Source organism: Streptomonospora alba (genome assembly GCF_000826685.1).
In the GTDB taxonomy this organism is placed as follows: Bacteria; Actinomycetota; Actinomycetes; order Streptosporangiales; family Streptosporangiaceae; genus Streptomonospora; species Streptomonospora alba.
In genome coordinates this window covers 1-57,671 of the sequence record NZ_JROO01000004.1, presented here as the reverse complement: position 1 = coordinate 57,671, position 57,671 = coordinate 1, and the positions used below count along the sequence as shown (strand labels likewise).

The 57,671-nt window shown below is 72.0% G+C and carries 47 protein-coding genes, 1 tRNA gene and 1 pseudogene (1 of these 49 running past the window's edge); 17 read left to right on the top strand and 32 right to left on the bottom strand.

Annotated elements, in window-relative coordinates; genetic code table 11:
- The 4 genes from LP52_RS01710 to LP52_RS01695 all read right to left on the bottom strand — a co-directional run.
- Window positions 1–649, bottom strand: the 5' portion of a protein-coding gene (locus tag LP52_RS01710; protein WP_040270155.1) for a family 2B encapsulin nanocompartment shell protein. 746 nt of this gene lie to the left of the window's left edge; 649 of the gene's 1,395 nt are visible here — the first part of the coding sequence; the start codon lies at window positions 647–649; its stop codon lies beyond the left edge, outside the window.
- A gap of 263 nt (window positions 650–912) precedes the next feature.
- On the bottom strand, window positions 913–2,313 hold the full coding sequence (locus LP52_RS01705; RefSeq protein WP_040270154.1) for a family 2B encapsulin nanocompartment shell protein: 1,401 nt from the start codon (window positions 2,311–2,313) through the stop codon (window positions 913–915).
- Between the two features lie 760 nt (window positions 2,314–3,073).
- On the bottom strand, window positions 3,074–4,960 hold the full coding sequence (locus LP52_RS01700; RefSeq protein ID WP_084722793.1) for a transketolase: 1,887 nt from the start codon (window positions 4,958–4,960) through the stop codon (window positions 3,074–3,076).
- A gap of 34 nt (window positions 4,961–4,994) precedes the next feature.
- A complete protein-coding gene (locus LP52_RS01695) occupies window positions 4,995–6,191 on the bottom strand; it encodes a carboxylate-amine ligase (RefSeq protein WP_052809304.1) in 1,197 nt (398 codons plus the stop codon).
- A 366-nt stretch (window positions 6,192–6,557) separates the two neighbouring features.
- On the opposite strand from LP52_RS01695, the gene LP52_RS01690 reads away from it, so the two are divergent.
- Together LP52_RS01690 and LP52_RS01685 are read left to right on the top strand one after the other, a co-directional pair.
- Complete coding sequence (locus LP52_RS01690) at window positions 6,558–7,199, top strand: phosphoribosyltransferase (protein WP_040270148.1); 642 nt, start codon at window positions 6,558–6,560, stop codon at window positions 7,197–7,199.
- 178 nt (window positions 7,200–7,377) lie between these two features.
- Window positions 7,378–8,154: a maleylpyruvate isomerase N-terminal domain-containing protein gene (locus tag LP52_RS01685; protein ID WP_084722792.1), complete on the top strand. Its 777-nt coding sequence runs from the start codon at window positions 7,378–7,380 to the stop codon at window positions 8,152–8,154.
- Window positions 8,155–8,499: 345 nt separating this feature from the next.
- On the opposite strand, the gene LP52_RS01680 is transcribed toward LP52_RS01685, so the two are convergent.
- Both LP52_RS01680 and LP52_RS01675 read right to left on the bottom strand, forming a co-directional pair.
- Window positions 8,500–8,949 (bottom strand): DoxX family protein, encoded by a 450-nt coding sequence (locus tag LP52_RS01680; protein WP_040270146.1) that lies wholly within the window; start codon window positions 8,947–8,949, stop codon window positions 8,500–8,502.
- An 84-nt stretch (window positions 8,950–9,033) separates the two neighbouring features.
- Window positions 9,034–10,032, bottom strand: a complete 999-nt coding sequence (locus LP52_RS01675) for a hypothetical protein (protein ID WP_040270144.1) — start codon at window positions 10,030–10,032, stop codon at window positions 9,034–9,036.
- A 1,305-nt stretch (window positions 10,033–11,337) separates the two neighbouring features.
- On the opposite strand from LP52_RS01675, the gene LP52_RS26040 reads away from it, so the two are divergent.
- Entirely contained in the window at window positions 11,338–13,059 is a 1,722-nt protein-coding gene (locus LP52_RS26040) for a BTAD domain-containing putative transcriptional regulator (protein ID WP_084722791.1), read from the top strand.
- A gap of 227 nt (window positions 13,060–13,286) precedes the next feature.
- Here LP52_RS26040 and LP52_RS01665 read toward each other — a convergent pair whose 3' ends face one another.
- The 4 genes from LP52_RS01665 to LP52_RS01655 all read right to left on the bottom strand — a co-directional run bounded on the left by LP52_RS01665 (window position 13,287) and on the right by LP52_RS01655 (window position 16,303).
- Window positions 13,287–14,540, bottom strand: coding sequence for an MFS transporter (locus LP52_RS01665; protein ID WP_169775328.1), 1,254 nt, complete (start codon window positions 14,538–14,540; stop codon window positions 13,287–13,289).
- An 88-nt stretch (window positions 14,541–14,628) separates the two neighbouring features.
- Window positions 14,629–14,946: a BTAD domain-containing putative transcriptional regulator gene (locus LP52_RS28870; protein ID WP_169775327.1), complete on the bottom strand. Its 318-nt coding sequence runs from the start codon at window positions 14,944–14,946 to the stop codon at window positions 14,629–14,631.
- A complete protein-coding gene (locus LP52_RS27585; protein ID WP_040270141.1) occupies window positions 14,943–15,542 on the bottom strand; it encodes a hypothetical protein in 600 nt (199 codons plus the stop codon). Before LP52_RS27585 ends, LP52_RS28870 begins: the two co-directional genes overlap by 4 nt.
- A gap of 197 nt (window positions 15,543–15,739) precedes the next feature.
- Window positions 15,740–16,303 (bottom strand): GrpB family protein, encoded by a 564-nt coding sequence (locus tag LP52_RS01655; RefSeq protein ID WP_040270139.1) that lies wholly within the window; start codon window positions 16,301–16,303, stop codon window positions 15,740–15,742.
- Window positions 16,304–17,148: 845 nt separating this feature from the next.
- Here LP52_RS01655 and LP52_RS26030 point away from each other — a divergent pair.
- Complete coding sequence (locus LP52_RS26030) at window positions 17,149–17,307, top strand: hypothetical protein (RefSeq protein ID WP_238580684.1); 159 nt, start codon at window positions 17,149–17,151, stop codon at window positions 17,305–17,307.
- Window positions 17,308–17,436: 129 nt separating this feature from the next.
- On the opposite strand, the gene LP52_RS01650 is transcribed toward LP52_RS26030, so the two are convergent.
- The 4 genes from LP52_RS01650 to LP52_RS01635 form a co-directional block, all read right to left on the bottom strand.
- A tRNA-Val gene (locus LP52_RS01650) sits at window positions 17,437–17,509 on the bottom strand.
- Window positions 17,510–17,588: 79 nt separating this feature from the next.
- Window positions 17,589–18,050, bottom strand: a complete 462-nt coding sequence (locus LP52_RS01645; protein WP_040270138.1) for a peroxiredoxin — start codon at window positions 18,048–18,050, stop codon at window positions 17,589–17,591.
- 130 nt (window positions 18,051–18,180) lie between these two features.
- Window positions 18,181–18,612 carry a DUF3052 domain-containing protein gene (locus LP52_RS01640; protein ID WP_040270137.1) on the bottom strand — a complete coding sequence of 144 codons (432 nt, stop codon included), beginning with the start codon at window positions 18,610–18,612 and terminating at the stop codon, window positions 18,181–18,183.
- Window positions 18,613–18,800: 188 nt separating this feature from the next.
- Entirely contained in the window at window positions 18,801–19,214 is a 414-nt protein-coding gene (locus LP52_RS01635; protein WP_040270136.1) for a secondary thiamine-phosphate synthase enzyme YjbQ, read from the bottom strand.
- A 155-nt stretch (window positions 19,215–19,369) separates the two neighbouring features.
- On the opposite strand from LP52_RS01635, the gene LP52_RS28145 reads away from it, so the two are divergent.
- Window positions 19,370–21,325, top strand: a complete 1,956-nt coding sequence (locus LP52_RS28145) for a DUF7800 domain-containing protein (protein WP_084722788.1) — start codon at window positions 19,370–19,372, stop codon at window positions 21,323–21,325.
- A gap of 68 nt (window positions 21,326–21,393) precedes the next feature.
- Here LP52_RS28145 and LP52_RS01625 read toward each other — a convergent pair whose 3' ends face one another.
- The 5 genes and pseudogenes from LP52_RS01625 to LP52_RS01605 form a co-directional block, all read right to left on the bottom strand.
- Window positions 21,394–22,218: a putative hydro-lyase gene (locus LP52_RS01625; protein WP_052809303.1), complete on the bottom strand. Its 825-nt coding sequence runs from the start codon at window positions 22,216–22,218 to the stop codon at window positions 21,394–21,396.
- Between the two features lie 288 nt (window positions 22,219–22,506).
- Entirely contained in the window at window positions 22,507–23,361 is an 855-nt protein-coding gene (locus LP52_RS01620; RefSeq protein WP_040270131.1) for a 5-oxoprolinase subunit C family protein, read from the bottom strand.
- A 94-nt stretch (window positions 23,362–23,455) separates the two neighbouring features.
- Window positions 23,456–24,055: pseudogene (locus LP52_RS01615) on the bottom strand (5-oxoprolinase subunit B family protein); the annotation flags it as partial.
- 67 nt (window positions 24,056–24,122) lie between these two features.
- A complete protein-coding gene (locus LP52_RS01610; RefSeq protein ID WP_040270129.1) occupies window positions 24,123–24,890 on the bottom strand; it encodes a LamB/YcsF family protein in 768 nt (255 codons plus the stop codon).
- Between the two features lie 122 nt (window positions 24,891–25,012).
- Complete coding sequence (locus tag LP52_RS01605) at window positions 25,013–26,260, bottom strand: NRAMP family divalent metal transporter (protein ID WP_040270127.1); 1,248 nt, start codon at window positions 26,258–26,260, stop codon at window positions 25,013–25,015.
- A 237-nt stretch (window positions 26,261–26,497) separates the two neighbouring features.
- Between LP52_RS01605 and LP52_RS01600 the strand changes: the two genes are divergently transcribed.
- A complete protein-coding gene (locus LP52_RS01600; RefSeq protein WP_040270125.1) occupies window positions 26,498–27,199 on the top strand; it encodes a GntR family transcriptional regulator in 702 nt (233 codons plus the stop codon).
- 159 nt (window positions 27,200–27,358) lie between these two features.
- Here the strand turns inward: LP52_RS01600 and LP52_RS25535 are convergent, their stop codons facing one another.
- A complete protein-coding gene (locus LP52_RS25535; RefSeq protein ID WP_157036153.1) occupies window positions 27,359–28,198 on the bottom strand; it encodes a hypothetical protein in 840 nt (279 codons plus the stop codon).
- A 527-nt stretch (window positions 28,199–28,725) separates the two neighbouring features.
- Window positions 28,726–29,955 (bottom strand): PucR family transcriptional regulator, encoded by a 1,230-nt coding sequence (locus tag LP52_RS01590; RefSeq protein ID WP_040270123.1) that lies wholly within the window; start codon window positions 29,953–29,955, stop codon window positions 28,726–28,728.
- 222 nt (window positions 29,956–30,177) lie between these two features.
- On the opposite strand from LP52_RS01590, the gene LP52_RS01585 reads away from it, so the two are divergent.
- The 5 genes from LP52_RS01585 to LP52_RS01565 all read left to right on the top strand — a co-directional run bounded on the left by LP52_RS01585 (window position 30,178) and on the right by LP52_RS01565 (window position 35,249).
- Window positions 30,178–31,137: an ACP S-malonyltransferase gene (locus LP52_RS01585; RefSeq protein ID WP_193789929.1), complete on the top strand. Its 960-nt coding sequence runs from the start codon at window positions 30,178–30,180 to the stop codon at window positions 31,135–31,137.
- Window positions 31,137–32,090: a beta-ketoacyl-ACP synthase III gene (locus LP52_RS01580; RefSeq protein ID WP_040270118.1), complete on the top strand. Its 954-nt coding sequence runs from the start codon at window positions 31,137–31,139 to the stop codon at window positions 32,088–32,090. The genes LP52_RS01585 and LP52_RS01580 overlap by 1 nt, the downstream gene beginning before the upstream one ends.
- An 85-nt stretch (window positions 32,091–32,175) precedes the next feature.
- Window positions 32,176–32,424: an acyl carrier protein gene (locus tag LP52_RS01575; RefSeq protein ID WP_040270116.1), complete on the top strand. Its 249-nt coding sequence runs from the start codon at window positions 32,176–32,178 to the stop codon at window positions 32,422–32,424.
- A gap of 135 nt (window positions 32,425–32,559) precedes the next feature.
- Entirely contained in the window at window positions 32,560–33,798 is a 1,239-nt protein-coding gene (gene fabF, locus LP52_RS01570) for a beta-ketoacyl-ACP synthase II (protein ID WP_040270114.1), read from the top strand.
- Window positions 33,799–34,082: 284 nt separating this feature from the next.
- Complete coding sequence (locus tag LP52_RS01565; protein ID WP_040270112.1) at window positions 34,083–35,249, top strand: EAL domain-containing protein; 1,167 nt, start codon at window positions 34,083–34,085, stop codon at window positions 35,247–35,249.
- Window positions 35,250–35,416: 167 nt separating this feature from the next.
- Here the strand turns inward: LP52_RS01565 and LP52_RS01560 are convergent, their stop codons facing one another.
- Complete coding sequence (locus LP52_RS01560) at window positions 35,417–36,310, bottom strand: SGNH/GDSL hydrolase family protein (RefSeq protein WP_052809323.1); 894 nt, start codon at window positions 36,308–36,310, stop codon at window positions 35,417–35,419.
- Between the two features lie 354 nt (window positions 36,311–36,664).
- Between LP52_RS01560 and LP52_RS01555 the strand changes: the two genes are divergently transcribed.
- A complete protein-coding gene (locus LP52_RS01555; RefSeq protein WP_040270110.1) occupies window positions 36,665–37,102 on the top strand; it encodes an SseB family protein in 438 nt (145 codons plus the stop codon).
- A 439-nt stretch (window positions 37,103–37,541) separates the two neighbouring features.
- A complete protein-coding gene (locus tag LP52_RS01550) occupies window positions 37,542–39,674 on the top strand; it encodes a hypothetical protein (RefSeq protein ID WP_040270108.1) in 2,133 nt (710 codons plus the stop codon).
- Between the two features lie 337 nt (window positions 39,675–40,011).
- On the opposite strand, the gene LP52_RS01545 is transcribed toward LP52_RS01550, so the two are convergent.
- From LP52_RS01545 to LP52_RS01510, 8 genes are read right to left on the bottom strand one after another with little or no spacing between them, the layout of a single operon-like run.
- Window positions 40,012–40,365 carry a metal-sulfur cluster assembly factor gene (locus LP52_RS01545; RefSeq protein WP_040270106.1) on the bottom strand — a complete coding sequence of 118 codons (354 nt, stop codon included), beginning with the start codon at window positions 40,363–40,365 and terminating at the stop codon, window positions 40,012–40,014.
- Entirely contained in the window at window positions 40,362–40,847 is a 486-nt protein-coding gene (sufU, locus tag LP52_RS01540; protein WP_040270104.1) for a Fe-S cluster assembly sulfur transfer protein SufU, read from the bottom strand. Before sufU ends, LP52_RS01545 begins: the two co-directional genes overlap by 4 nt.
- A 17-nt stretch (window positions 40,848–40,864) precedes the next feature.
- The gene (locus LP52_RS01535; RefSeq protein WP_040270103.1) at window positions 40,865–42,154 is read right to left on the bottom strand and encodes a cysteine desulfurase; all 1,290 of its coding nucleotides are present in this window, start codon (window positions 42,152–42,154) and stop codon (window positions 40,865–40,867) included.
- Window positions 42,151–42,915 carry a Fe-S cluster assembly ATPase SufC gene (gene sufC, locus LP52_RS01530; protein WP_040270102.1) on the bottom strand — a complete coding sequence of 255 codons (765 nt, stop codon included), beginning with the start codon at window positions 42,913–42,915 and terminating at the stop codon, window positions 42,151–42,153. Before sufC ends, LP52_RS01535 begins: the two co-directional genes overlap by 4 nt.
- Before the next feature lie 7 nt (window positions 42,916–42,922).
- Window positions 42,923–43,255: a non-heme iron oxygenase ferredoxin subunit gene (locus tag LP52_RS01525; protein WP_040270101.1), complete on the bottom strand. Its 333-nt coding sequence runs from the start codon at window positions 43,253–43,255 to the stop codon at window positions 42,923–42,925.
- Entirely contained in the window at window positions 43,248–44,420 is a 1,173-nt protein-coding gene (sufD, locus tag LP52_RS01520; protein WP_040270100.1) for a Fe-S cluster assembly protein SufD, read from the bottom strand. The genes LP52_RS01525 and sufD overlap by 8 nt, the downstream gene beginning before the upstream one ends.
- A gap of 2 nt (window positions 44,421–44,422) precedes the next feature.
- Window positions 44,423–45,835, bottom strand: coding sequence for a Fe-S cluster assembly protein SufB (gene sufB / locus LP52_RS01515; protein ID WP_040270099.1), 1,413 nt, complete (start codon window positions 45,833–45,835; stop codon window positions 44,423–44,425).
- Window positions 45,835–46,683 carry a helix-turn-helix transcriptional regulator gene (locus LP52_RS01510; protein WP_040270098.1) on the bottom strand — a complete coding sequence of 283 codons (849 nt, stop codon included), beginning with the start codon at window positions 46,681–46,683 and terminating at the stop codon, window positions 45,835–45,837. Before LP52_RS01510 ends, sufB begins: the two co-directional genes overlap by 1 nt.
- A 302-nt stretch (window positions 46,684–46,985) precedes the next feature.
- Here LP52_RS01510 and LP52_RS01505 point away from each other — a divergent pair, with 302 nt between their 5' ends.
- The 3 genes from LP52_RS01505 to LP52_RS27895 all read left to right on the top strand — a co-directional run bounded on the left by LP52_RS01505 (window position 46,986) and on the right by LP52_RS27895 (window position 49,267).
- A complete protein-coding gene (locus tag LP52_RS01505) occupies window positions 46,986–47,954 on the top strand; it encodes an ABC transporter ATP-binding protein (protein ID WP_040270095.1) in 969 nt (322 codons plus the stop codon).
- A 2-nt stretch (window positions 47,955–47,956) separates the two neighbouring features.
- Window positions 47,957–48,754, top strand: coding sequence for an ABC transporter permease (locus tag LP52_RS01500; RefSeq protein WP_040270093.1), 798 nt, complete (start codon window positions 47,957–47,959; stop codon window positions 48,752–48,754).
- A gap of 69 nt (window positions 48,755–48,823) precedes the next feature.
- Window positions 48,824–49,267, top strand: a complete 444-nt coding sequence (locus LP52_RS27895; RefSeq protein ID WP_193789928.1) for a hypothetical protein — start codon at window positions 48,824–48,826, stop codon at window positions 49,265–49,267.
- Window positions 49,268–49,307: 40 nt separating this feature from the next.
- Here LP52_RS27895 and LP52_RS01490 read toward each other — a convergent pair whose 3' ends face one another.
- Window positions 49,308–50,528 carry an arginine deiminase gene (locus LP52_RS01490; protein WP_040270091.1) on the bottom strand — a complete coding sequence of 407 codons (1,221 nt, stop codon included), beginning with the start codon at window positions 50,526–50,528 and terminating at the stop codon, window positions 49,308–49,310.
- A gap of 200 nt (window positions 50,529–50,728) precedes the next feature.
- Between LP52_RS01490 and LP52_RS01485 the strand changes: the two genes are divergently transcribed.
- Complete coding sequence (locus LP52_RS01485) at window positions 50,729–51,658, top strand: EamA family transporter (RefSeq protein WP_052809322.1); 930 nt, start codon at window positions 50,729–50,731, stop codon at window positions 51,656–51,658.
- 47 nt (window positions 51,659–51,705) lie between these two features.
- Here LP52_RS01485 and LP52_RS01480 read toward each other — a convergent pair.
- A partial coding sequence (locus LP52_RS01480) for an SDR family NAD(P)-dependent oxidoreductase (RefSeq protein ID WP_052809302.1) occupies window positions 51,706–57,671 on the bottom strand: 5,966 nt, incomplete at its 5' end.

Genomic DNA, 57,671 nt, shown 5'->3' with positions numbered 1-57,671 from the left:
GGCGTGGGCTGCGGTTGCGGGTCCCCTCCAGGTGGGCGCGCAGCTCCGGGGAGCGCTCGGCGAACTCCTGGAAGTCCGCGCGGCGCAGGGCGAGCACGGTGCAGCGGGTCCTGGCCTTGACGGTGTCGCTCCAGGTGGCGGAGGCGTCGTCCAGCGCGGCGTCGCCGAAGTGGTCGCCGTCGACCAGCATCCCCACGACGACGTCGTCGCCGTACTCGCCGACGCGGTGCACACCGGCCTTGCCGTGGGCCATGAGGTAGACGTGGTCGAGGGGTGCGCCTGCGGCCGCGATTACGTCGCCCGGCTCGTACTCACGCTGCTCGAAGCGATCGGCGAGCGCCTCCAGCGCGGCCGTGTCGCCGAACCCCCGCAGCGGCCGCAGCTCGGCCAGCTCGGGCGGCACGACGCGGATCCGGGGCCCGGTGGAGAGGAAGCTGACCCGGCCGTCGCCGACGGTGCAGGTCAGCCGGCGGTTCACCCGGTAAGTGCCGCCGTCGGTCTGCACCCAGGGCAGCACGCGCAGCAGCCAGCGGGAGGTGATCCCCTGCATCTGCGGAGGCGTCTTGGTCGTGGTCGCGAGGTTGCGCGCCGCCTCGGTCCCAAGGCTCAGCTTCTCGGGCCGGGCGTTCTCGACGCGTGAGTCCGTCATCGGATGCACCACCTAACTCGGTTCGTGTGGGGCGCCGTCCCCGCTGAATCGGGGTTTTCGGCGGTCGGGGCGGGCCGCGCCGGGTGTCGGGCGGAGGAACCGGGCGGCCGGTCGGCGTTCGGGCCGGGCCGCGGCGGGGCGGCCGGGGCCCGCGCAGCGCGCCGGGGCAGGGACGCGCTGACGGGCCCGGCCGGCGCCCGTACGGCCGGTATCGGGGGCTACGGGGGGGAACCGCACGGGCGGTCTGCGCAGGCGGAGGGGACTCAGTCCTCGCGTCCGATCTCGGCGTTCTCCAGAATCCCGAGGGCGTCGGGGACCAGCACCGCGGCGGAGTAGTAGGTGCTGACCAGGTACGACATGAGGGCCTTGTCGTTGATGCCCATGAACCGCACCGACAGCCCCGGCTGGTACTCGTCGGGCAGGCCGGTCTGGTGCAGGCCGATGACGCCCTGCTTCTCCTGACCGGTGCGCATGGCCATGATCGAGGTGCTGCGGGTGGCGGTGACCGGGATCTTGTTGCAGGGGAAGATGGGCACGCCCCGCCAGGCGGGCACCCGGTGGCCCTCGACGTCGACGCTGTCGGGATATACGCCGCGGCGGCTGCACTCGCGGCCGAAGGCGGCGATGGCGCGGGGGTGGGCGAGCAGGAAGGAGGGGTTCTTCCACACGGTGCCCAGCAGCTCGTCGAGGTCGTCGGGGGTGGGCGGGCCGCTGCGCGTGGGGATGCGCTGGCGCAGATCGGCGTTGTGCAACAACCCGAAATCACGGTTGTTGACCAACTCGTCCTCCTGGCGCTCCCGCAGCGCCTCCACCGTCAACCGGATCTGCTCCTCCAGCTGATTCATCGGCTGGTTGTACAGATCCGCCACCCGCGTATGCACCCGCAGCACCGTCTGCGCCACACTCAGCTCGTACTCGCGCGGCGCCGCCTCGTAATCCACGAACGTCCCCGGCAGATCCGGCTCCCCGGCATGGCCCGAGGCCACCGCGATCGACGCCTCGCCGCTGGGGTCGGCCTCGGGGGTCTCGCGGGCGCTCACCCGGTCCAGGTGTGCTCGCAGCGCCTCGGAGCGATCGGCGACCTCCTGGAACTCCGATCGGCGCAGGGAGAGCACGGTGCAGGGGGTCACCGCCTTGGCGGTGGCGTCCCAGGCGCCGTCGTCCTCGATCAGCGCGGCCGAGCCGAAGTGGTCGCCGTCGATCATGGTTCCCAGGACGGTCTGGTTGCCGTACTCGCCGGTGCCCAGTCGGTTCACTTTTCCGTGGGCGATGAGGCAGACCCGGTCGGCCGCGTCGCCGCGTTCGACGATGACGTCGCCGGGCGCGTACTCCTCTTGGGTGAAGCGCTCGGCCAGTGCCCCGAGCGCCGCCTCGTCGCCGAAGTCGCGCAGCAGCGACAGTTCGCAGAGTTCACGCGGGATCACCCGGACGTCGGCTCCGGTGGTGACGAAGCTGACCCGGCCGTCGCCGACGGTGTAGGTCAGTCGCCGGTTCACCCGGTAGGAGCCGCCTGTCGCCTCGATCCAGGGGAGTAGGCGCAGCAGCCAGCGGGAGGTGATCCCCTGCATCTGCGGAGGCGTCTTGGTCGTCGTCGCCAGTTTTCTCGCGGCCTCGGTTCCCAGGCTCAGCCGCTGCTGCTCGTTCTCCACGCTGGACTCGGTCATGGTGTTTCCACCCAATCCTTTGCTGAGCGTCGATGCCGTACCGGACGTTTTCGACCGGTATGCGCGTTCCCGCGTAATCCGCACGGGCGTCGACCCCGATTCGCCGGTACCGCGAGGGGGTTCGGCGACCGCGGATCGTGCGCCGGGGCGGGTGAATTCGGTTCACTGCCGCGGGGCTGGTCGGTTTCGGTGGTCGTAGGGCGAATGCGGGTCGGGGGTCCACTCCGCACGCCGTTTCCGTCGAATCGGATTCATCGGGGGTCGGGGGGCGGTGGCGAGCCGTTCTCACGCCTGGCCGACACCCGCCGTACCCGACCCTCCTGCGCGCATGCGCCCCGAGTGCCGACTTTCATCGCCGACGCCCATCGCATGTCCATAGTTCCCGGATTCGGTCCGGTCGCAACGGCGGAGGCGATTCACACGCCAATCCTCCGGCCTGCGCGGAATCGCACTGACCCACGTTATGGACGACGCGATTCTCGCCATGGAAATCGCCGGTGCGTTCGGCACCAGCGGCCACACACCGTCGCCATTCGGACATTCGAAAACCACCGAGTCGGCATGACTGCAAAAGAAAGAGCCGATCCCGCGTTGTCATAAAATAACAGGATCGAACCGGTCAAAAAAGATGAGCAGCTCGGATAACCCGAACTGCTCATACCGGCGCGTTAGAGAGTCTGGTGCCGCACGGCGCCCCCGGTCGGCGGGCACCGCCCTGTGCAGGACGAGTGCGGCGCCGGCCGGGGCGCTCGGCCGCGGATCAGCTGCCCGCGGCGGCGGGCTCGCGTTCCTGGCGCAGGATGCCCCGCACGGCCGCCTCGATGGCCCCCGCGTCGATCCCGGCTTCGCGGAGTTGCTCCTGCGGTGTGGCCGAGGCCGGCATCCCGGTCGCCGCGAGCTTCATCGTGCGCGGCGTGGAGCGGGTGTCGGCGAACGCGTCCAGCACCGCGTCACCCAGCCCGCCCTCGGGCCAGTGGTCCTCGACCGTGATGACGTGGCCGGTCTCCGCGGCCGCGGCGCGCAGCGTCGGGGCGTCCACCGGCTTGATCGAGTAGGCGTCGACGACCCGCACGCCGATCCCCTCACCGGCCAGCGCATCGGCGGCGGCCAGGGCCTCGTGCACCGTCACACCGGCGCCCACCACCGTCACGCGGTCGTTGGAGGAGGAGCGCAGCACCTTGCTGCCGCCGATCTCGAAGCCCTCCTCGGGGCCGTAGAGCACCGGCGTCTTGCCGCGCAGCGTGCGCAGGTAGCTCACCCCGTCGTGCTCGGCCATCCCGGCGGTGAGGCGGGCCGCGGAGTTGGCGTCGCTGGGGTGCAGCACCACGCTGTTGTGCACGGCGCGCAGTGCGGCGATGTCCTCCAAGCCCATCTGGGAGGGGCCGTCCTCGCCGATCGACACGCCGGCGTGGGAGCCTACGAGGTTGATGTCGGCGCGGCTGACCGCAGCCATCCGGATGAAGTCGTAGGCGCGCGCCAGGAAGGCCGCGAACGTGGCCGCGTACGGTGTCCACCCGCGCACCTGCAGCCCCACCGCGGCGGCGACCATCTGCTGTTCGGCGATGTAGAACTCGAAGAACCGGTCCGGGTGCTGCTCGGCGAAGAATTTGGCGCGCGTGGAGTCGGCGACCTCGCCGTCCAGCACGACCGTGTCGGGGCGGGCGCCCCCGATCGCCGAGACGGCCTGGCCGAACGCGTCGCGGGTGGCGACTTCCTCGCCCACGGCGAACGTCGGCAGCTCCACCTGCCGGCCGCCTGGACGCTCGCGCTGACGCACGCCCCCGCTCTCCGGCCGGGACACCTCGATGCGCAGGTCGCGCCGGCCGCCCAGCTCGGCGATGGCCTGCTCGGCGTCGCTCAGCGGCTTGCCGTGGGCGCCCTCCTGGTCGGCGACCGCGCTGACGCCCGCGCCCTTGACGGTGCGGGCGATGATCGCGGTGGGGCGGTCGGTCTCCTCCCGTGCCTGGCGGTAGGCCGAGTCGATCTCGTCGACGTCGTGGCCGTCGATCTCGACGGTGTGCCAGCCGAACGCCTCCACCCGCCGGCGGTAGGCGTCCAGGTCCCAGCCGTGGCGGGTGGGGCCGCGCTGGCCGAGCCGGTTGATGTCCAGGATCGCCGTCAGGTTGGCCAGGCCGGCCTGCCCGGCGTACTCCATGGCCTCCCACACCGAGCCCTCGGCCAGCTCGCTGTCGCCGCACAGCACCCAGACCCGGTAGGGCAGCCGGTCCAGCTCGGCGCCCGCCAGGGCCACGCCTGCGCCGATCGGCAATCCCTGGCCCAGGGATCCGGTGGCGACGTCGACCCAGGGCAGTCTCGGGGTGGGGTGGCCCTCCAGCGGGCTGCCCAGCCGGCGATAGCGCAGCAGCTCGTCGTCGGAGACCACGCCGCAGGCCTTGTAGAGGGAGTACAGCAGCAGAGAGGCGTGCCCCTTGGAGAAGATCAGGTGGTCGTTGCCCGAATGCTCGGGGCTGTCGAAGTCGTACTGCAGGTGCTCCGAGGCGAGCACCGCCATCAGGTCCGCAGCCGACATCGACGAGGTCGGGTGCCCCGAACCCGCAGCGTCGGCGGCGCGGACCGCGTCGACGCGCAGCTGCTGCCCCAGTTCCTTGAGCGGTTGCCGGTCGGTCATCGTGTTCTTCCTCCTCATGTGGCATCGCGCCGCGGACGGCAGCCCGGGTCCGCTACCCGCCGAAGGGGCGGGCATGCGCCGGTGGCGGGACCACGACCCGGGGTGTGATCGATGCCTCCAGGCCCTGCACCGTGGCCTCGGCCAGGTAGTCGACGACGTCGGCGGCCCGGGAGCGGCGGGTGTAGGCGGCCCGCTGGCGCGCGGCTCCCCCGCCGTTCGTGCGCAGGGTGCCCAGCACCGCCAGCACGTAGCCGAGGTCGCCCGCGCGCTCCAGGTACGTGCGGAGGTACTCGACCGCCTCCTCCAGTACGGTGTGCACGTGGCGCAGCCGCCCGCCACTCAGCGGATCGGGGCAGCTGCCCTCCAGACCGTCGCGGGCGGCGCGCCACAGGTCGCCGCGCAGCACCGCGGGGTCGCGGCGGACGGGGGCCCGGCCCGCGGCCTCGTCGTCCAAGGCGGCGCTGACCAGCGCACGCACGAGCACGGCCACCAGAACCGATTCCTCGGGAGTCGCCGGGACGTCGCAGACCCGGATCTCGACGGTCGGGTGGCGGTCGGACAGCCGGACGTCCCAGTAGAGCATTCGGCGGTCCAGAGCGGCGCCCGACTCCAGCAGTTCCGCGACACAGGACTCGTAGTGCTCGGCCGACTCCAGCGGCGGGGGCGGCCCCGCCGTGGGCCAGCGCGACCAGCGCGGCTGGCGCCAGCTTGCGTAACCGGTGTCGGAGGCCGAGCAGACCGGCGAGTTGGCGCTCAGCGCCAGCAGCACCGGCAGCCACGGGCGCAGGTGATTGCTGGCGGCCACGCCGCTGTCGCGGTCGGGCACCGCGACGTGCACGTGGCAGCCGCAGTTGGTACCGGCCGCGGAGGCCACTTCGCCGAAGCGCTCGGCGATGCGGTGGTAGCGCGACCCCGGGTTGAGCCGCTGCGGCCCGCTCTCGGCCATGATCGGAACCGCTCCCGCAACCACGCGCACACCCTGCTGGGCGGCGGCCTCGGCGAGCCGCAGGCGCGATGCCCACAGCCCGCTCAGCGCCTCTTCCACAGAGGTGCACACGGGGCCGGCGGACTCGACCTGGCTGCGGGTGAACTCCCCGAGCAGCTCCCCGGGCCCCGCGGCCGCACCGTCGAGGACCTCCACGCTGCGCGGTGCAAGCGTTCCCGCCTCGTCGACCAGGAAGAACTCCTCTTCGACGCCCATCGTCGGCACGTCCGTACGCTCGCGCCGATCGGACTGGGTGATGGCCATAAACCACCGCCCTCTCCACGTGTGCCCCGACTGCCGGCGGATGTGCGCAGGACGGTTCCCGTCCTCGATGGCTGCTGCGCCGGGAGCCGGAGGCTGGTCCGGATGGTGGGGCGGCGCCGCCTGGACCGCGGCCCGCGGGACGGCGCGACGGCGGGCCCGCGACCTCCGTCGAGGCGTTCCACCGTCGTGGGTCGCGTACCCGGTAGGAGCGAGGCGTAACCGCTGCGCTGCGCGGACACCGAAGGCGAGCGCGGCAGGGACTCGAGCGCGCCCGCGCAGGCGCTGCGGGCCGGGGCGGTTTTCCCCGGCGGGAGCGGGGGTAGCCGGGCGACGACGGCCCGCGACGGCATTCGGGAGGTGAGGGGCGTGCAGGTCTTCCGCGACCGCGACGACGCCGGTGAGCAGCTGGCCGAGCGGGTCCGCGAACTGGGGCTGGGTGATCCTGTGGTCCTGGCGCTGCCCCGCGGCGGCGTCCCGGTGGGCTTGGTGGTCGCCGAGCGGCTGGGGGCTCGGCTCGACGTGACCGTCGTGCGTAAGATCGCCCTTTCCGAGTTCCCGGAGACGGCGGTCGGCGCCGTGACGGCCGAGGGCGCCCCCATCATGAACGATCGCCTGCCCCGTATGGTCCGCGCCGACCGGGACGAGCTGGAGCGCAGTGCCGAGGAGGAGCGCGCCGAGGCCAAGCGCCGGGTCGAGGCCTACCGGGGCGACCGCCCTGCGCCGCAGGTCGCCGGGCGCGACGTCGTGGTCGTCGACGACGGGCTGGCTACGGGGATGAGCGCCCGCGCGGCGCTGTCCGCGCTCGGTGAGCTGGGGGCGGCCTCGCTGACGCTGGCCGTGCCCGTCTGCTCCCCCGATGCCGCTCAGGCTCTGGAGGACGTCTGCGATCGGGTGGTGTGCGTGCTCAGCCCGCCGCAGTTCCAGGCGGTGAGCCTGTGGTACAAGCGGTTCCCGCAGGTCGAGGACGCCGAGGTGCAGGATCTGCTGCGGCGGTCGCCGGCGTCCTAGCGCGGCCGAGGCCCGCGACGGCGACCGCTCTACGCGCCGGGAGCAGCACTCTCCGGTCGGTGTCCGCGCCGCTTCCCGGCAGGGCGACGGCGAGGCAGGGCGGACGAGGCCGGAACCGGCCGCCCGCCCGGCGCATGCTCCGGAGGCCGCTCCGGGCGGGCGGAACTACGATTGCGGCATGCCTCCGCATCTCGCACTGGACGACTACACGACGGCCATCGCCGCGAGCGGGGCCGCGCTGCGCGACGCCGCCGAACGGGCAGGGCTCGGGGCCCGCGTACCGACCTGCCCGGAGTGGACCGTGGCCGACCTCGTGGCGCACCAGGGAATGGTGCACCGGTGGGCGGCCTCCACCCTCCGCGGGGAGTCCGGCCACGACACCGAGCGTTCTTACGCCGAAGGCCTGGCGGCACCGGATCCGTTCGCCTGGCTCTCCGCCGGTGTCGACGACCTGATCGGCGCCCTCCGCGCCGCGCCGGACGACGTCGAGGCGCCGGTGTTCTTGAAGGACGCACCGCGGCCGCGGCTGTTCTGGGCACGCCGCCAGGCGCACGAGACCACGGTCCACAGCCTCGACGCGCTCTCGGCCGCGCTGGGCCGACGGCCGTTGGCCTCCGACGCGTCGATCCCTCGCGCGCTCGCGGCCGACGGGATCGACGAGCTGCTGCGCGGGTTCGTTCCGCGCAGGAAGTGCGAGCTCCGGACATCCGAGTCCCGCACGCTGCTGGTCCGTGCCGAGGACACCGAGCACGCGTGGTCGCTGCGCATCAGCCAGGAGCCCGTGGTCACGGAGGTCGGTGCAGCGGCGGACCCGCAGGCACCCGACGCGGCTTTCGGCGGCACAGCCGTACAGCTCTACATCGCGCTGTGGAACCGGGGTGACGAGGTGGCGGTCGACGGTCTGCCGGAGCTGTTGGAGCAGTGGCGCGACCAGGTGCGTATCAACTTCGGATGAGCCGCCCTCCTCGGGCGGACACAGACGAGGGCGGCTCAGGGCGTGAAGGCGACGCACGGTACTCGGGCGAGGGCCCTACCGGCTTCGGCGCCGCTCGGGAGGCCGCACGCTGCGAGGACCGCGCCCGCGTACCGGCCCTCTGAGACGGGCGCAGCCCTGCTCCGGCACCCCCGCCGACTCCAAGCCGGTGTCGCCGCCGGGCTCGCGCCACCGCTACGCCGGTACCGGAGGAAGCCGACCCGAGCCGCGCCATGGCCGGGGACCTTCGCTCGGCCGGTCGGACTCGGCACTGTCGGAACCGGGGCGGCCGCTCGCCCCGGTCCCAGCTCCCGGCGCGCCGGGCGGTCAGGGCGAACCCGGCGAACCGGCGGGGGCGGGTTCGGGCGCGTCCGTGGAGCGCAGGCGGCGCACGGCCGAATCCAGTGCCCAGTCGCCCGGGCCCTGCACGGCGATGAGCAGGAACGCCCAGCAGTAGATCGCCGCGAGCTCACCTCCGTTCGTCAGGGGAAGGAGCGCTTGGGGCTGGTGGACGACGAAATAGGCGTAGGCCATCGATCCGGAGGCCAGCACCGCGTTCGAGCGGGTGAACAGGCCGGCGAGCACAAGCGTGCCGCACACCAGTTGGATCAGCGCCGCCCACCAGCTCGGCCAGGTCGCGAACTCCACCGCGATCCCGGTGCCGCGGTTTCCGCCGAGGACTCCGAACAGCGAGGCCGCGCCGTGGAACAGAAACAGCAGTCCGGTCACCATGCGGAACAGCGCGAGGACCGGTTCGCGCAGTCGATCCGGTTTCATGCGATATCTCCGTCCTTCGTAGAACCGCGATCCGTGTACGAACGGCCGGGGCCGCGCTGACCCGGCCCCGGCCGTCGGAAGGGATCAGTCCTCGGCCAGCCAGCCGGTCATGATTCCCATAACGCCTTCGTGCGAATGCCCGTCGATCTCGTACCGGGCAGTGGTCCGCAGCAGATCGCCTCTCTCGATCCGGCCCAGGTCGCCGCTGCACGGCGGCATATCCGAGATCTGGCCGTGCCCTTCAAGGTCGACGAATTCGGGGCTTCCGCCTTCCTCGGCCTCGATCCGGCACATCCTCGAGCGCTGGGAGATGTTGTCGGTCCACAGGGAGTGGCCCGCATGGTGGAGGTGGCCGCGCATGTGCACGAGGTCGCCCGACAGGTCGGACCGCCAGTAGCGGGACTCCTCGCTGGCGCCTTCGGGGGCGTCGTACTCGCTACCGAAGCAGCCTCCGACATCCAGCCAGAGCGGCGTGAGCGGCACGGTGCCGGCCCCCGTGCCGGCGGGCACGTGGGCGAACTCGATCTCGATGTAGACCGTCTTCGCCTCCTCGGTGTCCATGTTCATCAGGTCGTAGTTGAGGTACCACTGCTCGCCGTCCTCGACTTCGAGCCCGTAGCCGTCCGGGAAGTCGCTGGCCACGCGCTCGTTGCCCGAGGAGAAGACCCGCTGCGACCCTCGGCACACGGCATCGTCCTCACTGGAGTCGAACAGCACGAAGTGGTGCATCATCGCGCCTTCGTCCACGTTGGCGTCGCTACCGTCGGCATAGGTCAGGTTCGGGTCGAACCCCGTGATGAAGCAGTCTTCACACGGCTTCTCGGCGTCCAGCGCGATTCCGCTCTCTTGGCCGTGCCCTCCGTGCTCGCCGCCGGAGTCGCCGTTTCCGGCTGCCGGAATGGTGTACGGCCCGTAGCGGACCGTGGTGGTCTCCTCCTGAGCGGACCCCTGACCCGCCTCAGCTGAAACCGCTTCCGCCGGTTGTGCTTGGGCGGGAGCGGGGGCGGAATTCTCAAGTGCCGCTACCGCACCGATCGCCAACGCCGTCGCAGCGACAGCGGACGCCAGTCTTCGCAGGTACACGGATTCTCCTCATGCAGTCGGGGGATACTCGTGCGGTCGCGAAACGAAACGCCTCCGGGGTCCTGCGCCCATCTTCGAATAACGCACAGGGTCCGTCGGAATTTCCGGGAGGCGCCGGCCGCTCATCTCTTCGCTCGCTGCCGTCGCTCGCTCCGAGGAGCGCCTTCGGCCGGTCCTCTCCGAACGTTTCGCCACCGGCCCGGCGTGGCCCTGCTACCGGGAGGACCTGCCGCGACTCCGTTGTCCGCGCAGATCGCATTCCCATCGGCCGACGATTCCCGCGAATGCGACCGTCTGCACCCGGGGCCACCACTTCGGACTTCACAGCAGAATGGAGCGCGCACCAGCCGACGTCAACATACGCCCGCAGGAGAAAAACTGGCATAGTTTCGCCGCACCCCGCCACCAGGATGTTCGGCAACCATTCCCGGGTGCCGCCGGAGTGGAACAGGTGATTTCACCGGTCCATGTAAATTACTCGGATTTCGTCCGATATGCCCGGGAGCTATTCCGATCGGGGCGCCGGCGCCGAGGCGCACACGGCGGTCGTCCCGGTCGACGGCGGCGCCGAGTCCCGGCACCTCTGCCGAGCCGCAAGACCGAGCAGAGCCGCCTCGAGAACGCCGTCCCCCGCGGCCGCCGACACCGGGTGTCTCACATGAGCTCCGCCCCCGCCGCCGACGCGCCGAAGGCGGGCACGCAGGCAGCGGCACCCACCGGCCTCGGCTGTGCAGGCGCACCCGACCGCGCCATCTCGCCAGAGAAATCCGCTGAGGCGCGAAACGGCCCGAATCACCTCCGTGTGACCACATCCGGTCACACGTTCGCCCTCCACCCCTCCCGCTACGGACCGTACTTCCATCACTCGTTCTAGCTCGAATAATGCGTGAACGAGACACGAGCACTCAGAACCACCGAATCAAACCGCCACAAGCTCGACAAAAAGATCATTGCGTACATCATCACCCGCCGTTACGCTTTCAGTAGCGCTGACCCGCCCCGGTCCCGTGTTCGTCGATCGGCGAAAAATTCTCCTGAGAACTTATGCTTGGTCTCGGAAAGGCCGACACAGGATAATCTCTGCAGAGTCGGCTCTCACGTTGAGACTCGCGAGGACACGGCCTGCCGCGCCACCAGACTGTTCACAAGGCAGGTGCAGCAGCCGGCCTTGGCGACCGAACTCCCTGAAGACCGACTCGCCGCCCCACACGACCGGTTCATCGCTGAAGCGATACGCCCTGAATTTCATGTCCTCGAGGTAGAGGGATTTCGGTGATCAGATTCCGAGTCCTCGGATCACTCCGAATGGAATGCGACGGCAGCGACCGCACACCTTCCGCACCGAAGCTGCGCCAGCTCCTCGCGTTCCTACTCATGCACGCCGGCGAGGTCGTCCACATGCACGACCTGATCGACGAGCTGTGGGAGGAGGATCCGCCGGACACCGCCGTGGGCGCCGTGCGGACATACGCCTATCAACTTCGGCGTCTGCTTTTCACCGAAGGCCTCGATAAGAACCGGTTGTCCAGCAAACACTCCGGTTACCTTCTCCAGGTCGCACCTGAAAGCCTCGACCTCACCACCGCCCGACGGCTTACGACCGAGGGGCAATCGGCATTGGCTGCGGGGCACCCCCGCGTCGCGGCACGCTTCTTACGCGAGGCGTCGGCACTGTGGTCGGGGCCCGCGCTGGTCGGTGTGCCGCACGGCCGATTCCTTCGCCCGATCGCGGCGGAGCTTGAAGAGCTGCGCAGACATACTCTGGAATCAAGCATCAGGGCCGACCTCATGCTCGGTCGACACCGCGACGTCATCGGAGAGCTACGCGGACTCGTCGCGGCCGACCCTCTCAATGAAGGCGCCAACGCCCTCCTCATCGAAGCGCTGAACCGCTCCGGGCGGCGGCACGAGGCACTTCGGGTATACCAGCAGATCCACCGCGGCTTGCGCGATGAACTCGGTATCGATCCCGGACCCGAACTCCAGCAGACGCACCTGGCCGTGCTGAGCGGAGGAGGGGCCGGCGCTTCTGCGTATCGCTCCCCGACCGTCGACGACCTCGGTGCTCTGGCGAGCGCGGCACGTGGCGGCGCCTCCCGTGTGCCCTGTGGTTCCACTCGGGGGAGCGAGCACACCCGTGGTGGCGTCCGGCGATCAGGGCGAAAACCCGGTTGCGTACCGAAGAAAGCCGCCCGGACACCGGCAGGCGGCGACAGTCCCACCGTCGCCCTGGTGCTATCGGAGGTGCCGGGGCGCCGGTTCGAGCAGCCCTACTTCGGTCGGGTCCTCTCCGGGGCCAGCTCTGCCACGCAGGCGGCACAGGCGCGTCTCACCCTGACGGTCACGCAATCGACCACGTCCCGCGAAGAGGTGGCGGAGAGGCTCTGTGAGCAACACGTAGACGGCGTCCTGCTGTTCTCACTCCTGCCCGGTGATCCGCTCCCCGCCCTGCTGGAACGTGCCGGCGTGCCCGTCGTCTTCGGCGGTCGCCCAAGCACCCCGAAGACACGGACAAGCTATGTGGACGCCGACAACCGAGGCGGAGGCCACAGCGCCACCGACTACTTGATCAGCCAAGGGCGCCGGCGCATCGCGACCATCGCCGGTCCGCCGCGATCGCCGGTGGGGGGCGACCGTCTCGCCGGCTACCGGCGAGCGCTCGATGGCCGTCCCGAACTGGTCAGCTTCGGCGACTTCAGCGAATCCAGCGGCGTACTCGCGATGCGGCGGCTACTCGACGAACAGGCGAATCTGGACTCGGTGTTCGCCGCCTCCGACAACATGGCCCTCGGCGCCCTGCGCGAGCTGGAGCACCAAGGGCGGCGCGTCCCTGAGGACGTAGCGGTGATCGGCTTCGAAGACGCCGGCTTGGCTTTCGGGCAGCTGACGCTCACCACGGTCCACCAACCCACCCAGACCATGGGGCAGCGGATGCTGGAGATCCTCGTCTCACGGATCGACGGAAAAGACGACACCCCGACTGAGGCCGTATTCGACACCCGGCTGGTCTTCCGTCAGTCGGCGTGACGCCGTGGACCGGCGTTGTGCTGCTGTCCACGCGCAGAGGCGTCGATCCTCGGTGGCCGCCGGCGGCGACGCATGGGGAGGTCAGGTCCACGGCGTCCGTTTCTCCGGTCGCCGGTACGACACCGGCGACCGGCTGGACTACCTGCGGACGACCGTCCGGCCGCCTATGGACACGAGGATCTGGGTCCGGAGTTCCGTGACTGGTTGCACGCGTTCGTGGCCGCGGATCATGGGAGGTGAGCCGGGGGCTCCTCGGTCTGGTCCAAAGGCGCCCGCTGGTCGGCGCTCCACCGTCGCTGGGACAGGCCGGCGATCAGTGCCCCGACGGCCACCGAGGCCGCGGCTGTTCCGAACGCCAACTGCGGCCCGCTGTAGTCGACGACGAAACCGGCGAGCGCCATGCCGACAGCCAGTCCGAAGGTCAGGGCGGCGAACAGCCAGCCCTGCGCCTCACCGCGACGGTCCTGCGGAGCATGGCCGTCCACGAGCGCCTGCTGGACGATGTTGCTCGGCGATTGCCAGACGCCCGCCAGCACCAGAAGCGAGCACAGCACCGCCACATGCGCGGCCCCGTTCAACACGAGCATGATGGTGGCAAGTCCGATGGCGAAGCCGGTCAGCGTTACGGGCAGGTGCAGGCGTTCGGGCCGGCGCCATTTGCGGCTTCCGTACCAGAGCCCGCCCAATGTACTTCCGGTCGCCGCACACGCGAAGAACACCCCGAGTATGCTCTCGCTGTGGTAAATCCGCTCGGCGGTGGCCGTGATCGCCACGTTCATCTGCCCCCACCCCACGGCAAGGCCCAGCCCCGCCAGCATGGTGAGCCAAACACCGGGGGCGGTCAGCGGTGAGCGGCCGCGTTTGCCGTTCGCGCCGCCGGACTTCTCGGGCCGCCAGGAACGCGCGGCGAAGGTACGGCTGTATGCGACACCGCCGAGTGTCATCAGGCATGCCGTCACCACAAGAGGCACCGCAGCAGGAGCGAAGAACAGGATACTCAGCAGCAGAGGGCCACTGACGAAAATCGTTTCCACCGCCACCGCATCCAGGGCGTAAGCGGTCCGGCGCTCCGACAGGTCGGGGAGAACGGTTCCCCAGGCCACCCTGATGGCGGGCGAGACCGGCGGGAAGCTCAAACCCGCGCAGGCGGCCAGGACCATGAGGAACGGATCGGACGCGCCGGCCCCGGCGAAAACGGCGATTCCCGCCAGGAAGGCCGAGGAGACGACGGCGGTGACACCGATGACGCGCGGCTGCCCCATCCGGTCCATCACGCTTCCCCACAACGGCGGAGAGACCGCCGTGAACCAGGCGAAGGCCGCTGTCACAAGACCGGCGCTGGCGTAGGAGCCGCGGAGGTCCTCGATGAGCACCACCATACCGAGCGGCGCCATCGCAAGGGGAAGCCGGGCGACGACCGAGAATACGAAAGGCAAGAATATTTCGCGCCGACGAAGAAGCTTGAGATACTGGTCGATCATCCGCACCACCTCCAGTGGCCGCTTGGAATACCATTGAAACGGTTCCATGATTGTGAAACCGATGAAGGCCCATCATGGATGGAGCAGCCTATTGTGCGGCGGTGACACGCAGATCTCCCGTCCGGGGCGGATCGGTTTTTAGCAATCGATGCCGCGCACGGTGCAACTCCGGGCCGGAATCCAGGCCGAGTTCGTCGTTCAAAATGAAACATACGTCCTGGTTCGCTTGCAGCGCCTCGCTGTGCCGACCCGCGAAATCGAGCGCGTCGATGAGCCGGCGTGTGTCCGGCCTGGTTCGCGTGCAACAGCAGCAGGACGAGTATCCGACGCGGCTTCGGGCCGTCGGCGTACTGGTACGCCCGCCGTTCACCACCTCAAAGTTCCCGAGAGCTTTGAATTCAGTCATCGTCGCCCGTTTCTCTTCGATTTCAGGTCTTCGCCAGACCCGATGTTTCCAAAAGCCGCTCGAAGCACTTGATCTTGGTGTCTTCGCCCTGCGTCCCATGCATGGATTCGGGCTGGGTCCGCAGGTCGCGATTCGCCTGCTGCGAAGAAGGCCGACTCCTTGGCGCCACTACCGTGGACCAAGCGGACCACGGCGGTGCGGGCGATCACGTCGCAGACCGCCAACTCGGACGTGCCCGCGTACGCGAAGACGCTGTGCACACCGGCGTCGGCCAGCGTCACCGCGATCGCCTCAGCGCCCGAGACCTGGACCTCCCGACCGAGCAGGCTCTCGACCACAGCACGGGAGACCCGCTCGGCGAGTGGCTCCTCCGCCCCGTGTTCCAGGCACAGGCCGTGGATGGTCCGTTCAGCGCGAGCGCGGCCCCCGCTCAGCAACTGGGCCCAGTGCAGCGCATCCACCTGACCGTCGGCATCGCAGAAAAGTCCGACAAGGGTCGAGGTGTCCGCAGGCCGCCCGCGCAGCCTGCTCTGGTGATCACTTACCAGAGGCTCGGTGTTCGCGGGATCGCGATTCTTGAGTTCCGGCCTATCCATACCGGCGATGCTGGACTACCGCGATCAAAATCCCATCAAACGCAGATGATGAGCGCGTCCAGGCGGCGGTGCGGGCACGGGTATCGCCGGGGGCGAGAGGTAGTAACCGCTCAGGGAGCTGAAGAACAGCAGGCGCGGAAACAGTCGCCCTGCCACCGGAACAGCGGCCCCGCGCCGAAAGTGACGGGCGCCCTTCCTCAATGAGAGGAGCCGAAATGATCGTGTTTGCCCAGGACGCTCGCCACGAACTCCGCTTTGCCTTCCGTATAGGCCTCGCGGTCGTGCCCGCTCTGCTCCGCCAGCCGACGTTTCAGGTCCTCGTATCTCTGAGCGAGGCGGCCGTCGCGGCGAAGCGCGTCGCGAAATCTGAGCTGCTCGGTCCACCGCTGGTGTCCGGCCTGGATCAGGTGCAAGTGCGCCTCTCGCCGCTGTCCCGACGAGTCTGGCTTGACGAAGAAACGCCGCCACGGTCGGCGATCCAGTTCCGGAGACACATAGCACCAGCCATCCGAAACAAGTCGCTCCGAGGCTTGATCAACGACAGTGTCCAGGTCGGTCACAGAGGCCATCAGGTCCACGATCGGCTTCGCAGCAAGCCCGGGAACAGCCGTCGACCCTACGTGCTCAACTCCATCGATCAGCCATGGTGCAAGCAGATCAGTCAGCTGCTGGCACTCCATCCGTGCCCGAACAGCCCATCGAGGGTCGTATGGACGAACCACCGCCCGCTCATACGCCCACACAGGGGCATCGTTGCTCATCAGGCCACACTAGCTGTACTGACCATGGAGGTCAGTGACAGCGCCACCCGCTGACACACGCAAAGAGGCTCTCCGGTAGCGGTGAGGACTGCGGAATCCGCACCCGACCGGAAGCCTCAGCGCCTCACACCGCCCACGCCAACGCCGAACCGCCTCCGCCGGACGCCACCCGCATCGCCGGTCACCTGCACACGCCCGCCTCCACCGTCCACCGCGTCCAGCTCGGTCCGTGTGCTCGCCTGCCCCCGTTGATCTTGTACCTACGGTCACTGTGAGCGATCACATGTGCCCGTAGGTACAAGATCAACGCTGATGCGGGCGATAGAGCGGGGCGAACCGGGCGAATCACCCCGCCGGAGCCCGTATCGCGGAAGAAGCGCGGCGGGTTCACCCCCGGCGCGCCCCGGGGGCGGCATCAGGCGTGCACGGCCCGGCACCAGTACCGCTCCCAGCACCGGCCCGAACCACCCGCAGCCCTCGCCGCCCCGTCAGGCGCCCGGCCATCCGCCCACCGCAACCGGCGGACGCCGGCCCGAACCATCCACCGGCCGCGTTACCAACCTCCCGGGACAGAACAACTAGCGCGGCTGCGTGACAGCCAACGGTCATCGGAACAGCTGCGTACGCGCGCCGTTCCTCGTAGGGTTTGCTGACCCGCAGGACGGAGTCGACTTCGACACCGGCGCTGGGCCCTCGCTGAGGACCCCGTCCCGAGAGCGTTCTGATCTACCCGCCCGACCGATCAAGGCGACACCCACTGCTGCAGCTGCTCGCGCCGATGGCGCCCAGCCTTTTCGCCACCATGGCCGGGGACGCCCTACGCGCTCCGCCACACATGCGTCTCCATGTGGCTGAACGCCGGGGTCTCGGAGACGCTGGTAGCCCGGTGGGCTGGCCACAGTGTCGCGGTGCTGAAGAAGATCTACGTCAAGTGCCTGGTCGGCGAGGAGGAGCGAGCCAAGAAGCAGATCGCGGAGGCCTACGGGCGCCACGGCCACGGGTGAAACGTGGCCGTGTATTGGCCGCGGTCCTCCACCGAGGCCCCCGGTCGCACACCGACTACCACCGACGCATGACAACGCCCCCTGGCCTGTCTACGCAGGCCAGGGGGCGTTCTCTATGCTTGTGGAGGGTGGGCGCGAGAGGACTCGAACCTCCGACCACCCGCTTGTAAGGCGGGGGCTCTACCAACTGAGCTACACGCCCGGATGTGGTCGTGCCGATCCGGTGACAGGGAAATCGTACCGGGTTCGCGGGGTGGTGGGGGCGCTCGCGATGCAGAGACTCAGGCCAGTTCGGCGAGGGCCTTGCGGTAGTCGTCGACGTCGCGGGATTCGGAGATCGGGTTGACGACCCTCCAGCGGACGACGCCCCCGGTGTCGATGACGAAGGTCGCACGCCGCGCCACGCCCCGCGTTTCGTCGAATACCCCGTAGGCCTGAGCGGTCCCGCCGTGCGGCCAGAAGTCCGAGAGCAGGGGGAACTCCAGACTCTCCCGCTCGGCCCAGACGCGGTGGGCGAACATGGAGTCGACCGAGACCGTCAGAAGCTGGACACGGTCGTTGACGAGGTCGGCCGAGGCCTCGCGCAGCGCGAGCAGCTCGCCCTGGCACACGCCGGAGAACGCCAGCGGGTAGAAGACCAGGACCACGTTCCTTCGGCCGACGAAGTCGGCGAGGCGCACGGTCTGGCCGTGTTGATCGGACAGCTCGAAGTCCGGTGCAGGCCTGCCGGGTTCGATCGGCATCGGGTCCCCTCATGCGAGCGTGCGGGCACGGGTGGTGTGCCGCCCGCCGCTGCCGGCGGACGGCACACTCGCGGGTCACCCTAAGGCAATCCGCTCCGCCGATGCCGTCGCGGCCGGGGACGGGACCTGCTCAGCGCTGCACCTTCGGCGCGACGAGTCGCGTTCCCGACCAGTTCGGGCCCGCGCTCACGGCGCTGGTCTGCGAGAGTCCGGCCGTGGAGGCCGCCTCGGAAACCTCGCTCGGCGAGACGTGGCCCTCCCGGCCGGGCTTGGGGGTCAGCACGAGAATGATGCCCCCTCCCTCGACGGCGCCGAGGACGTCGACGAGGACATCGGTGAGGTCGTCCTCCTCGTCGCCCCGCCACCACAGCAGCGCGGAATCGACGACGCCGTCGTAATCCTCGTCGACCAACTCCTCGCCGGTGCGCTCGGCGATCGAGGCTCGCAGCTCCTCGTCCACGTCATCGTCGAACAAGAATTCCTGCACCACCTGACCCGGTTTGAATCCGAGTCGATCGGCCAGGCCACGTTCGCTTTGTGCCTGGCCCGCGGTCGCGCTCACGAAAGTCCTCCTCCACAAGTTCTGCTGTTCGGGCCGGTCCCGCTCCTGTGCCGGCGGGTCGACCGTGCGCGGTCCCGTATCACCGGGGCGACCCCGCTGTTGAGGGCTAAGTTCACACGCTGGGGACCTGATCCGTCAACGCGCCTGCGCCCTGAGGTTGTACTGCACTGCACTTCCCATCCTGGTCGCTATCCCGCGCCCGTCAAGAACGAGAGGCGGACATGCCTGCTCGGATTGTCGACGTTGGTGTCGACCAGCGCGATGGACTGCCATGTTCCCAGCTCAAGGCGACCGCCGACCACGGGTACCGTGGCTTGGGGCGGTACGAGGGCAGGTATCACGTGGTCGCGCCCGTGGCCCTGGGAGCCGTGCCGGTGCCGCCAGCGGTCGTCCTTCGGCAGCAGGTCGCCCAACAGCGCGAGCAGGTCGTCGTCGGATCCAGCTCCCAACTCCATGATCGTCACGCCTGCCGTGGCGTGGGGCACGAACACGTTCAACAAGCCGTCGCCGCCACCCTCGGAGACGAAATCCCGGCACATGTCGGTGATGTCGGTGATGCTCTCGGTCCCGCCCGTGCGCAGGTCGAGAAGTTTTGTCCGCATGCCGCAACGCGTACCCACTCCGCAGCCCGCTGCAACCTCCACAGGCCGCGGATCGGCGGTGGCCGCCTGCGGCCGGGGCCGCCATACTCGAGAAGGTCGGGCGCGCCAGCGCTCGTTTCGAACCGGCGAACGACGCCACAGGAAAGGGAGGAAGAGTGGGCATCGGCCTGCGCCTCGGTCCGCTGCTGCGGCACGTGACGGATACGACCGCCACCGTCTGGGTCGAGACCGAGGCGCCGTGCGAGGTCACCGTCTCCGCCGGCGGGCATACCGCGCGCTCTCGCACGTTCACCGTCCACGGGCACCACTACGCGCTGTGCGACCTGCGCGGCCTGGCCCCGGGCGCCGCCCTGCCCTACGAGGTGCGCCTGGACGCCGAGACCGTGTGGCCGCGGCCCGACGCTCCGCACCCGCCGAGCCTGGTATGCACCCTCGATCCGTCCTCCTCCACCCGGATCCTCTTCGGCTCCTGCCACACTCCCTCCGACCACTCGCGCGCCGCGGTCCTGCGCTACGGCGTGGACATGCTGCGCGCCTACGCGCTGCGGCTGGCCGGGGAGCGAAGCGAGGGCTCCCCCGGCGACGGCGGCGCACCGGCCGGACGCGCCCCTGAGCACGAGGTCGAGCCGTCGCTGCTGCTGCTCATCGGCGACCAGGTCTACGCCGACAAGCTGCAGCCGAGCATGCGGGAGTTCCTCGCGGAGCGCCGGGCGACCGCCGCAAGCCGTTCGGCACGCCACGATCCGCCTCCGGACGAGGTCGTCTCCTTCGACGAATACGCCGAGCTGTACCGCCAGGCCTGGTCGGATCCCGACATCCGGTGGCTGCTGTCGACGGTGCCCACCTTGATGCTGTTCGACGACCACGACATCCGCGACGACTGGAACACCTCGGGCGCCTGGCGCGAAAAGATGGCCCGCAATCCGTGGTGGCGGCCGCGCATCACCGCCGGCCTGGGCGCTTACTGGATCTACCAGCACCTGGGCAACCTCTCGCCCGACCACCGAGCGGCCGACCCGGTCTTCGCCGAGGTCGCCCGGGTGAGCGGCGGCGCGGCCGCCGCCCCCTCCCCCGCATCGGAGGCGGCCCCCGAAACCCCGGTGGCGGCCGCCCAGGACGCCGAGTACGAGGCCGGCGACGACGGGGGCGGAGCCGTCCAGGTGACCCCGCCGCCCGGCGAGAGCCCCGCGGTGCCACCGCCGCAGCCGCCGACCGGGGCAGTCCCGCACGCCGACGCCGCCCCCGGCGCCGGCGACGCTGCCGAGGTACTCGACGCCTTCGCCTGGCGCGCTCATCAGGAGGCCGAGAGCTACAAGTGGAGCTTCCGCTTCGACATCGGCCGCAACCGCCTTCTGATGATCGACACCCGCTGCGGCCGCGTCGTCGACGACGACGCCCGGCGCCGCATCCTCGACCCCAAGGAGGCGGCGTGGCTGGACGAGCAGCTCACCGGCGAGGTCGACCACCTCGTCGTGGCCAGCACTCTGCCCTTCATGCTGCCCCCGGGCGTGCACTACCTGGAGGCCTGGAACGAAGCCGTGTGCGCCGGCGCGTGGGGGCAGGCGCTGCGCGGCCCCGGCGAGAATCTCCGCCAGGCGATCGACCTGGAGCACTGGGCGGCGTTCCAGTCCTCGTTCCGCTCGGTGGGCGACTCCCTGCTGCGGGTCGCGGGAGGTGAGCGCGGCGCGCCGCCCGCCAGCGTGCTGCTCCTCGGCGGCGACGTCCACTTCTCCTATCTCGCGCGGGCGCACGCCGCCGACGGCGGCAGGGGCGCGCCCGCGAGCATCGCCCAGCTGGTGTGCTCGCCCACGTGCAACCGGATGCCGCCGCTCCTGCGCCGGCTGACCTGGCTCAGCGCCCGCGGGATCACCGGCCTGATCGGCTCCCTCCTGGCCCGCGCCGCGAGGGTGCCCCGGTCCCCGCTGCGCTGGCGCATGCAGGGCGGCCCCTGGTACGACAACGCCCTGGCGACACTGGTGCTGGACGGACGCAGCGCCGAAGTGGTGTGGTCGCACTCGCCGCTGGCCAAGCGCACGGTGCAGCGGCTGACACCCAACGAGGTCCCGCGGCCGAGCGTGCGCGAACTCGGGCGCTACACGCTGGCGCCCTGAGGCAGCCGGTCGGGCCCGCCCGGCCGACCGCGCCGACCTCAACCCGCCCCGGCGGCACCCGACGCGGCTCAGGGCACCTGGTGGTCGGCGTCGCGGGCGTCGGTGACGGCCATGTGCCCGGGGGCGTGGGCGATGGCGAACTCCGGCGCCGATGCCATGACGGCCGCCTGCGGCGTGACCCCGCAGGCCCAGAACACCGGCACTTCACCGGGGCGCACCTCGACCGGGTCGCCGAAATCGGGGGTGTCCGGATCGGCGATGCCCAGCGCCGCGGGATCGCCCACGTGCACCGGTGCTCCGTGGACGGACGGATAGCGCGACGTAATGCGCACCGCGTCGGCCACGCGCTCGGCCGGGACCGGCCGCATCGATACCACGAGCGGACCCGACAGCCGGCCGGCCGGGCGGCACTGCCGGTCGGTCGTGTACATCGCGACGTTGCCGCCGGTCTCGATGTGGCGCACGGGGATACCGGCTTCCAGCATCGGCGTTTCGAAGGTGAAGCTGCAGCCGATCAGGAACGCGACGAGGTCGGCGCGCCAGTGGCCGGTGGCGTCGGTCTCCTCGGCGACCAGTCGGCCGTGCTCGTAGATCCGATATGCGGGCAGGTCCGTACGCAGGTCGCCCGCGAATATCGGGGCCGAGGTCTCCCCGGGCTCGGTGACCTCCAGTACCGGGCACGGCTTGGGGTTGCGCTGGGCGAACAGCAGGAAGTCGAAAGCCAGATCGCGGGGAAGGGCGATCAGGTTGGCCTGGGTGTAGCCGGCGCTGTAGCCGGCGGTCGGCGCGCGCACCCCGGAGCGGAACAGCTCGCGTGCCTGTGCGGGCGCGAGCCCCGCCGGGGTGTCGGGGATGGCGGGGGCGGTGCCTCGCTGGGCTGCGGTATCGGACACGGCGGAACCTCCGGATTCACTCGCTCGCGAACGGCCGCGCGGCGCGACCGCGGCGCGACGTCTCTCTGAGCCGGATCCGGCGCGCCGAGGCCCGGCGCTCCGGCCCGGACGGCGCGCCACCCGACTCGCGGGCGGCCCTGCCCTTCGGCGCGGTCCGACCGGTGCGGTCCGCCGCGCCCGTCGGCCGCGCCGAGCGGGTCCCGAGCCCGGCGCCCGGCGACGCCCGCCCCCGCCCTCCCCGGACTCGGCCGCATCGGCCCGCCCGCACTCCTGCTCCGTCCGCGGCACTCACAGGCGAAACGTCAATCCGGTACCCGGGCGGGCCTGGGCCGCTCGGCAGACGTCGGCTGCGACCACAACGGCGATCACCGGGTACCCGCCCGTCACGGGGTGGTCGGCCAAGAACAGCACAGGCCGCCCTTCGGGCGGAACCTGGAGCGAGCCGGGGACCATCCCCTCACTGGGCAGTTCGCCGCCGGCCCGCCGGACCAGCGGCGGGCCCCATAGGCGCGCTCCGATGCGGTCGCTGCGATCGGTGACCTCGTAGGTCGAGGAGCGCAGCAGGCCGAGGGCGTCCTCGCGGAACCAGTCGTCGCGCGGGCCGGGAACGATGCGCAGGCTCAGTTCTCCCGCGGGAAACGGGCGGGAGGGCACCCAATCGGCCGCCGGCAGCCCGTCCGGCGGCGGACCGACCGGCAGCACCGTGCCCGGCTCGGGCCGCGGCGGCCCCAGCCCGGCCAGCGTGTCGGTGCTGCGCGAGCCCAGTACCGGCGGCACCTCCAGCCCGCCGCGCACAGCGACGTAGCTGCGCAGGCCGCTGGGCGGGGCACCGAGGCGCAGCTCGGCGCCGTCGGGCAGGTGCAGGACGGTGTCGGGGGCCGCGCCGCGCCCGTCGACGGTGACGGGGCAGGGAGCTCCGGTGACGGCCGCCGTGACCCCGCCGCGCGCCCGCAGCACCAGCCCGCCCATGGTCACCTCCAGCGCGGCGGCGCCCTCGGGGTTGGCCAGCAACCGGTTGGCCAGGTCGTAAGAGGCGGCGTCGGCGGCGCCGGAGCCGCCCACGCCCAGCGCTGCGTGCCCGCGGCGGCCGCTGTCCTGCACGGTGGTCAGCGCTCCGGTGCGCACCACTTCAACTGCCGGCATCGGCGCGGGTGCCCCCTTCGCTCTGCGCTTGGCGTGCGTCGCGCCGCGTGGCGCCGGTTCCTGCTGTGCCTCGGCGGTCGGGTCGGGGCGGCTCCTCTCGGAAACGCACCCGCACACCGGGGCGCAGCAGCGCGGGCGGGTCGCGCTCCAGGTCCCAGGTCACCAGCTCGGTGCTGCCGAGCAGCTGCCAGCCGCCCGGCGAGGCGCGCGGGTAGATCCCGCTGAACTCGCCCGCCAGTGCCACCGCACCGGCCGGCACGCGGGCACGCGCCTCACTGCGGCGGGGTACGTGCAGCCGGGTGTCGTCGCAGACCAGATAGCCGAATCCGGGCGCGAATCCGCAGAACGCGACAGTCCACTCGGCTCCGGTGTGGGCACGGACCACCTCGCGCTCGCTGAGCCCGGTCAGCTCGGCGATGTCGGCGAGGTCCCGCCCGTCGTACTGGACGGGCACCTCCAGCTCGCCAGCTGCGGCGCGTCTGCCGCGCCGCGGCCGCAGCCGCCCCACGGCGGCGGCCACCGCGTCGACGTCGCCGCCGGAGTCCATGCGCAGCAGCACGGTGCGGGCCGCGGGGACGATGTCGCTCACGCCTTCGGGCGGGTCCTCCGCCAGGGCGGCCTGCAACGCCAGCGCCTCGCCGAGGTCGGCGACCTCCACCAGGACGCCGGAATCGGCGCACCTCAGCACACGCACGCCGCGCCTCCCTCCGGTCCGGGGGCCGTCGCTGCGACGGTGCGCCCCGGTCCGCTCGCGTGCCGTCTCATCGCCCGACCGCGGTGAACGGAGCGGGGTCGACGCCGGCGCCGCGCAGGCGCTCGGCGACCGTGCGGGCGATCTCCACGGCGCCGGGGCTGTCGCCGTGCACGCACAGCGACTCGGCGTCGATGCGCACAGGCGTGCCGTCGATCGCCGCCACGGGTTCGCCCCGCACCATGGCCAGGCAGCGCCGGGCGATCTCCTCGGCGTCGTGCAGCACCGCGCCCGGCTCCCGCCGGGGAACCAGGGTCCCCTCGGGCGTGTAGGCGCGGTCGGCGAAGGCCTCGCGTACGGTGCGCAGCCCGGCCTGCTCGGCCCGATCCAGCCACACCGACCCGGGCAGGCCCAGTACGGGCAGGTCCGGGTCGTAGAGCGCCACCGCCTCGGCGACCGCCGCCGCCTGCTCCTCGTGGCGCACGATGGCGTTGTAGAGCGCGCCGTGCGGCTTGACGTAGCGCACACGCTCGCCCGCCGCGTGCGCCATCGCCTCCAGGGCGCCGATCTGGTACAGCACGTCGTTGGTCAGCTCCGCCGGTGCCATGTCGATGAACCGGCGGCCGAATCCGGCCAGGTCGCGATAACCCACCTGGGCGCCGATGGCCACGCCCTGCTCGGCGGCTCCGGCACAGGCCCGGCGCAGCACCGTGGGGTCTCCGGCGTGGAACCCGCAGGCCACGTTGGCGCTGGTGACGATGGTCAGCAGCGCCGTGTCGTCGCCGAGTCGCCAGTTGCCGAAGCTCTCCCCCAGGTCCGCGTTGAGATCGATGCACACTGCCGCTTCCGCTCCTTTCCGTCGCCGTACAGCAGGCCGCCGCCTACCGCACTGATACCCGGCCGCAGTCCCGCTGCCCGCCGGAGCGGCCCGCGGGGGCGCCGGCGGGCAGCGGGTGCGCGCTAACCCCACAGCTCGGCGATGCCGCCCAGTGAATTGGCCGCGATGTAGATCGTGACCAGCCACGCCAGCACGCCGATGACCAGCAGCCAGGCCGGGTACCTGTAGCCGTGCAGCAGGTCGTGCCGGCGCCGCGCGGCCACCCACAGCATGATGCCCAGCCCCACCGGGAGGATCAGCCCGTTGAGGGCTCCGGCCAGGATGAGCAGGGTCTCGGGGGCCTGACCCAGCGCCAGGTACAGCACGGTGCACAGCGCGATGAACCCGGCCACGAGCCAGTTGCGGTTGCGCGTGAGCCCGGCGGAGAACGTCGAGACGAACGAGACGGAGGTGTAGGAGGCTCCGATGACGGAGCTGATGGCCGCGGCCCACATGATCAGGCCGAACAGGCGCCGGCCGGTCTCGCCGGCCGCCGCGGCGAAGGCGGCGGCCGGCGCGTTGGGCGAGTCGAGGATCACGGCCCCGCCGGTGACGACGCCCAGCACCGCCAAGAACAGCAGTACCCGCATGATCCCGGTGACGATGATGCCGATGACGGAGGTCCGGGTGACGGCGGCGACGTTGCGGATTCCGCCCTGTCCGTTGTCGACGAGGCGGTGGGCCCCGGCGTAGGTGATGTAGCCGCCGACGGTGCCGCCGATGATGGTGACGGTGGCCAGGAAGAGGTCGCCGCCGAGTTCGCCGGGCAGTACCGCCTGGCGCAGCGCCTCGCCGACGGGCGGCCGGGACACGAAGGCGACGTAGAGCGTCAGTCCGATCATCAGCACGCCCAGCACCACCAGGATGCGGTCCAGGGCCACACCCGCGCCGCGCAGCAGGAACAGCGCCACGGCGACGGCCGCCGACAGCGCGCCGCCGAGCTTCATGTCGACGCCGGCCAGGGCGTCCAGCCCCAGCGCGGTTCCGGCGATGTTGCCGACGTTGAACACGATGCCGCCGAAGACGATGAGCGCGGCGAGCAGGTAGCCGGCGCCCGGCAGGACCTTGTTGGCCAGGTCCTGGGCGCGGGTCTCGGCCACGCCGATGACACGCCAGATGTTCAGTTGGACGGCGATGTCGATCAGGACCGACACCAGGATCGCGAAGGCGAACGCCGCACCCAGCTGGGCGGTGAACTCGGTGGTCTGGGTGATGAACCCGGGCCCGATGGCGCTGGTGGCCATCAGGAACATGGCGCCGAGCAGGCTGCTGCTCAGCAGCACGCGCCGGGTGCGGCCCGGAGCGCGGACGGCCTCGGGGGTTTCGCTCATGCGGAGCCTCCAGGGGACGGGGGCCGGAGGTGAGGCGCCCACCACAGGGTGAGACACCCATCACAGGATTGTTGAACAATACTCCAATACGGCGATTTCCGCTACGGGGACGGAGCGGACTCCGCGCTCCCTCGAAGCGCCCTCACACCAGGTCGCGGAATCGGGCGGAGGACGGGAGCTCGGGCGCATCGGGGACAATGGGGGCAGGACCCCGTGCAGAAGGAGAGGGAAACTCGCGTGACCGCCACCGGCGACTGGATCGACGGCCTTCCCGAAGCCGGGGACGAACTGGAGCGCTCCAGCACGGCGGAGCGGGTCGCCGATCTTCTGCGCAGCCACATAATCAACGGCGCGATGGCGCCGGGAGCGCGGCTGTCGGAGGAGCGGCTGGGGCGCAAGTTCCGGGTCTCGCGCAACACCCTGCGTGAGGCCTTCCGGCTGCTGGGCCACGAGCGGCTGCTCGTCCACGAGTTCAACCGGGGCGTGTTCGTGGCCAAACCCGGTGCCGAGGACGTCGTCGACCTGTTCAGGATGCGCCGCGCGCTGGAGCTGCCGGCGGTGCGCTCGGGGGCGCGGGCGTCCGCCGAGGCGCTCGGCGCCGTCGGCGCGGCGGTCGAACAGGGCGAGGCCGCGCGTGCCCGCGGCGACTGGGAGGGCATCGGCACCGCCAACATGGCTTACCACCGCGCGGTCGCGGGGCTGCTGGGCAGCCCGCGCGCAGACGAGACCATGCGCCAACTGCTGGCCGAACTACGCCTGGCCTTCCACGTGATGGCGGCTCCGCGCGATTTCTACGCCCCCTACCTCGACCGCAACCGCGCGATCTACGACCTGCTGGCCGCCGGCGCCTTCGAACCGGCGGCCCAGGAGCTGGAGGAGTACTTCGACGTCGCCGAGCGCCAACTGGTGCAGGCCTTCACCGCCGACTCGCGCGGCTGAGCGCTTCGCAGGCGAAGGGGTGCAGGCCCGCAGGAGCGTCCAGGCGCCGGGCAACCGACGAAAGCGCCGCGCGCCGGCGACCCGCTGCCGAGCGGGACCGCCGACGCGCGGCGCGCCTGCGTCGAGTTCCGCCGGCGCCTGCGCACAGGCGCCGACAGGTCAGTTCTTGGCTTTGGGGCGGTTGCCGCCCGAGCGCGATGCGGGGCCCTTGCGCCGGTTCGACCGCGGCTGGCGCGGCACGGGCCGCGGAGTCGTAGCGGTGTTGCCGGAGCCGCCGGGGAATCCGGGGATGATCCGGCTCGGCTCGGCCCGCGCCTCCTCGCTCGACACTGCCACACGGTCGGGCAGGCCGCTGTCGTCGAGGGCGTAGCCGGTTTCGGCCTCGGAACCGCGGTCGGGCGCCTCCGCGGCGCTGGACGCGCCGGAGGCCGACGACTCGTTGCGGTGCTCGCGCTCCTGCTGCCATGTGCGGTAGCGGGCGGCCAGCGCCGTGACGAAGGGCCATTCCACGGGTGCGGGCTGGGCCAGCGCCGCCCACAGGTAGGCGCGGGTGCCCCAGGCCTCCATCGCCCGCCGCGCGCGGGTGATGGTGAAGAAGGTCGGCGCCGCAAGCACCAGCTGCGGCCAGGCCAGGCAGAGCGCGACCAGCAGGGGCAGCAGGCCGCCTCCTGCGATGGCGGCTCCGGCGCCTACGGCGACGGGGGTCAGCGCCAAGGCGATGCGCAGGGTGGAGATCTGCCGGAACCGGTGCAGGGACCGGCGCACCGAGGCCTCGGCCGAAAGGCCTTCGGGCAGCGGCGTCGGCTGGACCATCAGGGCCAGCAGCAGCGAGGCCACAGCCACGGAACCGGCGAGCAGGATGGTCCAGCCGGGTGAGGAGAGGCGCCCGCCGACCATGAGCGCGACGACACCGAGGACGGGCAAGGGCGCCGGAATGAAGAACAGGACCTGGCGCAGGTGCTGACCGGACTCTGTCGGACGTCTCAGTGCCGCCGACATTCTGCCCAACTGTTTCCTGACGCGACCGATGATCACTGCTGTGGCACCCCCCAAACTCGTGCTGCGGCGTCTGTGCGAGCGGGGCCCTCGGTGAACCCGCCGTCGCCGCCAGACAGCGACGCTGCGCGCCATGAAACCCTCGTCCACCGGACCCGTCCCAAGGGCGGGTTCCGGTTCTCCGCGTCCGCCCCGAATCGGGGCGAGGCCGCCTCGATCCCGAGCGGGATCGTCGCCAACCACCCACCGCCTATACTATCCGCTTTTCGGCGTCCAAAGTCCCCGCTTGCGCGGACTTTTCGCCGATCACAACGCGGGGGGACGGCCGCGGATCGACATCCGCGGACTCACGTCGGACCGGTGGCAGAGAAGGCGGTGACGGCGTCGGCCGGGGGAGGGCGTCCGTGTCTGTCGGCTTTCATTGTTTCCTGCCCGGAATAGGGGTGACGAAATCACCGATGGCGGAAACGATCCTGTCTCGCCCTGGAATCGGCCGACTCGCCCGCTGCACGGCGCACCGGGCGGCGAACTCACTCCCGGCGCTCGGAGAGCCGGCCCAAGGTGATGGCGATCCGCAGCACGAACGAGCCGCGCCCGTCGCCCGGCGCGTGTCCGGTCAGCTCGGCGATCCGGCTCAGCCGGTAGCGCACCGTGTTGGCGTGGACGAACAGCATCCGCGCCGTGGACTCCAGCGACGAGGCGTGCTCCAGATACACCGACAGCGTGTCCAGAAGGGGCGAGCCGGCGTTGCGCAGCGGCAGGTAGACCTCCTCGACCAACTGTCGGCGCGCGGCGGTGTCGCCCTCCAGTGAACGCTCGGGGAGCAGGTCCTCGGCGCGCACCGGACGAGGCGCGTCGGGCCAGGCGACGGCGGCGCGCAGCCCGCTGACCGCTGCGCGCACCGACCGGTTGGCGACCCGCAGATCGCTGACCGCGGGCCCGACCACGACCGGACCCGGGCCGAAGAGGCCCGCCAGCGGCTCGGAGGCGGTGAGCACGGCCGCGTCGCCGCTGAGCTTCTCGCTGATGCCGATGACGGCGATGACGCGCTCGCCCTGCACACCGGCCAGCACGTCGTGGCCGGCCCGGCGCGCCGCCGAGCGCAGGTCCTCCAGCGTGCTCTCGGAGTCCTGCTCGCCCAGGCTGCCCGCCAGCGCCATCACCGGAGTGCGCGACCACCCCAGGGCCGACCCCCACGTCTGCAGCCCCTCCTCGCGGTCACCGTGCAGCAGCGCGTCGACCACCAGCGCCTCCAGGCGGGCGTCCCAGGCACCGCGGGCCTCGGCCGCGCGAGCGTAGACCTTGGCGGAGCTGAAGGCGACCTCACGCGTGTACTGCAGCACCGCCTCGCGCAGCTGCTGCTCTCCCCCGGGCGCCGCGAGGTCGTCGACCTGGCTCTCCACCACGTCGATGACGACGCGGACCATGTCGACCGTCTGCTGGAGGCTGACCGAGCGGGTCAGCTCGCGCGGTGCGGTGCCGAACACCTCGACGGCGATGGCCGGCCGCCCGCGCTCGGGGCTCTTGAACCACTCGACGAAGGCGGCCACGCCCGACTGGGCGACCAGCCCCACCCACGAGCGGTCCTCGGCCGACATCCGCCGGAACCAGGACAGGCGGTTCTCCATGCGCGCGACAGCGGCGGTGCCCAGCTCGCCCATGGCGCGCTCCAGCCGCTGGACCGTGGCGGCGCGGACGGCGTCGTCGTCCGCGGCCCGGTGCCCCGCGCTGTCGGTCGGTTCGGTGGAATCCGTGCTCACGCTTCCAGCCTGGCATCGTCGTGGGGGCGCCGCGGACGGCGCGGCGCACACAAGGGGCCCGGTCCCCTTGCGTGCGGGCGATCCGGCCCTGCAATGTGACCGGTGCCGCACTTTCGGCTGTCCCTGAGTGCCCCCATTGTAGAATGACCACAAACGGCGGCCCGGATATTTCGTCTCAGTCCGCATCCGTTCGGAGGGGTTCCACAGGGCAGGCTGGGTGACGTGCTTGTCATCGTTGCTCCCGGCCAGGGCGCCCAGGTCCCCGGATTCCTCGCCCCCTGGCTCGAACTACCCGGAATGACCGAACGCTTCGAGCGGTGGTCGCAGGTCGCGGGCCTGGATCTGCGTCACTACGGCACCGACGCCGACGCCGACGAGATCCGCGACACCGCGGTCGCCCAGCCGCTGCTGGTCAGCGCAGGGCTGGCCGCCGCCGTCGCGCTCTTCGGCGATGTCGAGTCCGCCCCCGAGCCGATGGACGCGGTGGCCGGCCACAGCGTCGGCGAGCTGACCGCCGCGGCACTGGCGGGCGTCCTTCGCCCCGAGGACGCGCTGGCCCTGGTGGCCGAGCGCGGCAGGGGCATGGCCGAGGCCGCGGCGCAGACGGCCACCGGTATGACCGCCGTACTCGGCGGCGACCGCGACGAGGTGCTGGCGGCCCTGGAGTCCCACGGGCTCACTCCCGCCAACGACAACGGAGCGGGCCAGATCGTGGCCGCCGGGACCACCGAGCAGCTCGAAGCGTTCGCGGCCGATCCGCCGGCGCGCGCCAGGTTGCGCTCGCTGTCGGTGGCGGGCGCCTTCCACACCCGCCACATGGCTCCGGCGGTGGAGCGCGTGGCGCGCCTGGCCGAGACGATCGAGCCCGCCGACCCGCGCACCCGGCTGCTGTCCAACAGCGACGGCGCCGTGGTCGCCGACGGCGGCGAGTACCTCCAGCGCCTGGTCCAGCAGATCAGCACCCCCGTACGCTGGGACTCCTGCACCGAGACCCTGGCCGAGCTGGGCGCGACCGCGCTCATCGAGCTTCCCCCGGCGGGGACGCTCACCGGCCTGGCCAAGCGCGGGCTGCCCGGCGTCGAGCGGCTGGCGGTCAAGACCCCCGACGACCTCGAGCGCGCCCGCGAGCTCGTGCGCGAGCACGCTGAGAGCACCGCCCTACAACAGGAAGGCCGCCCCTGATGAACCTCCTCCCCGCGGCGGCCGGAGCCCGCGTTGCGGCGCTCGGCGAATACCAGCCCGCCAACGTGGTCACCAACCAGGACCTGACCCGGCGGGTCGACACCACCGACGAATGGATCCGAAGCCGCGTCGGTATCGAAGAGCGGCGCATCGCCGGGCCGGAGGACTCCGTGGTGTCGATGGCCGCGGCCGCCGGCGGCAAGGCGCTGGCCGCCAGCGGGTTGGCGCCTGCCGACATCGATCTGGTCATCGTCGCCACGTGCACGCTGGTCGACCAGATCCCCAACGCCGCCGCGCGCGTCGCGGACCGCCTGGGCATCGAGGCGCCGGGCGCCTTCGACGTCAACGCCGCATGCGCCGGGTTCTGCTACGGCCTGGGCCTGGCCGCCGATTCCGTACGCTCGGGCTCGGCGCACAACGTTCTGGTCATCGGTTCGGAGAAGCTGTCGGACTGGCTCGACTGGGAGGACCGGTCCACCTGCGTGATCTTCGCCGACGGCGCCGGTGCGGCAGTGGTCACCCCCTCGGAGACCCCCGGCATCGGCCCCGTGGTGTGGGGCAGTTCCGGCGACCGCGCCGACAAGATCTACCTGCGCGAGAACAAGTACCTCTACCAGGAGGGCCAGTCGGTCTTCCGGTGGGCCACCACCGAGCTCAACGGCGTGGCCGCCGAGGCACTGCGCCGCGCGGGCGTGGAGGCCGGACAGTTGACGGCCTTCGTGCCCCACCAGGCCAACCTGCGCATCGTCGAGGCGATCGCCCGCAAACTGGGGGCGCCGCAGGCGATCGTCGCCCGCGATATCGTCACCGCGGGCAACACCTCGTCGGCCTCGGTTCCGCTTGCGCTTGCGCGCATGTCCGAGCGCGGCGAGCTGCCTTCGGGGAGCCTCGTGCTCACCATGGGATTCGGCGCCGGCCTGACCTACTCGGCCCAGGTGCTGGAGATTCCCTAGACCTCCGCGGGTCTCGGCCCGGTCCCGGGACGAGAGCCGCGGCAGCATTCGACCGACACGCAGTCATCATAAGGAGAACCCCGACATGGCAAACACCGAGACGGACACGGACACGATCCTGGCCGGCCTGCGCGAGATCGTCGACGAGATCGCCGGCGTCCCCGCCAACGAGGTCGACCTGGAGAAGAGCTTCGTCGACGATCTGGACATCGACTCGCTGTCGATGGTGGAGATCGCCGTGGCCGCCCAGGACAAGTTCGGCGTGGAGATCCCCGACGACCAGCTCAAGGACCTCAAGACGGTCCAGGACGTCGTCAACTACATCCAGAAGTAGCGCGCCGCGCCCGCCGGCCCCGCGCAAGCCGGCCGGCGGGCCGGGCCCCTGCGGCCCTGCGCCGTCCCCTGCCACCCCCGTCCGCCTAGGCCGGGAGATCGACCACCCGACGAGCGAGAAGGGCGATTGGGAGCGATGAACACCACCGAAGTCGTCGTGACGGGACTCGGCGCCACAACCCCACTGGGAGGTGACGTCGCCAGCACCTGGTCCGCACTTCTCGAAGGCCGGTCCGGCATCGACACGATCCACGAGGACTGGGTCGCCGATCTTCCGGTGCACTTCGCCGGGCAGATCGCCCAGGAGCCCTCCGAGGTCCTGCCCCGGCAGCGGTTGCGCCGCCTGGACCGCACCCAGCAGCTGGCGCTCATCTCGGCGAAGGAGGCCTGGGAGGACGCCGGCGGCCCCGAGGTCGATCCACTGCGCCTGGGCGCCGTGGTCTCCAGCGGCATCGGCGGCATCCTCACGATCCTGGAGCAGTACGACACCTTCCGCGAGCGCGGCTGGAAGCGCGTCTCGCCGTTCACGGTGCCGATGCTGATGCCCAACGGCCCCGCCGCCGCGGTGTCGCTGGAGTACTCGGCCCGCGCCGGCGCGCACTCCCCGGTGAGCGCGTGCGCCTCCAGCGCCGAGGCTCTGGCCAACGCCGTCGAAATGATCCGCAACGGCCGCGCCGACGTGGTGATCGCCGGCGGGGTCGAGGCCGCGATCCACCCGCTCAACCTGGCGTCCTTCGCTTCGATGCGCGCGCTTTCCACCCGCAACGACGACCCGCAGGGCGCGTCGCGGCCGTGGGACACTCAGCGCGACGGCTTCGTGATGAGCGAGGGCGCGGGCACGGTGGTCCTGGAGTCGGCCGAGCACGCCGCCGCGCGCGGCGCGCGTGTCTACGCGGTGGCCGCCGGAACGGGCTACTCCAACGACGCCCACGACATCGTGCTGCCCGACCCTGACGGCAACGGCCAGTCCCAGGCCATCCTGTCGCTGCTGGAGGACTCCGGTCTGGCTCCCTCCGACATCGCCCACGTCAACGCGCACGCCACCTCCACCCCGGCCGGCGACGTCGGTGAGACCGTCGCCCTCCGCAAGGCGCTGGGCGACTCCGCCGCCGACCGCGTGGCGGTCACCTCCACCAAGTCGATGACCGGGCACCTGCTCGGCGGCGCCGGGGCGGTGGAGTCCATAGCGACGGTCCTGGCCCTGTATGAGGGCCGGATCCCCCCGACGATCAACATCGAGGAACTCGACCCCGAGGTGCGGGTCGACATCGTCCGCGACAAGCCGCGCGACATGCCCGCCGACGCCGTCGCCGCGGTCAACGAGTCCTTCGGGTTCGGCGGCCACAACGTGGCCGTCGCGTTCCGCCGCGTCTAGGACGCCCGCTTGGCGGCACCGGTCGCGGCGCCGCGTCGCCGGCCGAGGCGATCTGCACGGCTGCGGCGGCTGGGCGCGCACGGCTACATCCCGCTGTGGTTCCGGCGCCGATGCGGATCGCGCATCACGTTCTCGGGGCGGACGGGCCCGGGCCCGTCCGCCCCTTGCGCGTTCGCGGGCGCGGGCGGGCGTGTGTGAACGCTTCCCCTCCCCCGGTGGAAGTCCCCCTGAATTCACCCCGCTTACCGCTGACAGGCCTCACGCCGCTTCGCGATGATCGGCCTGTGTCCCTCCAGTCCCCGGTGAGCGAAACCGGCTCCGGCCACCGGAACGACGCCGTCGACGGCTCCTCCGGCGAGGCGCCGGTGTACCGCCCCGTCGTCGACCTCGATTCCGGCGCGGTGCTGGCCGTGGACGCCGACATCCGCGCGGCCGACGGGCCGGCGTCGTGGCCCGGCGATCCGGCGGCGGCGGCCGGGCGGCTTTCCCGGCTCGTCCGCAGCGCCACGGCCCGCGAGTCCCTGCTCCCGCTCATCCTTCCCATGCCCGCTCAGGCGGTCGCCGCGGCGCCCGACGCACTCGAAACGTTCGAGGACACCCTGCGCCGCTGCGGGCGGCGGCCGCGCGACGTCACCGTGCTCTTGGGGGCCGACCTGCCGCGGGTGGCGCGCGAGCCGCTGGTGCGCGGGATCGCCCGGTTGCGAGACCTGGGATTCCGCTGCGCGCTGGGCACCGCCGCGGTGCCGCCGGACCTGCTGCTGGAGACGAACCCGTTCCTGCTGCGCATCGACCCGGGCATCGTGGCCGGACTTCCCGGCGACCAGCGCATGGCCGCACTCGTCGACGGCCTGGCGCGCATCGGGCACGGCAACGGCGTCTTCCCCATGGCCGCCGGGGTGACCTCCGAAGCGCAGGTGGGCCGGCTGCGCGAGGCGGGCGTGCGGCTGGCCCAGGGCCCGCTGTTCGCCGACGAGGGGTGGCTGCCCGGCGAGCGCGTCGCGTCCATCCCTGCGGCGCCACTGGAGGCGGCCCAGGAGCGCCACGACTCGGGGCCGCCGGTCACCGAGTTCCTGCGCCCGCCCGTGGGCATGAGCCCCGATGCGACGGCCGAGGAGGTGCTGGACGCCTTCAGCGCCGACACCGCGCTCAACAGCGTCGTGCTGATCGACCACCGCGACCGCCCGGTGGCCCTCATCGACAGGGCCCGGTTCCTGCTCGCCGTCACCGGACCCTACGGCCATGCCCTGCACGCCAAGCGCCCGGCCAAGCGCCTGGCCGACACCCCGCGCACGGTGCCCCGCACCTGCCGTGCGATGGCGGCCCTGCGCGCCGCGGGCAGCGAGCGCGAGCGGGTCTACGACGACCTCATCGCCGTCAACGAGTTCGGCCAGTGCACCGGGATCGTGCACGTGGGCGATCTGATCCAGAGCCTGGCCGCAGACACCGCCTGAGAGCGGGAACGGCGCTGCCGGCAGGCAACGCGTCCATGCCGACGCGGATGCGCGCCCGGCCGAAGCGGTGGCGCCCCGCTGCCTGAGGCCGCCGCCCGGCGTTCGCTGCGGTCCCGCCTGCGCTTGGCCCTCGACCGGGCGCGCGACGTCCGCCCCGGTCCCGCGCCTCAGCCGCGTTCGCTGTAGGGCTCGCGGCCGCGCCCGGCGGGCGGGGTGGTCCGGCCGCCGGCGGCGCCGGGGCCGCGGTTCTCGGTGCGGTCGCCTCCGGAGTCCTCCGAGGGGGCCGAACCCTCCTGCGTGTCGGGGCGGTCGGGGGCCAGTTCCACGGGCTCGGGGAGCTTGGGGCGGCGGCCGTCGCCGGAGGAGCGGCCCATGGCGCGGCGGCTGATCCAGGGCACCAGGTGCTGGCGGGCCCAGCGCCAGTTCTCGCGGCGGCGCAGGATGCGCGGCAACCGCTCGGGCGGGGTGTCCCACGGGCGCGACCAGATCTCGCGCGGCCCCATGGGGTCGTCGAGCAGCTCGGCGATCCGTGCGGCGACGATGCGGTGGCCCTCGGCGTTGAAGTGCAGCCGGTCCACGCTCCAGGCGCGCGGGTCGTTGAGCGCGCCCATCGACCACAGGTCCACGATGTCGCTGGCCGTGCGCTCTGCGACCGCGCGCAGGTGCATGCTGAACACCGCGATCCGGCCGCGGTAGACCTTCAGGACGGGGATCCACCCGGTGTCGTGGCCGGAGAGGATCACCACGCGGATCCCGGCGTCGCGCAGCCGCCGGATGCCGGTCTCGAACTGTGCCGCGAGGTCGTCGAGGTCGGTGTTGGGCCGCAGCACGTCGTTTCCGCCGGCGTGCACGGTGACCAGGTCGGGCTTGTGGTCCAGTGTCTGTTCGAGCTGATCACCGAAGATATGCTTCATGCGGCGTCCGCGCACGGCCAGGTTGGCGTAGCGGAAGCCGGGCACAGAGGTGCTCAGGTGCTCGGCGAGGCGGTCGGCGAAACCGCGGTACTCGCCGTCGGGCGCGAGATCGTCGAGGCCCTCGGTGAGGCTGTCACCGATGGCCACGTAGGTGCGGATCGCTGCCGGCCGCTGCGCCTGATCGCCCACGGGGGGATTCGTCTCCAGGTCAGTCACGTCAACCAATCATGCAGCTCGGCCACGGGCACCGGCGCCATGGCCCACGGCGACGCGCGGGGAGCTCGACAACGGGATGCGCCCCTCACACGTCACGGACGAGGATGTGTCAACGGGGAGAGGCTAGGGTAGGGCCTGCCCGACAAGCATACCTCCGGCTACCGCCGACACGCCTGCACCAGCTCCGATATGCGGATTATCCTCGGTGCTTTTCTCAGGCGGGCGGCGGTCGGAGGCGGTCGGAGACTTCTATCCGCGACTAACGCAAGGAGCCGTTGCATCCGCATGAGCAACAGCGAGGCCACCCCGGAGAACAGCGAATCGGGCGAGCAGGCCGCGTCCTTCCCCGTCAACGACGTCGAGAACGCGCTGCAGGGGGCGCTGGAGCAATCCGGCGCCGAATCTCCCGATCCGGAACCCGTCAGCGCCTTCCTCTCCGCGCTGCGCGAGGCGCAGGTGTGGGTGCCGCTGCCGGAGGGTTCGGGCACTCAGGACGACGGCTCGGTCGCGCTGCCCACACTCGAACTCGAGGGATCGCCGTTCATCCCGGCCTTCACCTCCGAGGAGCAGCTCGGACTGCGCAGCGCCGAACTGCCCTACACCGTGCTTCCCGCACGCGACCTCGCCGAGGCGATGCCCGAGGGCGTGGGCCTGGCGCTGAACCCGGGCAATCCGGCGAGTGTGCCGATCTACCCGGACACCGTCGCGAACCTGGCCAAGTGAGCCCGGCCGGCTCCGGCGGCCCGCGGGCCGCCGGAGCCGGCGCACCGCCGCCGACCGCACGGACGGGGCGGCACCCGCCGGCGCATGCCCGGACGGGTTCACCCCTGACCGTGTAACCCGCGTCACATTTGACTGCTTTCGAGGCGAAAACGACGTTCGCGGACCCGGCGCATCGGCCGGGAGGTGCCGCGGATCCTGCACCCGACCCGGCGCCCGCATCGGACCTGCCCCGGCACTATCCAACCGCGGCGCTCGCACGTACGATCAGCCGAGGGTGCGCCGTTTCCAACCGCGGAGCACCGACCGCTCCCGACGCGCGCCGGCCCGGCGACCGGGCACACGGCGCCGGTCGAGTGGACGTACTGTGGTGCAGGAACACATTGCCCGCGGGGCGGCACCCGCCGCGGGCCGAACGCGCGGAGGTCGAGGTCTAAAGCAGATGAACGCCGTCTCCCCGATCTGCCTCACCGACCTCGTTCCCGCCCTGCGGTGGAGCGACCCCGCGATGGTGGGACCGGTCCTGTGGCACGCCCGGTTGGTCGAGGGCTGGTGGAGTTCACTGCCGCTTCCCCGCGTACTCGACCTCGCCGGAGCCACCTGGCTGTCGCACTCCCTGGCGCGCTTGGCCGCGGAGCAGTGGAGCCACCTGGAGCTCGGTGAGTTCCTGCCCTCCCTGCGCGCCGCGCAGGTGGACCTCGACGAGATCGCCGAACCGGTCCGCGGCGCGCTGCTGGCCACCGCCGGGAACTGGGAGCGCCTCGTCTCGGCCACCCCCGCCGCCATCTCCTCGTGGGGCCTTCCCGAAAGCTGCGGGCCGCTGGATCTCATCAGCACCGCGACCTTGCGCGCGGTCCAGCCCTTGGGCGGCGAGCAGGCGCGCGTGCCCACCCCCTCCCCCGCGCTGATGGTCGAGGCCGTCCGCACTCTGGCCAACTGGCTGCCCCACTCGGCACCCGACCATGTGCACAACGCCATGGCCTACCTCGGCGCCGCCACCGGCGCGGACCCCGGAGACCAGGGCTCCGCCGAGCCCGAGGAGGCGCAGCCGGCCCAGAGCCCCGCCACCCGGGCGATCCGCACCCTGCGCGCGCTGCGCGCCAACCGCGAAGAGGGGCCCCGCGCCGGAAGCGCCGCACCGGAGCAGGAGTCCTCCGCCGCCTCCGCCGACGCCGGCGCCCCCAGCACCGTGCGCAGCTCGCTGCTGGGACCTGACGGGGCCCTGCGCCGCCCGGCCTTCGGTCCGCCCAAGCAGCAGGCCGACGAGCAGCCGGCCCAGTCCCCCGAGTTGGGCCGGCACCCTTTGGTGGACCTGCTGGAGGAGTTCCTGCGCAACTGGTCCGACGCGGAGCGCACCGTCGCGGCACAGCGGCTCTTCGCCTCCGAGCCGGTCAGCATCCGGCTGCTGGCCGACGAGATCGGCGTGGACGTGCGGGAGATCCGCAACGCGCAGCGCACCGTGGAGGAGCGGCTGCTGCAGTGGCTGGGCTCGCCCGGCGGGGCACCGCTGACCACGCATCTGCGCGAACTCTCCGAGCACCTGGGTGCGGCCGCCACCGTCGACCACCTCATCACCGCCCATCCCGACCACCCGGTAGACGTCCCCTCCCTGGGCACACCGCTGTGGCGGGTGGTCATCACCCTCTTCACCGACCGCCGGCTGCACAACGGCTGGCTGGTGGCCGACGACCCGCACCGGATGCGCTGGCAGACCCGCGAGATGCTCGGTGACGCGCCCAGCACCTCCGACGCCGCCATCCGGCTGGGCCGGATCGGGATCCGGCAGCAGGCCGTGCGCGCGTGGCTGCTGAGCACGCCCGGAGTGACCATCCGCGAGGGCCACGTCATGGTGGACCCCTCCATCCCGGTGGAGAACGCCCCGGCCGGCGCCTCCTACGGCGCTCCGCCCGACCCGGTCCCCGAGGCCGAGGGGACCACCACCGCCAACGGCCTGCCCATCCGGCGGCGGCCCGGCGCCGAGGCGCCGCTGCAGGACCAGCCCGAGGAGCAGCCCTCGTCGGCCTCGCCGCAGCCGCCGCGCGTGGGCGACTCGACGCGCTGCTTCCGCGCACCCGACGGCCGCTGGTGGCACCGCGTGGACGTCACCGGCGACCACCTCAACGGCGCGCCGGTCACCGTGCCACCGGGCTATGCGACGCACCTGGGCCTGCAGCCGGGCCGCCTGCTGTGCCTGACCGCGCCCGGCGCCGACCTGCTCGTGCTGGTCTGGCGCGACCAGCCGGCCTTCGACTCGCTGCGCCCGCTGCTGCGCCGGCTGTCGGCGCAGCCGGGCGACCGCGTGTTCATCACCGTCAACGGCGACCGGCTGGACGCACGGCGCCTGCCCGCCGCCGATCTGAGCGGGCACAGCCCGGCGAGCCGGGCGCTGCACCTGATCGGCTACACCGCGCCGGCCTCCACCGAGGACGCCCTGAAGATCATCGCGCACCGCATCAGCGAGGACGGCTCCGACGCACGCGCCGCCGAGCCGCAGGCCCTGCTGGACTTCCTGACCGAACGCGGCGACACCGACATCGCCCACGAACTGCGCCCCGCCCTCATCCCGGCGCACTGATACCGCGGTGCGCGTGGACCTACGCCTGCGAACCGGGCAGCGCAGGTCCATCGGGGCCCTCGGCACGCGCGGACCGCAAAGGGTCCCGGCCCCTGGACCAGCGCGTGCTGGAGACCGGTGAGGGCTGTCCGCGCAGCGAACGCCGGGGCCGGGTCCGACCTGATGCGGATCCCGCCGACGAGTCCGCCGGCTCCCCGCGATGCCACAGCCTGGCGTCAGGACGTCGAAGACGCGACGGACCGCCGGCGGACGGACCCGGCGCATGCGAACGGGCCCCGCCGACGGTTCGGCGAGGCCCGTGGAAACGGCCTGGGATCGCACCCGCGGCGCACGGTCCTCAGACGTTGAATCCGAGCATGCGCAGCTGGTCGCGGCCGTCGTCGGTGATCTTGTCCGGGCCCCACGGCGGCATCCAGACCCAGTTGATCTTGACCTCGCGCTCGAACTCGTCGAGCGCGGAGTTCGCCTGGTCCTCGATGACGTCGGTCAGCGGGCAGGCGGCGCTGGTGAGGGTCATGTCCAGGGTGATGACGTTCCCGTCGACGTTGACCCCGTAGAGCAGCCCGAGGTCGACGACGTTGACTCCCAGTTCGGGGTCGATGACGTCCTTCAGCGCCTCGCTGATCTCCTCGGCCAGCGCCTCGCCGCCGCCGTCGGCGGCGGGCTCCGGCGCGGTGTCCTGTTCGGTCATGAGGCGCCCTCCTTCTCCGTTTCCAGGGACTGGGCGGTCGCGTCCTTCCACGCCATCCAGGCGAGCAGGGCGCACTTGATACGGGCAGGGTATTTCGACACGCCCGCGAAGGCCACCGCGTCCTGCAGCACGTCCTCGTCGGGTTCGCCCTGCCCCTTGGAGTGCATGAGCTCGGTGAACTCGTCGAGCATGCGCATGCCCTCCTCCAGCGTGCTGCCGATCAGCAGGTCGGTCAGCACCGAGGCGCTGGCCTGGCTGATCGAGCAGCCCATGCTGTCGTAGGAGACATCGGCGATCGTCGCCTTGTCGTCGAGGGCGCCGCCCTCGACAGCCGGCGTCAGCCGCACGCGCACGGTGACTTCGTCGCCGCACGTGGGGTTGATGTGGTGGGCCTCGCCGTTGTGCGGCTCCCGCAGACCCTTGTTGTGCGGGTTGCGGTAGTGGTCCAGGATGATCTCCTGGTACATGGAGTCGAGCTGCATAGCGACCTGTGCCCCTCCTAGCGTGCCGCCGCGGTGCCGAAGAACCGCTGCGTGGCCTGGATTCCCTCGGCCAGGGCGTCGACTTCGGCGAACGTGTTGTACAGGTAGAACGTCGCCCGCGTGGTGGCCACGGTCTCATAGCACCGGTGCAGCGGCCATGCGCAGTGGTGGCCCACGCGCACCTCGACACCCACGTCGTCGAGGACCTGGCCCACGTCGTGCGGGTGGATGTCCTCGACCGTGAACGAGATCGCGCCCCCGCGGTCCACGGGGTCGGTCGGGCCGACGATGCGCACGCCCGGCAGGTCGCCCACCTGCTTGAGCGCGTACTGGGTCAACGCCTGCTCGTGGGCGAGCACGTTCTCCATCCCCACGGCGCTGAGGTAGTCGCAGGCGGCGGCCAGCCCCACGGCCTGCGGAGCCATGGGAACGCCGGCCTCGAACCGCTGCGGCGGATCGGCCCAGGTGGTGTGGTCCATGTAGACCACGCCGATCATCGAGCCGCCGGAGATGAACGGCGGCATGGCCGCCAGCAGTTCCGGACGCCCCCACAGCACGCCGATGCCGTTGGGACCGAGCATCTTGTGCCCGGAGAAGGCCAGGAAGTCCACACCCAGCTCGGTGACGTCGACCGGCATGTGCGGCACCGACTGCGCGGCGTCGACCAGGACGAGCGCGCCGTGGGCGTGGGCGCGCTCGGCGATGGCCGTGACCGGGTTGACGGTGCCCAGCACGTTGGACTGGTGGGTGAGCGCCACGAGCTTGGTGTTGTCGTTGATCAGCTCGTCGATGCCGCTCAGGTCCAGCCGTCCATCGGAGGTCACCGGGAACCACCGCAGCGTCGCGCCGGTGCGCTGGCACAACTGCTGCCAGGGAACCAGGTTGGCGTGGTGCTCCATCTCGGTGACCACGATCTCGTCGCCGGGGCCGACGACGAAGCGGGCGTAGGCCTCGCCGCTGGTGGCGGCATTGCTCATGGCGTAGGCCACCAGGTTGATGGCCTCGGTCGCGTTCTTGGTGAACACGACCTCACCGGGCTGGGCGCCCACGAACGCCGAGATGGTCGCGCGGGCGCTCTCGTAGGCGTCGGTGGCCTCCTCGGCGAGCTGGTGCGCGCCGCGGTGCACCGCCGCGTTGTGGCGTTCGTAGAAGTCCCGTTCGGCGTCGAGTACCTGGCGGGGCTTCTGCGAGGTCGCTCCGGAATCGAGATACACCAGCGGGCGCCCGTCGCGGACGGTGCGGGCCAGGATCGGAAAGTCCGCCCGCACCGCCTCGACGTCGAGGCGCCCCAGCTCGCTCGTCGTCACTTCGCCGCTGCCTTCGCGAAACGCTCGTAGCCTTCGGACTCCAGGGTGTCGGCCAGCTCCGGCCCGCCGGAGGCGGCGATGCGGCCGCCGGCGAACACGTGCACGTGGTCGGCCTGGACGTAGTTGAGGATGCGGGTGTAGTGCGTGATGAGCATGACGCCCACCTCGCCGGACTCCCGCGCCCTGTTGATGCCGGCCGAGACGACCTTCAGCGCGTCGACGTCGAGGCCGGAGTCGGTCTCGTCGAGGATCGCCATGCGCGGCTTGAGCAGCTCCAGCTGGAGGATCTCGTGGCGCTTCTTCTCACCGCCGGAGAAGCCCTCGTTGACGCCGCGCGAGGCGAAGGAGGAGTCGATGGACAGGTTGCCCATGGCCTCCTGCAGCTCCTTGGAGAACGTGCGGAGCTTGGGGGCCTCGCCGCGCACCGCGGTGACCGAGCTGCGCAGGAAGTTGGACATGGACACGCCCGGAACCTCGACCGGGTACTGCATGGCCAGGAAGAGGCCGGCGCGGGCGCGCTCGTCGACGCTCATCTCCAGCACGTTCTCGCCGTCGAGCAGCACCTCGCCGTCGGTGATCTCGTAGCGGGGGTGGCCGGCGATGGCGTAGGCCAGCGTCGACTTGCCGGAGCCGTTGGGGCCCATGATGGCGTGCGTCTCGCCGGAGTTGATGGTGAGGTCGACGCCCTTCAGGATCTCCTGGCGCTCCTCGGCGCCGATGAGGACGTCGGCCCGCACCCCGCGGATTTCGAACTTCGTCATATGCGATTCAGCCTTTTGAACTCTGGGTGTCCAGCGAGACGAGGACGTCGTCGCCGTCGATCTGCACTGCGTAGGTGGCGACCGGTTGGGTCGCCGGCGGGTTGATCGGCTTGCCCGACCCGAGGTCGAAGCAGGATCCGTGCAGCCAGCACTCCACGGTCCCGTCTTCGACCTCGCCCTCGGACAGGTTCACCTCGGCGTGGGAGCAGATGTCGCTGATGGCGTAGATCTCGCCCTCACTGCGCACCACCGCCACCGGAGTGTCGCCGACCTCCACGCCCAGCGCGCCCTCGTCGGGGACGTCGCTCAGCGAACACACACGGGTGTAACCGTCACTCATGGCGAGCCAGCTTCTCCTCTACCTCGTCCATGATGCGGTCGCGCAGCTCCGGAACCTCGATGCGGCCGATGAGCTCCTGGAAGTACCCGCGGATCACCAGGCGCCGGGCCTCGTCGGCGGGGACGCCGCGCGACTGCAGGTAGAACAGGTGGATGTCGTCGAGGCGGCCGCTGGCGCTGGCGTGGCCGGCGCCTTCGACCTCTCCGGTGAAGATCTCCAGGTTGGGCACCGAGTCGACCCGGGTGCCGTCGGTGAGCACCAGGTTGCGGTTGTGCTCATAGGAGTCGGTACCGGTGGTGCCCTCGCCGATGATGACGTCGCCGATCCACACCGCGTGGGCGTCCTCGCCGCTGAGCGCGCCCTTGTACTCGACGCGGCTGCGGGTGTTGGACTCGTTGTGGTCGATCAGCGAGCGGTGCTCGTGGTGCTGGGCCTTACCGGTGAAGTAGAGGCCGTGCAGCTCGGCGTCGCCGCCGGTGCCCTTGTAGCGGACGCTGGGCGACAGGCGCACCAGGTCGCCGCCGAGGGTGATCACGAAGCTGCGGAAGCGGGCGTCGCGGTTCACCGTGGCGTAGTGGTGGGAGACCTGGACGGCGTCGTCGTTCCAGTCCTGCAGGCTGATCACCGTCAGCGAGGCGCCGTCCTCGACGACGAACTCGACGTTGTCGGCGTAGACGGCCGAGCCGGCGTACTCCAGTACGACGGTGGCCGCCGAGTGCGGCTCGGCCCGCACCACGGTGTGGCCGTAGGCGTCGCCGTACTCGGTGCCGGTGATCTTCACGAACACCGTCTCGGCGAGCTCGGTGTCCTTGGGCACGGTCACCACCGTGGCCGGGTTGAAGTCGGTGAAGCTCTCCCAGGCCAGCGCGCTGACGCGGTCGTTGGGCAGGAACGAGGCACCGAGCCGGGAGTCGTCGCGACCCACCCGCTCGACGACGGCCTCGTCAGGGCCGGAGACCTCGACGGTGACGACACCGTCGGCGATCTCGCGGCCCTGGTGCAGGCCGCGCAGGCGACGCAGCGGCGTGAAGCGCCACTCCTCCTCGCGCCCGTTGGGCACGGGGAAACTCGCGGACTCGAAGGAGCCGTGCACGTCCAGGCGCGAGATCGGGACGTCTTCTCCGCCGTGGGAGTGCTCGCGGATTCCGAGATTGGGGCTGGCCATGCTTAACCGACCGCTCCTTCCATCTGCAGCTCGATCAGCCGGTTGAGTTCCAGCGCGTACTCCATGGGGAGCTCGCGCGCGATGGGCTCGACGAACCCGCGGACGATCATCGCCATGGCCTCGTCCTCGTCCAGACCGCGGCTCATCAGGTAGAAGAGCTGGTCCTCGCTGACCTTGGAGACGGTGGCCTCATGGCCCATCTCCACGTCGTCTTCGCGGATGTCGTTGTAGGGGTATGTGTCCGAACGGCTCTCGGTGTCGATGAGCAGCGCGTCGCACTTGACCGTGGACTTGGAGTGGTCGGCGCCCTCCTGCACCTGGATGAGCCCGCGGTAGGAGGCTCGTCCGCCTCCGCGCGCCACCGACTTGGAGACGATGGTCGAGGAGGTGTTGGGCGCGCAGTGCACCATCTTGGAGCCGGCGTCCTGGTGCTGGCCCTGGCCGGCGAAGGCCACCGACAGGGTCTCGCCCTTGGCGTGCTCGCCCATCAGGTAGATCGCCGGGTACTTCATCGTCACCTGGGAGCCGATGTTGCCGTCGACCCACTCCATGGTGGCGCCCTCGTAGGCGACGGCGCGCTTGGTGACCAGGTTGTAGACGTTGTTCGACCAGTTCTGGATGGTCGTGTACCGGCAGCGGGCGTTCTTCTTGACGACGATCTCGACGACCGCCGAGTGCAGCGAGTCGGTCTTGTAGATCGGTGCGGTGCAGCCCTCGACGTAGTGGACGTAGGCGCCCTCGTCGACGATGATCAGCGTCCGCTCGAACTGGCCCATGTTCTCGGTGTTGATCCGGAAGTAGGCCTGCAGCGGGATCTCGACGTGCACGTTCGGGGGAACGTAGATGAACGAACCACCGCTCCACACGGCGCTGTTGAGCGAGGCGAACTTGTTGTCGCCGGGCGGGATGACCGTGCCGAAGTACTCCCGGAAGAGCTCCGGGTGCTCCTTGAGCGCGGTGTCGGTGTCGAGGAAGAGGACGCCCTGCGCCTCCAGGTCCTCGCGGATCTGGTGGTAGACGACTTCGGACTCGTACTGCGCGGCGACACCGGCGACCAGGCGCTGCTTCTCGGCCTCGGGGATGCCGAGCTTGTCGTAGGTGTTCTTGATGTCCTCGGGCAGCTCCTCCCAAGAGGCGGCCTGCTGCTCGGTCGAACGCACGAAGTACTTGATCTTGTCGAAGTCGATCCCCGACAGATCGGCACCCCACTCGGGCAGCGGCTTCTTGTCGAACAGGCGCAGCGCCTTGAGGCGGAGCTTCTCCATCCACTCCGGCTCGTCCTTCTTGCCGGAGATGTCGCGGACGACCTCTTCACTGAGGCCGCGGCGAGCGGTGGAGCCTGCTTCGTCGGAGTCGGCCCAGCCGTACTCGTAGGTGCCGAGCCCGTCGAGCTCGGGGTGCGCGGTAGACGTCATTACGCGGATCCTCCTGGACTCAGACGTCCTTCATCTGACGTTGCCCGCCCTTTCGCCCGGTGGGGGCGGGCGGGCGTGTTCTCATCGGTGCGCGAGTGGACCGGCTCCCCCGCGGGACGGGGATCGGCCGCTGTGATGTCGCGCGGGGTGACGTGTGTGGTGCACACGCCGTCGCCGTGGGCGATGGTGGCCAACCGCCGCACCGGAGTGCCCAGCAGCCGCTCGAAGACCTCGACCTCGGCCTCGCACAGCTCGGGGAACTCCGTTGCGACGTGGGCCACCGGGCAGTGGTGCTGGCACAGCTGGTCGCCGCCGCCCGGAGCCGGGGCCTCGCCCGCCGAGGCCGCATAGCCGTCGTTGGACAGCGCCTCGGCCAGCAGCCGGATGCGCTGCTGGGGCGGGGCGGCGGCCAGCATCGGGCGGTAGCGCCGTTCCAGGTCGGCGACCTGGCGCCGGGCGAACTCGGCGACGGCCTCGGACCCGGCCTTCTCCGAGAGGAACCGCAGTGCGCTGGCGGCGAGGTCGTCGTAGCCGTGCACGAAAGCGTCCCGCCCGGCTTCGGTGATGGCGAAGACCCGGGCCGGCCGACCGCGGCCGCGGCGCCCGTGGCTGCGGGAGTCGCGGGCCTCGACCATGCCCTCGTTCATCAGGTTGTCAAGGTGGCGGCGGATGGCCGCCGGGGTGAGGCCGAGCCGCTCCCCCAGCACCGCGGCGGTGATGGGCCCGTGTTCGAGGATCAGCCGCGCGACGCGTGCGCGTGTGCCGTTCTCGGCGCCCCGCTCGGGACCGTGAGCAGCCGCAGGCGCGCCTGCGGCTGCGCCTTCCTCTGGCTGCTGTCGGTTCCCCACGTTTTTCACAACATCAGTGTGGCGTAAATAAGTCCCGGCAGGCAAACGCCCCTCCATGCGGTCGATCACGCAGGGAAGGCTTGCCTGATCGGCCTGCGGAGCCCTCCCGACGCCGGGCGGCGGTGCGGGCCGCGGCCGGCTACCCGCATTCGGCAACGAAAACGCGCGTCCGTTATTCCCGCGGCGCTCCCGCGGGAAGGCGGTCCGCATATGCCCAGCCCAGCGTCGGGAGTCCGGACCGCAGCGGGCGCGCGGGCGGGCCGGTGCAGGTCGGCCGAGCCCCCGCCCTAGACTCGGGTCCCATGGAGACAGCCGCGGTCGAGGCCACCGATCTGGTCAAGCGCTACGGCGCGACCACCGCCGTGGCGGGCCTGACGTTCTCCGCGGCCCGCGGCGCGGTCACCGCGCTGCTCGGCCCCAACGGCGCGGGCAAGACCAGCACCGTCGAGACGTGCGAGGGGTTCCGGCGCGCCGACGCGGGCCGGGTGCGCGTGCTGGGCCTGGACCCGGGTGCCGACTCCGCCGCGCTCAAACCCCGTGTGGGAGTGATGCTGCAGTCCGGCGGCGTGCCCACCGGGGCCCGCGCCGGCGAATGGCTGCGCCTGGTGGCCTCCTTCCACGCCCACCCCGTCTCCCCCGACGTGCTGTTGGAGCGGCTGGGCCTGCTCTCGGCGGCCGCGACGCCCTTCCGCCGGCTCTCCGGCGGCCAGCAGCAGCGGCTGTCGCTGGCCGCGGCCGTGGTCGGCCGTCCCGAGCTGGTCTTCCTCGACGAGCCCACCGCCGGACTGGACCCGCAGGCCCGCCACGCCACGTGGGACCTCATCGCCGAGCTGCGCGACAGCGGAGTCGGCGTGGTCCTGACGACCCACTACATGGAGGAGGCCGAACGCCTCGCCGATCACGTGGTGATCATCGACCACGGCCGGACCGTGGCCGCCGGCGCCCCCAGCGAGCTGACCGACTCCCGCCAGGAGCTGCGTTTCCGCGCCGACGCCGACCTGGACACCGCCGCGCTGGGGGCGGCGCTGCCGAGCGCCGCGCGGATCGAGCGGCGCGGCGAGGGCGGACGCGAGCCCGGTGAGGGCCGCGGGAGGGCCCCGCGCACCGAGTACGCCGTCACCGCCGAGGCCTGCGAGGGGGTCGGCCCCGAACTGGTCGCCACGGTGGGCACCTGGTGCGCCGCCAACGGCGTGTCCCCCGAAGGGCTGCGCGTACAGCGGCGCAGCCTCGAAGACGTCTTCCTCGAACTCACCGGCCGAGACTTGCGCTAACCATGACCCGATCCCGCACCGGCACCCCATCCGACCTGTTCGCCCCCGCCCCCGGGGCAGCGCCGCAGCACCGCATGATCGCCGCGCAGGCGGCCATGGAGCTGCGCATCATGCTGCGCAACGGCGAGCAGCTGCTGCTGACCATGGTGATCCCGCTACTGCTGCTGACGGGGTTCAGCGTCACGCCCGTTCTGGACCTGGGTCCGGGACCGCGCGTGGACTTCCTCGCACCGGGAGTGCTGGCGCTGGCCGTGCTGTCCACGGCCTTCACCGGCCAGGCCATCGGCACGGGCTTCGAGCGCCGTTACGGGGTGCTCAAGCGGCTGGGCGCCACGCCGCTTCCGCGCGGTGGCCTGCTGGCGGCCAAAACCCTGGCCGTGCTGGCGGTCCAGCTGGTGCAGACCGTGCTCATCTGCGCCACCGCCGCGGCTCTGGGCTGGCGCCCGCAGGCCGACGCGGCCGGCGCCGCTTATGCGGTGCTGCTGGTTCTGCTGGCCACCGCGTGCTTCACCGCGCTGGCGCTGCTGATGGCCGGGACGCTGCGCGCCGAGGCGACCCTGGCGGCGGCCAACCTCGTCTACGTGGTGCTGCTGGGGCTGGGCGGGGTCGTGTTCCCGATCGACCGGCTGCCCCAGGCCGTGCAACCGGTGGTCGAGGCCCTGCCGATCACCGCGCTGGCCGAAGGGCTGCGCAGCGTGCTCGCCGACGGGGCGGCGCCGTCGCCGTGGCCCGTGGTGGTGCTCGCGGTCTGGGCGGTGATCGGCGCGGTGCTGGCCGCACGGCTGTTCCGCTGGGAATGAGCGCCCCGGTCCCGCGGGCCCGCCGCGCCGCAGCTCGCGGCCGGCCTGCTGCCCGATAAGGTCGTGCGGGTGGAGTTCATCGGGGTGCCCTTGGTGACGCTGATCCGCTCACTGGGGCCGCCGCTGGTGGTGCTCGCGGTCGGCGCCGTGCTGCTGGTACGCCGCCGCCCGGTGCGCGCGCGGCTGATGTGGGCGGCGCTGTCGGTGCAGCTCGCGGCGGCGGCGCTGCCGTTCGCGTGGCTGCTGCTGCAGGCGGGCACCGGGCTGGGCGGGCGAACGGTCGTGGGGCTGGCGATGATCCTGATCCAGCCGGGTGTGGAGGCCCTCGCCTGGCTGCTGGCACTGGGGGCCGTGGTCGCGTCGGCGCCGCGGCGCGGCGCCGACGGCGCCCGGGGCGGCCACGCCGCCGCGCCGGGGGTGCCGGAGGAGGGACGGACGGTCAGGGCGGCGCATGCGCCCGGGGGCGCGGGCGAGCGGCCCGGCTCCGCCCACCGGACCCGCTCCACTCCCTGACCCGCCGCCGCGGCCGGCGGGCGGGCAGGCGGGCGGCCGACTAGTCCTCGCGCTCCAGTGGGCAGGTCATGCAGTGGGGGCCGCCGCGGCCGCGCCCCAGTTCGCTGCCGCTGATCTCCAGCACCTCCACGCCGTGCTCGCGCAGGTAGTCGTTGGATGCGGCGTTGCGCTCGTAGGCGACCACCACGCCCGGCTCCAGCGCGAAGACGTTGCAGCCGTCGTCCCACTGCTCGCGCTCGGAGGAGAACACGTCCTGGGTCGGGGTGAGCACGGTGATCTCGTCCAACCCGGCCGCCTCGGCGATGGCGTCGTGCATGCGCTCGGGCGGGTTGTCGGTGACCTTGAGCTCCTTGTCGGTGTCGCCGGGCTCGATGGTGTAGGAGGGCAGCATGCCCAATCCTGAGTACTTGGTGAACACGCCGCGGTCGACGCAGGTCATCACCGTGTCCAGGTGCATGATGGCGCGGGCCTTGGGCATCCACAGCCCGAGCAGCCGCCGGGCGCCGCCGCGGGCGAACAGTTCGTGGGCGAGCATCTCCACGGCCTGGGGCTGGGTGCGCTCGCTCAGGCCCACCAGGACCGAGCCGTCGGCGATCGGCATGACGTCGCCGCCCTCGATGGTCGCCGGCCCCCAGGCGTGGCCCGGATTCCACAGCTCGAAGGCGGAATCGGCGAAGCGAGGGTGCCAGCGGTACACGGCCTCGTAGTGGATGGTCTCGCGGCGCCGCGCCTTCTTGCGCATGGCGTTGATCGACACGCCGCCGCCGATCCAGCAGGAGGTGTCGCGGGTGAAGAGGTGGTTGGGCAGCGGCGTGAGGACGAATTCGTCGAGGCCGAGGGTGTGCAGCCACACCGAGCGGGGCTCCTCGATGCGCTCCAGCAGCTCGCGCTTGGTGATGCCGCCGATGAGGAACCGGCACAGGGTGGCCGGGTCCATGGCCTCGAAGGCCGCGCGCAGCGCGTCGACCGCCATCGGGCCGAAGAACCGCTCGTCCCACACGCAGTCCAGCACGTAGGCGCGGGCCTCCGGCAGCGCCAGGACGTCTTCGAGCAGCTCGCCGAAGAGGTGCACCCCCACACCGCGGTCGCGCAGCAGCGCGGTGAAGGCGTCGTGCTCCTCGCGCGCCCTCTCGGCCCACAACACGTCGTCGAAGAGCAGGGCGTCGTTGTTGGAGGGGGTGATCCGGCTCAGCTCCAGGCCGGGGCGGTGGACGATGACCTGCCGCAGCCGTCCCACCTCAGAGGTCACCGAAAACGCCATGGGCTCCTCGTCTCGCCTCGGATCGCGCATTTCGCGGTGAAGGTCAGCATTCCGTACAACCGCACGTCCGAAACCTCGGGGGTGGGCCGCGCACCGGGCGGGAAGATTCGGCCGCGGACGCAGCGGGGCGCGGCATAGGATGGACGCCCGTGAGCACGAATGCTGCGGCGAATTCATCCGGTGGCCCTCTCTGGGGACGACTGCCCAGCGGTGCGGGTCTGCTTCGGGCGGCCGGCGAGTCGGTTCCGCCGACCTGGTTCGTGCTCGTCGGCATCCTCTCGGTGCAGGCGGGAGCGGGCGTCGCCAGCCGACTGTTCGCCGTGCTGCCGCCCAGTGCGGTCGTGTGGCTGCGCCTGCTGACCTCGGCCGTGGTGCTGCTGGGGCTGGCCCGTCCGGCACTGCGCGGCCGCTCGCGCGCCGACTGGACGGTGGCGATCGGCTTCGGCGTCTGCCTGGCGACCATGAACTTCGCCATCTACCAGTCCTTCGCGCGCATCCCGCTGGGCATCGCGGTCACCATCGAGTTCCTGGGGCCGCTGTCGGTGGCGGTGATCGGATCGCGCCGCAGAACCGACCTGCTGTGGGTGGCGCTGGCCGGCACCGGCGTGGTGCTGCTGGGGCGCAGCGACGGGACGCTGACGCTGGCGGGCGTGCTGTTCGCACTGCTGGCGGCCGCGGCCTGGGCGGGCTACATCATGTTCAGCGCCGCCACCGGTCGCCGGTTCTCCGGCATGTCGGGGCTGGCGGTGGCCAGCGTCGTCGGCACGGTCATGGTCGCGCCGGCGGGAGTGGCCGCGGGCGGTTCGGCGCTGCTGGACCCCCGGCTGCTGCTGATCGGACTGGCGATCGGGCTGCTGTCCTCGGTGGTGCCTTACACGTTGGAGCTGCAGGCCCTGCGCCGGATGCCGCCGCGGGTCTTCGGAATCCTGATGAGCCTGGAACCCGCGGCGGCCGCCCTGGTGGGACTGGTGCTGCTGAACGAGTTTCTGACGCTGTGGCAGTGGCTTGCGGTCGCCTGCGTGGTGACCGCCAGCGTCGGCGCCACCCGCCGGCCGGCGGAGCCCGCGCCGGCACCGCCCTCCGGTGCCGACGCCGAGCCCCGGCAGGCTCCGGGACGCGAACCGGACTGACACCGGAGTGTCCGCGGCGCCGCCGCCGGCCCCCTCGCCCACCGCGGTCAGTGGGGCCCCACCGCCGTCGCCACCCAGTCGCGCACCGCGTGCGCGGTCGCCTCCGCGTGGTCCTCCAGCATGGTCAGGTGGTCGCCGGGAACCTCCAGAGCGTCGTGCGGCAGCGGCCAGTCGAAGCGCCAGAGCGCTCCTCCCACGAGGGCGCCGTGCTCGTCGGTGACCGGGTCGTCGGGCCGCACCAGTGCCGTGGGGGCGGTGGTCTTGTGCGGCGACCAGTCCTCGAACAGGTCAAGGTAGCCGCCCATCGCCGTAGCGCGGGCCCCGTCGGTGAGGCCCAGCTCGTGGTCGCGTTCGAGGATGCCGCCCATCAGAGGGATCAGCCCGGCGTCCCTGGGCAGTGGCGTGTCCAGCAGGACGAGTCCCGCCGGGCGGCTGCCGCGCTGCTCAAGGACCTCGGCCACGGCATGGGCCATCCAGCCCCCGGAGGAGCGGCCCACCAGGACGCAGGGGTCCCCTCCGCACACCTCCTCCACCGCTGAAGCCTGGAGTCCGGCGGCGGCTCTGACCGTTGCGGGCAGGTCCTCATCCCCGGCGAAGCCCACGTGGGGCAGCACGTGGACCCCGTGGGTGCCGCGCAGGGCCGCCGCGAAGCGGGCGTACTCGTGCGGTCCGGAGATCATCACCAGCGACGGGAAGCACACGAACCGCGGCGCCCCACCTTGCGACATCAGCAGCGGCCGCGGCGCCGCCTGGTCCTGTTCGGCCTCGAACGCCGGACGCAGCCGGGCCGCGGCGCGCAGCATGCGCAGGCCCTCCTCGACGCGGCCGGTGGAGCAGGCGCGGCGGAACAGCGCGACCATGCTGTCGTCGTCCCCGCCGACCGACCCCTCCTCCTGGCGGGGACCGCCGGGGTCGGCGGCACCGGCACCGCCCGCCGGCTCCCCCCCTGTTCGGCCCTCGAGCATCCCGCGCAGATGGACGGCCAGGGCCCGGGGCGTCGAGCGGTTGAAGACCACACCGGCAGGCAGCGGCATGCCGACGGCGGCGGCCACCCGGTTGCGCAGTTCCACCGCCGTCAGCGAATCCAGGCCCAGCTCCAGGAAGCTGCGCTCGGCGCCGACGGCCGCGTCGGCGTGGCCGAGAACCTCCGCCGCCAGGCCGCATACCAGCTCCAGCAGGATCCGTGTGCGCTCGGACGCGGATCGGGACGCGAAATCCCGGGGTAGTCCGCGGGCCGGGGCGGGGGTCTCGCCGCCGGGGGCCGCGGTGCCGCGCCGGGGCGACCGGACCATGCCGCGGAACATGGGAGCGACCCCGCCTGTGGCGTGCGCCTGTTCGCGCAACCCGGCCACGTCGACCGGAACGGCAACCAGATGCGCCTCACCCGTGGTCAGCGCGGTGTCCAACAGCTCCAGCGCCTGATCCGTCTCCAGCGCCCCGGCGAGGCCCTGGCGGCGCATCCGGGCGAGGTCGGCCTCGGCCAGCCCGGCGGTGAGCTCGCTGCGGTCGGCCCACAGGCCCCACGACAGGGACGTGGCGGGCAGTCCGCGGCTTCGGCGGTGGGCGGCCAGCGCGTCCAGGCAGGTGTTGGCGGCGGCGTAGGCCGCCTGGCCGAAGGCACCCAGAACCCCCGCCGCCGAGGAGTACAGCACGAACGCGGCCAGCGGCAGGTCGCGGGTGAGTTCGTGCAGGTTCCAGGCGGCGTCGGCCTTGGCCGCGAGCACCGGTGCGGCGCGTTCGGGGGTGAGGTCGGTGACCGGCGCGTCGTCGAGGACTCCGGCGGCGTGTACGACCGCGGTGAGCGGCCGGTCGGCGGGCACGTCGCCGATCACCTCCGCCAGGGCGGCGCGGTCGGCGGCATCGCAGGCGCGGATGTCGACCTCGGCTCCCAGACCGCGCAGGTCCTCGGCCAGTTCCCGGCTGCCGGGCGCGTCGGTGCCGCGCCTGCTGACGAGCAGCAGGCGGCGGGCTCCGTGGTTTCGCACCAGATGGCGGGCGGTGAGGGCGCCCAGGCGCCCGGTGCCGCCGGTGATGAGCACGGTGCCGCCGGGATCGGGACGGCTCGGCAGCTCCAGCACGACCTTGCCGACGTTCCGGCCCTGCTGCAGGAACCGGAAGGCCTCGTGGACGCGGCCGATCGGCCATGCGGCCGCGGGCAGGTGCCCCAGCACACCCTGGTCGAACAGGCGCAGGATCTCCAGGAACATCTGCTGGATGCGCTCGGGTCCGGCTTCGCCGAGTTGAAAGGCCCGGTAGGTGATGTCGGGATGGTCCGCGGCGACCGCATCCGCGTCGCGGACCTCGGCTTTGCCGATCTCGATGAAGCGCCCGCCTGAGGCCAGAAGGCGCAGGGACGCGTCGATGTGCGGGCCGGTGAGCGAGTTGAGCACCACGTCGGCTCCGCCGTCGCCGCCGAAGGCGGTCTCGTAGTCGAGCGCGCGCGAGTCGGCGATGCGGGCGTCGGGAACGCCGAGGTCGCGCAGCACCGGCCACTTGCCGCGGCCGGCGGTGGTGAGGACTTCGGCGCCCAGGTGGGCTGCCAGCCGCAGGGCCGCCTGGCCCACGCCTCCGGCCGCGGCGTGGATGAGCACCCGCTCCCCCGGGCGCACCCCGGCCAGGTCGACCAGGGCGTAGTAGGCGGTGAGGTAGGCGATGGGGGCGGCCGCGGCGTGGGTGTCGCTCCAGTGGCGGGGGACGGCGGCCAACGTGCGGCGGTCGGCGACGCCGACAGTGCCGAAGGCGCCGTGCATGATGCCCATCACGCGGTCTCCGGGCGCGAGGTCGGTCACGTTGCGGCCGGTTTCGACGACCTCGCCCACACACTCGGTGCCGAACTCGTACTCGGCGGGGAAGATCCCCAGCGTCAGCATGACGTCGAGGAAGTTCAGTCCGGCCGAGCGCACGGCGACGCGCACCTCGTCCTCGCCCAGGGGGCGGGTCGCCGCCGGGTTGGGCACCGCGTGCAACCGCACGCTGCCGTCTCCGGCGGGTTCGAGCCGCCACGGTTCGCCGCCGGGCGGCGGGATCACCCGGGCGGACTCCGCGGCCGCCAAGCGCGGGACGTGGTACGTGCCGCCGCGGAGTGCGATCTGGTCCTCGCCGGCGGCTAGGGCGGCCGCGAGCACCCGCGCGGCGGTGCCGTCCTCGGTACCGGTCCCCGGCTCCAGGTCCACCAGCGCGAACCGGCCGGGGTGCTCGCTCTGCGCGGAACGCAGCAGGCCCCACAGCGCGGATGCGGCGAGGTCGGGCTCGCAGCGGTCCGGCCCGTCCGCGCCGAGGGCGGTCCCGGCGATCGGGGCGGTGTCGACCGCGACCGCTCCGGTGGTCGCCACCGCCAGTCGCGCGGCGGCGAAGCGGTCGTCGGCAAGCCAGGCTCGGATGAGCGCGAGGACGTCGGCGACCGCGGTGTGCGCGGTGGCTCCCGCGGTCGCGGGAGCGCTCCGATAAAGCACGACCGGTGGGACGGGTGCGCCGGCGTCCACGGCCGCGCTCAGTTCCGCGAAGTCGGCGTAGTGGCCGATACCGTCGCGCGGCCGTCCGGTGCCGGAGCGCCGCCCCAGCGCCGCCCACCCGGAGGGTGGAGCCGGTGCTTCCTCGGCGGGAGCCGGGATCCAGTCCACTCGCAGCAGAGGCTGCGAACTGTGCTCGCCCGCGGCCGAGGCGGGGACCGGGCGGGCCGTGAGGGCTTCGGCCGTGAGGACGGGGGCGCCCATGGGGTCGGCGGCCTCCACCGCGAAGCTCCCCTCCTCCCGCGGGGTCAGGCATACCCGCAGGGCGGTGGCGCCTTCGGCGTGCAGAGCGACGCCCTCCCAGCTGTAGGGGAGCTGCGGCGCCGGCTCCGCGCCGTCCCGCGCGGCGGCTTCCAGCAGCAGCGGGTGCAGGGCGGCGTCGAGGAGCGCGGGATGGATTCCGCACGCCGCCGCCTCGGCGTGCCGTTCGGGCGGCAGGGCGATCTCGGCGAAGAGGCGGTCCCCGTAGCGCCAGGCCGCCTGCAGTCCGCGGAAGGCGGGCCCGTACTCGTAGCCGCGACGCGCCAGGGCCGTGTAGGCGTCCTCCACGGGCACGGTTTCGCTCCCCGGCGGCGGCCACGGTCCGGCGAGCTCGGCGGACGCGGCGCCGGGGGCTCTCGGGCCAGGCGCGACGAGGCCCTCGGCGTGCACGGTCCACGGATCGTCGACGCAGGGGCCGGGCTCTGTCGGGCGGGGCCGGGAGTGGACGGTGACGGCGCGGCGGCCGCCCTCCACCGGGTCGTCGACGCGGACCTGGACGTGCAGGCCGCCGGTCGCCGGGAGCCGGAGCGGAGTGTGCATGACCAGTTCGACCAGATGCGGGCAGTCGGCGTGGTCGCCGCCGCGCAGCGCGAGCTCGGCCAGGGCGGTTCCCGGCAGCAGGGCCTCGCCTGCCAGCGCGTGGTCGGCCAGCCACGGCATCCGGTGGAGGCTCAGCTCGCCGGTGAGCAGGAAACCGCGCGTGCCGGCGCGGGAGACGGCCGCGCCCAGCAGTACGTGCTCCTCGGAGCCGACGCCGACGGCCGGGTCGGCCGCGCCCGCGGCGCCGGCCCAGTATCGGCGGCGTTGGAAGGCGTAGGTCGGCAGGTGGACCGTCCCGCGGGCGCGCTGGGCGAAGAGCGCGTCCCAGTCGGGTGCGGCGCCGTGCGTGTAGGCCTCGGCGACGGCGGCGGTGAAGCGCTCCGGGCCGCCCTCGTCGCGGCGCAGGGTGGCCACCACCCGCTGCTCCGCGCCGGGCGGGGTGTCGGCCGACTCCACGGTGCGCGCTACCGCGGGGCCCATCACGGGGTGCGGGCTGATCTCGACGAACACGCACCGGTCGGCTTCGGCGAGTGCGCGGACCGCGGGTTCGAACAGCACGGGGTGGCGCAGGTTGGCGAACCAGTAGTCGGCGCCCAGCTCGGCCCCGTCGACGACCTCGCCGCGCACGGTGGAGTGGAAGGGCACGCTTCCCGAACGCGGGGCCAGTCCTTCCAGCTCCGCGGCGATGGGGCCGCGCAGGACTTCCATCTCCGGGGAGTGGGAGGCGAAGGCGGAGGCGACGAGGTGGGCGTTGACCCCCTCCTGCTCGTACTCGGCCTGCACCTCCTCCAAGGCCGCCTGGCGGCCGGAGATGACGACCGATTCGGGACTGTTGAGCGCGCCGACGCTCAGTCGCCCGCCCCACGGGCGGATCCGCGCCGCGGCCTCCTCGGCCGGCACCGGAACCGCCAGCAGGCCGCCGGTTTCGATCAGCGGGATGGACAGCCGGCTGCGCGCGGTGACCACACGCGCGCCGTCCTCCAGCGAGAGCGCGCCGCACACGCAGGCGGCGGCGATCTCGCCCTGGGAGTGGCCGACCACGGCGTCGGGGCGCACCCCCGCCGCGGTCCACAGCTCGGCCAGGGCCACCATGACCGCCCACAGCACCGGCTGGAGGACGTCGACCCGCTCCAGCGGGGGCGCCCCGTGCACGCCGCGCAGGACCCCGCTCACCGAGAAGCCGACGTGGGGAGCCAATGCCTGCTCGCAGGCCATGATGCGTTCCCGGAACACCGGGGAGTCCTCTAGGAGCCGGAGGCCCATCTCCGCCCATTGGGCGCCTTGCCCCGGGAACACGAAGACCGTTCGGGTCGTCTCGCCGGGAGCGCCGCCCACCCCGCGCACCGTGTTGGTCGGGGGCTCGTCGCGAGCGAGCGCGGCCAGGGCCTCCAGGTGCTGTGCGGGGTCGGTGCCCAGCACGACGGCTCGGTGCTCGAAGTGGGCCCGGGTGGTGGCCAGCGAGAATCCGACGTCGGCTGCGTCGGATCGCGAAGAGGCGCTCAAGGATTCGTGCAGGCGCCGGGCCTGGGCCCGCAGCGCCGGCGCCGAACGCCCGGACAGCGGCCACGGCAGCGGCGCGCCGCAGTCGGGGGTGAACGGCGAGTCGCCCTGCGGGGCCGGTCGCGGACCCGGCGCCGTCGTGCCGTCGTGGTCGCCGGCGAAGCCGTAGGCGCGCTCGTGCGGGGGTTGCTCGACGACGGCGT

Coding starts and splice junctions, on each gene's coding strand:
- LP52_RS01705 (WP_040270154.1), bottom strand. CDS start 2,313: ATGACCGAGTCCAGCGTGGAGAACGAGCAGCAGCGGCTGAGCCTGGGA.
- LP52_RS01700 (WP_084722793.1), bottom strand. CDS start 4,960: ATGAGGAGGAAGAACACGATGACCGACCGGCAACCGCTCAAGGAACTG.
- LP52_RS01695 (WP_052809304.1), bottom strand. CDS start 6,191: ATGGCCATCACCCAGTCCGATCGGCGCGAGCGTACGGACGTGCCGACG.
- LP52_RS01685 (WP_084722792.1), top strand. CDS start 7,378: ATGCCTCCGCATCTCGCACTGGACGACTACACGACGGCCATCGCCGCG.
- LP52_RS01680 (WP_040270146.1), bottom strand. CDS start 8,949: ATGAAACCGGATCGACTGCGCGAACCGGTCCTCGCGCTGTTCCGCATG.
- LP52_RS26040 (WP_084722791.1), top strand. CDS start 11,338: ATGGAATGCGACGGCAGCGACCGCACACCTTCCGCACCGAAGCTGCGC.
- LP52_RS01665 (WP_169775328.1), bottom strand. CDS start 14,540: ATGATCGACCAGTATCTCAAGCTTCTTCGTCGGCGCGAAATATTCTTG.
- LP52_RS28870 (WP_169775327.1), bottom strand. CDS start 14,946: ATGACTGAATTCAAAGCTCTCGGGAACTTTGAGGTGGTGAACGGCGGG.
- LP52_RS27585 (WP_040270141.1), bottom strand. CDS start 15,542: ATGGATAGGCCGGAACTCAAGAATCGCGATCCCGCGAACACCGAGCCT.
- LP52_RS01655 (WP_040270139.1), bottom strand. CDS start 16,303: ATGAGCAACGATGCCCCTGTGTGGGCGTATGAGCGGGCGGTGGTTCGT.
- LP52_RS26030 (WP_238580684.1), top strand. CDS start 17,149: ATGTGGCTGAACGCCGGGGTCTCGGAGACGCTGGTAGCCCGGTGGGCT.
- LP52_RS01645 (WP_040270138.1), bottom strand. CDS start 18,050: ATGCCGATCGAACCCGGCAGGCCTGCACCGGACTTCGAGCTGTCCGAT.
- LP52_RS01635 (WP_040270136.1), bottom strand. CDS start 19,214: ATGCGGACAAAACTTCTCGACCTGCGCACGGGCGGGACCGAGAGCATC.
- LP52_RS01620 (WP_040270131.1), bottom strand. CDS start 23,361: ATGCCGGCAGTTGAAGTGGTGCGCACCGGAGCGCTGACCACCGTGCAG.
- LP52_RS01605 (WP_040270127.1), bottom strand. CDS start 26,260: ATGAGCGAAACCCCCGAGGCCGTCCGCGCTCCGGGCCGCACCCGGCGC.
- LP52_RS25535 (WP_157036153.1), bottom strand. CDS start 28,198: ATGTCGGCGGCACTGAGACGTCCGACAGAGTCCGGTCAGCACCTGCGC.
- LP52_RS01580 (WP_040270118.1), top strand. CDS start 31,137: ATGAACCTCCTCCCCGCGGCGGCCGGAGCCCGCGTTGCGGCGCTCGGC.
- LP52_RS01575 (WP_040270116.1), top strand. CDS start 32,176: ATGGCAAACACCGAGACGGACACGGACACGATCCTGGCCGGCCTGCGC.
- fabF (WP_040270114.1), top strand. CDS start 32,560: ATGAACACCACCGAAGTCGTCGTGACGGGACTCGGCGCCACAACCCCA.
- LP52_RS01555 (WP_040270110.1), top strand. CDS start 36,665: ATGAGCAACAGCGAGGCCACCCCGGAGAACAGCGAATCGGGCGAGCAG.
- LP52_RS01550 (WP_040270108.1), top strand. CDS start 37,542: ATGAACGCCGTCTCCCCGATCTGCCTCACCGACCTCGTTCCCGCCCTG.
- LP52_RS01545 (WP_040270106.1), bottom strand. CDS start 40,365: ATGACCGAACAGGACACCGCGCCGGAGCCCGCCGCCGACGGCGGCGGC.
- sufU (WP_040270104.1), bottom strand. CDS start 40,847: ATGCAGCTCGACTCCATGTACCAGGAGATCATCCTGGACCACTACCGC.
- sufC (WP_040270102.1), bottom strand. CDS start 42,915: ATGACGAAGTTCGAAATCCGCGGGGTGCGGGCCGACGTCCTCATCGGC.
- LP52_RS01525 (WP_040270101.1), bottom strand. CDS start 43,255: ATGAGTGACGGTTACACCCGTGTGTGTTCGCTGAGCGACGTCCCCGAC.
- sufD (WP_040270100.1), bottom strand. CDS start 44,420: ATGGCCAGCCCCAATCTCGGAATCCGCGAGCACTCCCACGGCGGAGAA.
- sufB (WP_040270099.1), bottom strand. CDS start 45,835: ATGACGTCTACCGCGCACCCCGAGCTCGACGGGCTCGGCACCTACGAG.
- LP52_RS01505 (WP_040270095.1), top strand. CDS start 46,986: ATGGAGACAGCCGCGGTCGAGGCCACCGATCTGGTCAAGCGCTACGGC.
- LP52_RS01500 (WP_040270093.1), top strand. CDS start 47,957: ATGACCCGATCCCGCACCGGCACCCCATCCGACCTGTTCGCCCCCGCC.
- LP52_RS01490 (WP_040270091.1), bottom strand. CDS start 50,528: ATGGCGTTTTCGGTGACCTCTGAGGTGGGACGGCTGCGGCAGGTCATC.